Genomic DNA, 48120 nt, shown 5'->3' with positions numbered 1-48120 from the left:
GCTATGGCAGCGTGACTTAAACCAACGGGCCTCCGCGATACCCGGGGCGGTTCATTCTTATTTGCATCTCTTGCTGTTGTTGTTTCCATACTTTTTTCTGTGGCTAGCCCTGAATCCAATTATGGAAAGTTAGTACATTTTGTTATTGGAAACAAAGAGTTCCTAGTGCTGGACAAAGACGACTGTAGGCTCAAAAGCTCTGACGTTGATTGCATCAACAGAGAGAGTAACGCTCAATGAACATCCTTCCTTAAATCACTTTTGTGACAATCACAGTCATGGCGACGCCTACTTCATTGCAGCTTCACCTCCACCTCCATTCCGTAGCCGCGCATGCTGTTGTCGTTGAGGCTGTAGAAAAACCCCGAAAACACCTTCCAAGCACTACAACTACGACCAGAACGCCTTGGTCGTCATCAACTACCAGAAATAACTCCAGTCCGGCACCTTCGAACACGCGGTGCACTACCTGATTGAACACAAGCTGGAATCCAAGGGTTTTAAAATCCCACGGCCGTTAGGCTGTGCCGGTCCAAGTCCGGCTCCGGGCACCATTAATACCGCAATTGTAAAATCCCGTTAAAGCCATCCCAAGCCCGATGATTTTATTATGGTAACCGTGCATAATGAATGTGTAACAAAATGTAATTTGCAAGCCACCTTCACTCCTTATTAGGATGAGTGCACATATTTGCGACGTAGCCACAAAGGTATCGGCTGATACGTTTGCTTGTCGCCCACGCACGTAACGTACAATTTAAGGAATTAAAGATGTCTGGAACACTCGAGCTCAAAAAAGTTTTCATACCGGGAGTATGCGCTGCTGCGCTTCTGTTAAGTGCGTGTGGTGGCGGTTCCAGTAGCTCTACCACCGTAAGAGATGAGACTCCGCCTCCTGAAGATACCTCAAGTGGTCGAGATGACTTTTCGGGGCAAGGTGTTAAAGACTACTTCGTGGGACCTGATGCAACACCAGAAGCCGGTGTTTTTCTCGGCGAAGTGACTTATACGAATGAGACCCCAGCCGTCGAGGGCATGATGTTTTTGAGTCCGACGGGTAACTTTTCCTTCATTCTGGGAGCCGATTCAATTACTTCGGGCACCCTGACGTTTGATGGCACCAACGTAGTGGGAACGGCCGTTGAATACGAACTCTTCGATAAGTGGTTCCGTTCGCCTGGGGCTCTCACAAGTACGGCTGTTTCAAATGAATCTGCGACGTTTGATCCTTCAGGCATCGTAGATGAATTTACGATTACACGGGATAGCGTGGCCAGTGATCAAACTCTGACTTTCGACCAAATTCAGGGCCTCTACAAGACCACTGCCGGTGCAGAACCGCAAATCACTGTTGATGTCGACGGTGGGATAAATGGCGTTGACAGAGGATGTATTCTCAAGGGCCAGATTACGATTCCGGTTCCTGCGATCAATGTTTATGAACTCAACTATGAAGCTTCAGGTTGCAATGCTGTGGGTGAAGTTACAGGTTCGCAAAGGGATGGCGAGTATCTAGGTGTGGGTACTTTCAACCCAGCGGATGCTGGTGGTATAGAGTTCGGCGCGAGCAATGGTAAAATCGCCTCCTTTTTCACTGGTACGAGATAAGACGCTATACCCAGTTCAGTTATAGACTCTGAGCAACGGTATTCGGGCATCATTCTCAAGCTCAGGACAGTTCCCGAAGTTGACGGATTCAGCAATGATGCGCTGTTTCCGTCAACCTGCAATATTGAAACTGGCGTTGCTTGAAATCGCTCGCGAGCAGACAGCAAGTGTGTGGGTGCAAAGCGTCGTTACAAGTGACTGTTGTCGACGCTTTAAATTTCCGCACTTGAATCTATTACGTTCCCTCACGTCTACTTTTGCCGCTCCCTCATTCAGACTTCCTGAGTAATGACTCACTTAGGAGTTGAAAATACTATGGCTCTAGAGCTAGTCACCCGATTCTATTCACCTCTATTCTGAAATAACGTAAGATTTTATTTTCCCGGCGATTTCCCCCACTCAAAGACGATACATCGGACAAGCTCCATGAAAACCATAGGCCTGATCGGCGGCATGAGTTGGGAATCAACCCAGACCTACTACCGTCTACTCAATCAGAAGGTTGCCGAGCAGTTAGGCGGGCTTCATTCTGCGAGGCTCATTCTCTATAGCGTTGATTTTGCCGAGATTGAGGCGCTTCAAAATCAGGGGGATTGGGAGGCCACCGCTGAAATTCTTGGATCGGCAGCCCGGTCGCTTCAGTTGGCAGGCGCCGATTTCCTGGTTCTCTGTACCAATACCATGCACAAAGTTGCTGCCCAGATTTCAGACGCAACAGAGTTGCCATTGCTGCATATTGCGGACGCCACGGCTGAAGCACTCCTGCAGGATGGGATAACCCGTGTGGGATTGCTGGGTACACGGTTCACGATGGAGCAGGCATTTTATCGGGAACGGCTTGAGGCCCATGGAATCGAAGTCATCGTGCCGGATGAAAGCCAGCGTAACATCATCCATAAAGTTATCTACGAGGAACTGTGCCGCGGGGTCATTAACCCGGATTCCAGGGCAGCGTATCTTGATATAGTGTCGTCTTTGGCTGATAAAGGTGCCCAGGCCGTGATTTTGGGGTGTACGGAGATTGGTCTGCTGATTAACAGCTCCGATACCTGTAGTGGTTCAATGACCCACGTGAAACTGTACGACACAACCGAAATTCATGTGGAGCAGGCGGTAAAGCTTGCCCTGAAAGGAACGTCACTATGAGCAGCGATGAATTACAGCAAGTGCTTGGTATAGACGGGGAAGAGCGGTTCGACTATTTTCTGAGCAAAGTCGTTGAAGACCGGGAAATCTGGATACTGGTTAACGCCGAGAATCGATTTCTGAAGATTGTTGCTGAAGACGGCGGCTATGAGTACTTACCGGTTTGGCCGGAATCGGAATTTGCCCGCGAATACTCTGAAGATTCTGATGGCCTGGTTCCCAAGAGCATTTCGTTGCCGGAGTTCTTCAAGAAATGGGTGCCGGGTCTTGAGAAGGATGGGCTGGAAATTGGTGTATTCCCGGGCTCCGATAAAACCTTATGGATCACTGAGCCATCAGAATTAAAAGATGACCTGCAGGATGAACTGTCAAAACTTTAAGACCGATATCCTTCTCGAGGCGCTTACATCATGACCATCGACCTGCGCAGTGACACCGTGACCAAGCCTACAGCCGCCATGCGGGAAGCCATGAGCAAGGCTTCCGTTGGAGACGACGTATTCGGCGATGATCCCAGCGTTAATGCCTTTGAAGACGCGGTTGCCCAGCGCGCAGGCTATCCGGCTGCGTTATTTTTTCCTACTGGCACCCAAAGCAATCTGACGGCGTTAATGTCTCACTGTCAGCGAGGCGACGAGTTTATTGCGGGCCAGCATGCTCACCTTTACAAGTATGAAGCGGGGGGCGCCGCGGTACTTGGAAGCATTCAGCCGCAGCCGGTCCGGCACCAGTCGGATGGAACCTTGTCGCTGGAAGATATCGCTGAGGCGATAAAGCTGGACGATTTTCATTATGCCCGTACCCGCCTGCTGGCGTTGGAGAACACGTTTCAGGGCAGGGTGATTCCGCAGGAGTATATTAATAGAGCAACGGGGTTTGCGAAAGAACGGGGGCTTGCGACTCATCTTGATGGTGCCCGTCTTATTAATGCGTCGGTTGCGACCGGGAAGCCACTGTCTGAACTTTGTCAGGGGTTTGATTCAGTGTCGCTGTGTTTTTCCAAAGGCCTCGGCGCTCCGGTCGGTTCCGTTCTGGTGGGTAGCGATGAATTCATCGCCACAGCAAAACGAATCCGGAAGATGCTTGGTGGCGGCATGCGGCAGTCCGGCATTATCGCAGCGGGCTGTCATCACGCTTTGGACTGGCATGTTGATCGACTCGCGGAAGACCATCAGCACGCCTGGCTTTTGGCCGAGGGCCTGGCACAGATCCAGGGCGTTGAGGTTTTATCCTGCGACACCAATATGGTGTTTGTCAGGTTCCGGGAGCAGGATTGCCAAGGGTTGCGGGAACATATGGCGTCACATGATGTCGTGATGATGCCAGCGGCGAGAACACGGCTGGTTACGCATCTGGATGTTTCTGCAAAGGATGTCGAGGGGGTGGTCGGCTTGGTTAAGGCGTATTTTTCGGATAACCGATAACAGTCGTCATTCTGCGCGATGCGGCATCAGCCTCAACACCGATCGTATTTGAATTTCATGTAGGTTATCCCGAGGCTCATCACCAGCCGCCAGGCCAGTTCCACGTCGTTATCGAACTCCGGGTCATAATCGTGAACGGTGGCGACGAGGCTGTCCATCCAACAATCATAGAAAGCGGGTTTTATGTCCAGCTCCCGGGCGCTGTGTTTATAGGCGATTTTCTCGAGTACATTGTCTGCGGCGCCGCTCGCATAGAAAGAGATCAGGCTGTAGAAGGATTTTTTAAGCATCCTGCGCTGCTTTTCCATATCGGTGTTCAGGAACTGCTCGCTGATCAGAGCGGAGGAGTCCAGAAAATGCTGGTAAAAGGTCTCGAAAAAATCGGTTCCATCGGTGCCGGTTTCGAGAACCCGTTTATAGCTGGCGTCGAAAATGTTGTCGTAAGACATCGGGGCACCCCTCACGGGTAGGTGGGTCGCTTGAACAAACTCTATTCCTTCACTGTAGCAAAAATTCGCCAAACACCATTCGACAGGGTCGACAAACTCTTCAATACTGGTGTGGATCTGCTGAAACAATAAGGGGCTTTTATGACAATGTCTGACTCTCTCGTGCTTGTTAACACGGTCGACGGTATTACAACCGTGACGCTGAATCAGCCTGATCGCCGGAACAGTTTGTCCATGTCCATGCTGGAGGCATTGTCTGGAGCGCTCAACCAGCTTGCCGAAGACGAGAACACCCGAGTGGTTGTGTTAACGGCAGCAGGCCCTGTGTTCTGTGCGGGGCACGATCTGAAAGAAATCCGCGAGCAATTTGATCAGACGGATGCGCAGCAGCGTTTGTTTCAGCTCTGTAGCAAGGTCATGCAGCAAATTATCGGGTTGTCCCAACCGGTGATTGCCAAGGTTAAAGGCGTCGCAACGGCCGCTGGCTGTCAGCTTGTGGCAAGCTGTGATCTGGCGATTGCGACCACCTCGTCGCGGTTTGCGACGCCGGGCGTCAATATCGGGCTGTTCTGTTCAACGCCGATGGTGGCATTGTCCCGAAACGTATCACGCAAGCACGCCATGGAGATGCTGTTGACTGGCAACATGATCAGCGCGGAAAGAGCAGAGCAGACCGGTCTGATCAATCGTGTTGTGGATGACGCTGCACTTGATGAAACGGTTCATTCACTGGCAACCACCATTGCCGGGAAATCCAGCCATACGCTGAAGATCGGTAAAGAGGCGTTCTATCACCAGTTGGAAATGGGGCTTGCGGAGGCTTATGACTATACCTCCAATGTGATGGCGGAAAATCTCGACGCCGTGGATGCTCAGGAAGGCATTTGCGCCTTTCTTGAGAAACGAAAGCCGGATTGGAGGGGGCACTAACAACAACCCACTTCGATAAACGCTCACTGGCAAATGTCGTTGAGGGCGAAACGGTGCCCCACGGCAAACCCGTTCTGAGCAAAATACCCTTTGTTCATTTCCAGCGCCAATGTGAACGAGGCGCCGGCCGGATAGGTTGGACAGCGTAATACGTCGTTGGAGCAAGGCTCCATGGTATTGATTGCACGAATAGTACCTGAGCTGTCAATAAAGGCAATATCCAGTGGAATCAGCGTATTCCGCATCCAGAAAGTATGGGAGGGCGGGCGCTTGTCCTTGTAAACAAACAACATGCCGTCAGTTTTACCAAGCGTGGTTCTGCCCATTAATCCCTGTTGTCGTTGTTCGGATGAGCGGGCAACTTCGATGTCGATGGCAATCGATTGAACGTCGTTCATCAGACAGGCCGTTTCTGACTCAAACGACAGTTCATTGCTGTGGACGCAACCCGCAAGTGTCAGCAGCAAACTGGCCACTATAATCCTTGGATGATGGACAGGTGAACTCATAATATTCGCCTCTGGGCATCATCAGCTACGCAAACGGTAGCCGGTTTTGAATATCCACCAGATGCCGGCCATACAGGCAAACAGGAAGAACAGGGTCATCCCCACGCTGATGCCAATATGGACGTCAGACACCCCGTAAAAGGCCCACCGGAATCCGCTGATCAGATACACCACGGGATTAAACAGCGTTATGGTTTGCCAGATATCAGGGAGCATATCGATGGAGTAGAACGTGCCTCCAAGAAAAACCAGAGGCGTCACAATCATCAGCGGCACGATCTGGAGCTTTTCAAAGCCATCCGCCCAGATACCGATAATAAAACCAAACAGGCTGAACGTGACTGCGGTGAGAACGAGGAACGCAAACATCCAGAACGGATGCAGAATATCATAGGGGACAAACAGCCTTGCTGTAATGAGGATAATCAGGCCCAGGATGACGGACTTGGTGGCAGCTGCGCCTACATAGCCAATCACTACTTCAACGTAGGAGACCGGCGCCGAAAGCACCTCATAGATGGTGCCAGAGAATTTCGGCATGTAGATGCCGAAGGAGGCGTTGGAAATGCTCTGCATCAGTAGCGATAGCATGATCAGCCCGGGAATGATAAATGCCCCATAGCTGATGCCATCAATATCGCCCATGCGAGAGCCGATTGCAGACCCGAACACCACAAAATAAAGACAAGTGGATATCACAGGCGAGGCGATACTTTGCATCAGGGTTCGCCACATGCGGGCCATTTCAAACTTATAGATTGCCCGTATTCCGTGCGTATTCATTGCTTTCTCCCGAGAGGATGTACCAGACGTTCTGAGCTGGTTGGGCAGGCGCCGGTTTATTCGTGTACAAGCCCGACGAAAATCTCTTCAAGAGAACTTTCCCGGGTCTGCAGATCCCTGAAATCAATGCCCTGGTCCCCGAGTTGTCGAAGCAACCTTGCTACGCCTGCCTGCTCTTGTTGGGCATCAAAGGTGTAGACCAGCTCATAACCATCCTCAGACAGCGCCAGTGGTTCAAGTGCCAGGATGCCGGGTATCTTGTCCAGCGGGGCCTGAAGTTGTAGCCGAAGCTCTTTTTTGCCAAGCTTTGCCATCAGGCGGTGGGTCTCTTCCACCAGAATGATTTCCCCTTCCCGAATCACACCGATGCGGTCCGCCATTTCTTCTGCTTCCTCGATGTAATGGGTAGTCAGAATAATGGTGACGCCTTTGTCTCGCAGGCCGCGGACCATATTCCACATATCCCGGCGTAATTCCACATCAACGCCCGCAGTAGGTTCATCCAGAAACAGGATCTGGGGTTCATGTGACAAAGCCTTGGCAATCATCACCCGACGTTTCATACCTCCGGACAACGCCAAAATGCGATTATTGCGTTTGTCCCAAAGCGAGAGATCCCGAAGTACTTTTTCCAGATGGGCAGGATCAGGGCCTTTGCCGAACAGGCCGCGGCTGAAGGCGACGGTGTCCCATACGGTCTCGAAGGCGTCGGTATTCAGTTCCTGGGGAACCAGGCCTATTTTAGAGCGAGCTTGCCGGTAATCTTTGACGATATCGTAGCCAGCCGCCAGCACACGGCCCTCACTAAGGTTAACGATACCGCAGATAATACTGATCAGCGTCGTTTTGCCCGCCCCGTTTGGCCCAAGTAAGGCGAAGATTTCGCCTCGTTTAATGTCAAGATTGATTTTCTTCAGGGCGTGAAATCCGTCTGCGTAGATTTTGCTCACATTCTGTACGGAGATATCTGGCTGCACGATGGAATCCTGTTGGTGAGGAATCGATTGATAAAATCGATTCAATATTTTCTCACGATGACAAGGCGATGCGGAACCCTGAATTGCACCTACACGCCGGTTTGGGCAAGCCGACTGGACACGGGTAAACGCGGTAGTCGCAACCAGGAATTGACTCAGCAGGTCGGCATGGTCTGCAGAGCAAGACGTCGACGGATAAGCCGTGACAGACTATCAATTCCGATATTCAGCATGGCTGTAATCAGAATCAGCACCATCGCTCGGTCAAACTGAATATTCTGGATCGAACTGTCGATGTAAAAGCCAAGGGTTGCCACCCCCAGAATGCCCAAAATGGCGGTTTCCCGCATGATGATTTCCCAGCGGTAGAACAGGAACGCCAGGAACGAACTGTAGATCCGGGGCACCAGTTCATAACCGTAGCGATTCAGACCGGTACCGGCATCAGCCCTGAGCTTGATCGTGTTACTCTGACGGCCAATCAGGTGGCCAATAATGCCCCCGTTGTGTAACGCGAGGGCGACTACGGCAGGTAACATCGACGGCCCCCAGAGCTGTAGCAGGATGTAAGCCAGAATATATTCCGGGGTGGACCGGGCGATTACCAGGAAAATATGCCCTGATGTTCGCCGGGCAGGGCCGCCAAAATGTGTTGATATCAAAGGAAACGCCAGTAGAGCCAGCAGGCCGGTGAAGACCAACGCTATCTGGGTCAGAACCACCGTATTCCAGATGCCGGGCAAGGCTTCAGTCAGCATCAAATCACTGAACCACACACCTAACTCACCGAAACCCTCGTTATTTCTGATCGGAGAGGGAACAATATCCTCGGTAAAAAACCGCGCTACGTTGCCCCACACAATCGGTAGACCTTCGCCCAGAAAGAAAGGTGCGCCGATTACATACACTGGCAGCAGTTTAGGCTTGACCCACAGGGGAATGGTTGCAATCAAAACATAGAACAGGATCAGCAGGGCGCCTGCCTCTGAGTATTGTCCCTGAGAGAAGGAGCTCTCAAGATAGAAGCCAATCGTAGGCAGCCCAACAAAGCCCAATATCGCACTCGAGCGCATACCGCATTCCAGTCGATAGGACGTGTAGGTGCGAATTCTGTCCCATACGTCGGGCACCCTGGCGTACAGAAACATCGAGATCGCGCTTGTGCCCATCGGCAGTAACGCTCGGGGTTCCGGATCTGCTTCATCGAGAATTTCCGAATAGACTTTAGCGAAGATGCCGGAATAGGGGATCGCGATTGCAAGCACGCCTGTGAGCGGGTGAAAGCCAAAGAACTGCAGGAAAATAAGCGCCCAGAAGAGTTCATGAATTGCGCGAATGAAGGCTGAAAAAAGTCGGACAATCCGCCACCGGTAGACCAGCGCTAACAGAAATCCACACACGCTGCCCAGTGCCACACCGGTAAACGCAAAGGCGACGGTTCGAAGAATTGCCGTGGCGAGGCCTTCGGTTGAGAAAAAATCGGGTGTGACCACACCCAGGAAAAAACGTCCCAGGTCACGCCAGGGGTTAATTGAAGTAATCGCAATATCTGAGAACGCCAGGGCGATAATCGCGATGGCGACAAACAGGAAAGTGGTGCGAATGGTTGGGTAAGAAAACATTAATTGGCTCAGTACAACGGCAATATGTCGGATTCAGACAGCCGGGAACTGGCTTCATCAAGCGCTATCTGGCCATCCTGTATGCCGACAATGCGGTGGCAATAACGCAGGGCTAATTCAACATCGTGCAGCGCTACGATAGAGGTCTCATAAGCATCATTCAGGTGTGACATAACAACGTGAGCCATGGGACCGTCGAGGGCTGAGACGGGCTCGTCTGCGAGCAAGATGTTGGCTTTACGGTAGATTGCACGAGCGATCGCTACGCGTTGCCGTTGCCCTCCTGAGAGACTCGCCACCGTGGCCCAGACTTTTTCCGACATACCCAGTTGCTCCAAGAGTGGGCCAATCTCGGTGCGCTCGCGTTTGAAAGGACGTATAAGAGTGACGACGTTGTACCAATTCGGGTGTTGGTCAAGCCTCGCCATATAGACATTATGAAATACTGGCAGGGCATGAACGAGGCCAAGGTCCTGAGGAATCAAAGAAGCCTGGTTATTGGCCTGCTGGTATAACAATCGAATCAAAGTGGATTTACCAGCGCCGCTTTTGCCTACCAGGGCAATACGTTCACCGGGCTCCAAATTAAGCGAAAGCGGGCCAAGAACCCGCTCGCCACCAAAAGAAGCCGTTACACCAGATAGCTTGATACCTGGCATCAATCAATGATTCCCAGTTGCTCTGCTACGTCCTGAATGGGTTCGTAGTCATCATTCGATGCGGGCACAAAACCGGATCTGGGGAAGCTCTCCAGAAGCTTGGGGTCATCCAGTGCCAACAGGGCCTGCTTTACCCGCTCTTTGAAGCCCTCACCGAAGCGCTCATTGACGTCGCCACGAATGCTCCACTGATAGTTAGGGTAGGCCGGCGTCTTCCAGATGATCTTGACACTGTCCGTGTCGATATTGCCGTCTTCCAGTTCTTTTTCCCAGACCTTATAGTTCAGGGCGCCAACTTCATAGGTGCCCGCTTCAACCAGTCTCAGTGTCCGTGTGTGGTTACCGCTGAAACCTACCCGCTCGAAGACTTCCTCGGGCGCTTCACCGAAGGTCTTGCGAATGTGGTATTCAGGAATCAGCCGGCCGGACGTCGAACCTTTCGAACCGAAAGTGAAAGTTTTGCCACGTACATCGTCAGACAGGGTGTCTGATCGTTCCAACCCTGTGCTTTTGTGGGCAATGAAGTAGTTATAGAACTCCTGATCTTCCACGCCTTGGGCCAACGCTTCCGAGCCTTCTACCAGCGCACGGGCCTGGACTCCCGAGAGGCCACCAAACCATGCCAGTTGCACCTGGTTATTACGGAAGGCCGAGATGGCGGCCGCGTAAGATTTGACCGGGATGTAGCGAACCTCGACATCGAGCTGTTCGGAAAGATAGTCGGCTACGCCACGGAAGCGCTCAACCAGCTTGGTCTCGTCTTCGTCAGGAATGGCGGTAAAAACAAACGTCTCGGCGTATGCGGGCATGACCGCGCCCAGGGCGAGAATGATGGAAAGCGCAGTATTTCTGATTGATCGTGTGAACATTGGAGAATCCCTGCAGTGATCAGTGGTTCGGTCTGTCCAGTCTGATGCCTTCAACAGTCCGGGAACAGCCTTGGGCGAACAGGATACTCTTAATCCCATTCTCGATGAACACTCATACGAAGAAGTGCCTGCTTTAGCTTTTGTTTTTCAGACAAATGTTGCTACTTTCTTCCTCGTTGACGTACAACTTGCTCGCTGCCGTACAACTTGATAGAAATGACCAACCTGCCTGGGAGCCGTGTATTAATGCTGGATATTCTTATTGTTACGCCTGCTGAACCAGGTTCGAAAGCCGGGAACCGCGCCACGGCTGAGCGATGGAAACGCTTGCTGGAAAATTCCGGGCACACGGTCTCCATTCTTACGCGGTATCAGGGGCAGGCTGCTGATCTTATGATTGCATTGCACACCTGGCGTAGCCACGAAGCAATCAGGCAGTTTCGTGAGATGAATCCTAAAATCCCCCTGATTGGTGTGCTTACCGGAACAGATGTTTACAGTCCAGAATTCCGCGATGAACAGGCGACCCACGAGTCAATGGCATCGGCAGATGCACTGATTGGTTTGCATCGAAAGGTGGCAACGGACATCCCCGAGGGGTTTCGCGACAAGGTCAGGATCGTTTTGCAATCTGCAGAAAAACCGACTCAGTCTCGCTGTCCCGCCACGGATCCGTTTGATTGCTGTGTGATCGGCCACCTCAGGGATGAGAAAGACTCGTTGCGTGCGGCGATGGCGGCCCGACACTTACCGGATGACTCACGCATACGTATTGTTCAGGCGGGTAAACCACATAACCCGGGCTGGCGAACAATGGCTGAGCAGGAAGCGACCCTTAACCCCCGGTTCCATTGGCTTGGCGAAATCGACCGTACTGCGGTTCAATCATTGATGAGGTCCAGCCAGGTGATGGTGATTAGCTCACGGATGGAAGGCGGGGCCAACGTCGTGTCTGAAGCATGCCGGGGCGGGTTGCCGATCATTGCCTCGGACATTCCAGGTAACCGGGGTCTGCTGGGTGATTCGTATTCTGGCTACTATCCCGTAGAAAATGAAAAGGCCCTGGCAAGCTTGTTACTCAGGGCCGAACGTGATGCTGATTTTCTTGCAGAGCTTCGAAACAAGGTCACCGAGCTGGCCGGAAATTTTACTCCGGCAGCAGAGCAGGCCGCGCTGATAGCGGCCATTGACTATGCTTTTAGCAGGATGGGCTCGATTGCTTCCCCCTGAGGTACGATCCGTCCAATGATGGCTGTGTGAGGATAGCCAATTGCCTTGAGCTCTGCCACGCAGGCATCGGCTTTATCTGCAGCTACGCTTGCCAGCAAACCACCGGCCGTTTGGGGATCAAAAATCAGCGGGTATCTGGGGTGCCTGACCCATTCTTCCTGATTGCGAATGCCCCGGCGAAGCCGAATATTTGCCGGTTGAAGCGAGCTGAGAATGCCAGCTGCTGCCGTCTCTTCAGCACCGGGCAACACCGGAATCGCCCCCAGGTTCAATTCGGCGTCCACACCTGACGGCCGAGTCATCTCTACCAGGTGGCCAAGCAACCCAAAACCGGTAACGTCGGTACAGGCTTCTGAACCATAACGCCTGAGGCAGCGGGCACCCTCGAGATTCGATTGCATCATCGAGATGAGGGCACTGTCGATCCACCGTCCGCGAGCCGCCAGCCTGGCATGGGCAGCAAACAGTGTGCCGGTACCAATGGGTTTGGTCAGGATGAGCACATCGCCTGCTTTAAGGCCGCCTTTGCTCATCACTTCTTTCGGGTCAATCAGGCCATTGACCGCAAAACCGAGCGCCAGCTCCCGACCTTCGCCAGTATGGCCTCCCACAAGAGCGCAACCGGCTTCATTCAACACGTCTACCGCACCGCTCATCATCTGGAAGACTATGTCTTCGACTTTCGATTCGATGCCGTAAGGTACAGTGGCGACCGCGGTCGCACTTTGAGCCTCGGCGCCCATGGCAAACACATCGCCAAGGCTATGGTTCGCTGCAACACGTCCAAATACGTAGGGGTCGTCAATGAACGCCCGGAAGAAATCGACCGTGTGCACCACCGCCTTACCGGGTGGTACCGTAAGTACGGCTGCGTCATCAGGGGCATGGAGCCCGACCAGAATGTCATCGCGCTCAATGGGACGAAGCTCGCCAAGCGCGCGGGACAATACGGTACTCCCCACTTTTGCACCACATCCACCACACCGCATGGCGACCGCGGAAATCGCCTGGGAAGCTTCTTCCTTGTTCTGGGCTGCGGAGGTGTCCGGCAAGTCGGCGTTTTCCGCCATGGCTGGCAGGTTATTAAATTTCGCCATAAACCGCCGGTCTATCCAGTCTTTCCAGCGCCAGACCAGTTTCCCATATCGGGCTTTGTCGCCTCTGGAGGCAACAGCATATTTGTCGCCCGTGCTGATCAGCGCCAACCATTTTTTCTGGGGTACAAACGGTTTTGGTTTGCGTCCCAGGGCCGCAAGACGAAGATTGTCAGCAAGCGGACGGCCCTGACGCACTGCAAACACCCCTGCTTTTTCCCTGGGATGTTTAGTGACGTTGGCAATATCGCCTGCTGCAAAAATGTTTTGATCGGTCTCCGTCTGCAGGGTGTCTTCGACCCTAATAAACCCACCGTCATCCAGTGCCAGCCCTGTATCCTGAAGCCACTCGGGGCCTCCGGCACGGGTGACCCAGAGAATCTCGTCCACTTTCAGAGTCTCACCTGACCCGATTATCAACTTCCCGTCATCCACCTGGGTAACAGGGGAGCCCAGGTGCAGCTGAACGCCACGGGATTCAAGGCATTCCTCAAATTTGCCACGCACCTTCGCATTGTGAGTTGGAAGGATCGTACTGGCGCCATCGAGCAAGTGGAAGGTTAGTTGATCGGGATCACCTCCGCGTGCTTCGAGTTCCCGGCGCAGCCGAAATTGCATGGCAAGGGTAAGTTCAACACCCCCTGCGCCAGCACCTACTACTGCAACGGCCATCGGGCCCTGGTGACTTTCGATACGGGCCAGTAAAGCCAACCAACGAGCATTAAACCCGTGGATTGGTTTAACCGGCACCGCATGGTCCTGAGCACCGGGTACGTCATTTACACGGGGGGCAGACCCTATGTTTATGGACAGCAGGTCATAAGGCACTGCCGGTCGGTTACGACAGACCACACGCTGGTGGTTGCGCTCGATTCCAATCGCCTCGTCACGATAGAAGCGCGCACCGGCAAACTCCGCCAGGCGACTTAAATCGATATGAACCTCGTCGTAGGTGTAATGACCTGCCACGTACCCCGGCAACATACCGGAGTAGGGGGTGTGGGTGTCACGACAGATCAGTGTCAGACGGACACCCGGTACAGGGTTCATTGCAAAACGTTTCAGAACACCTACATGACTATGGCCGCCGCCGATAAGAACGATGTCACGCAGGACAGGCTGTTCGGTTGCTCGCATCAGGTCAGTTTCTTCGCTTCTGCCGGCCAGGTTTCAAACCCTTTCATGGAAGAAAATGCTTTGAGCTTTTCCTTCTCCGCTTCGGTCGGGTTTGCAATCTGATCAATGGAGGTGATTCCCGCTTCCTTCATTTTCTTGGCTGTAGCCGGTCCAACCCCTTTCACCAGGGTGAGGTCTGATTTGTTGACAAGCTTGGGGCCAGAATTGGTAGTCGGTTTCGTTGCCGGTTTGGCAGATGCCGTTTTTGGAACAGCAGGCTTCGCCTTGGGTTTGGCTGGTGTTTTCTTTGCAGCAACTGGCTTAGCACTGGAGGGCGAAGAGGAGGCAGTGGAGGCAGCTTTCGCCGTTGTCTTGCGAGTTTTTGCCGCCACTTTATCTGCTTTTACCGCTGTTTTCTTGGGAGCCGACTTTACTTTTTTCTCAGCTTTCCTGGTGGAGTTGCTGGCCTTCGCGCTCGCCGCGTTGGCAGCTTTCTCAGCGTCTTTTTGCGCATCTTTACTGGCAACGCCGATTCGTTCCAGCACTGAGTTCTGGATTTCGTGGAACTCGCCGAGACGACGCTCAAGCTCTTCATTGAACCGTTTCATTTCACGATCTCGAAGCTGGTCGATATCGCCAATCAATTTACGGATGGGTTCCTGAATCTGGTGCTGCAGGCTATCAAATTGCTTGAGGGCATCGCTGATCAGACTTTCGATCTGGGTGGATGTCTTCTCGAATTCCTTGTTTACCTTTTTAACGATCTTATCAACGCTTGGCTTTTCTTTCTTGGCCATGATGATGCTCTCCCTGGAGTTGATTTTATGCTGATATCTTGTCAGGTGCGGGTCAGGCGGTTTGACCGAAACTGGACGAGGTGCCAGATCGGCGTGATCGAAGGGACTGTTTTTTGCCCAGTACATTTCGTATTCGGCTCAACTTGTCGGATAACGAAGGTTGGGGATGCGCATCTCCCGAGATGAAATCAACTGAATAAAAATAATTGCTGCAGTGTTTTCTGCGCTCGGTTACCAGCCCATTCACACCTTCAGCCTCGATATTATCGAAGGGCATATCCATGATGAGGTCCAACAACAAGGTGTCACCCGGACTAAAGATTTTGTCGGTCTTCAGTACACAACTGAACTCATCGAGAGCGTATAGATTGGCTTCAATGCGTTCTTTCCTGAACAGTCCGCGTTTGACTGTGAAACGGGCGATCAGATCGGGTAAGGCTTCTCTTAATTCGGTCTGTTTTTGCATGTTCCTTCCATCGATCAGAGCGAACCGCCCATTTATCGCCCAAAACCTTCATCTGATAGTCTGTTCGTGGTTAAACAATAGCCAGTGGACACCCGTTTGGCAATCGCCCCAACACAATACCCTTGTGTATTGAGGTGGAGCATCAACTGTTCCCGTTCGTTATTCGGGCCAATTATTCATCATTCGGACTTCAAACAAGTCGGTACGGCGATCTTTGAGATTGGTTACCGAACCTTCGTTCCTGACCAGTTTCAACTTCTCCAGGTCCATATCGGAGAACATGATCATCTCCGTGTTGGGCGTCGTCTCTGCCATCACGGCATCGTGAGGAAAGGCGAAGTCCGAGGGCGAGAATACGGATGATTGCGCATATTGGACGTCGAGGTTTTCAACTTTTGGCAGGTTACCCACACTGCCGGTAATCACCACGTAGCATTCGTTCTCAATGGCCCTGGCCTGGGCACAATGACGTACTCGCAGATAACCGTTTTTGGTGTCAGTCCAGAACGGCACCATAATGATATCCACCTCTTGGCTGGCGGCAATCCGGCCGAGCTCCGGGAATTCGATGTCGTAGCAAATCATGATAGCCACGCGGCCAGCGTCGGTATCAAAAACCTTGAACTTGTCACCACCCTCAATTACCCAGTCCCGGCGTTCGTGCGGGGTGATGTGGATCTTGCGCTGCTCGTCAACACGCCCGTCCCGATGGCAGAGATAAGACACGTTGTAGACACGGTCATTCTCCAGCAGGGGCATGGAGCCGGTAATAATATTGATGTTATAGCTCACCGCCATGTCCGACATTTCATCCCGGAACTGCTGAGTGAACCCTGCCAGGAACCGGATTGCCCGGGTCTGGTCCATCTGGTCCGTCAATCCCATCAGCGGCGCGTTGAAGAATTCCGGAAACAGCGCGAAGTCGCTCTTGTAATCGGACAGGGCATCGACGAAATACTCGACCTGCTCGAGCACTTCTTCTACCGACCCGAATTCCCGCATCTGCCACTGGACTGCACCCAGCCTGACCTGGGTTTTCCTGACGTTCAATACTGAGGAAGGGGGCGTGTAGAGGATGTTATTCCACTCGAGGAGTGTGGCGTAACCCAATGATTTTTCGTCTTCCGGTAGATATTTGTGCATCAGCCGGGTGACCTGAAAATCATTGGACAGCTGAAACGTGAGGATCGGGTCGTAAATTTCTTTCCGGTCAACCCGCTCGATGTATTCGGCAGGCGTGTATTGATCAGAATATTTGTGATAACTCGGTATGCGGCCACCGGCCAGAATGGCGCGCAGGTTCATTGACCGGCACAGCTCTTTACGGGCTTCATACAGACGGCGCCCCAGGCGATAGCCCCGATATTCCGGGTCTATGAAGACATCAAGTCCGTACAGGGAGTCGCCTTTGGCGTTGTGGCGAATTTTCTCATTCTTGAGGATAAGATCATCATAGGTATGGGGATTGCTGAACCGGTCGTAACCCACCAGCACCGTCAGAGCGACGGCGATGAGTTCGCCGGAATCCTCGATACATATCTGGCCATCCGGGAACTGCTCAACCAGTGCTTCTATCGTTTCCTTCGGCCAGGCACCACCAATGTCATTATAGATTCTGTCCATCAAAATCTTGAGCTGGTCGTAGTCGTCCAGCGTGAGATTTCTCAGGTTCAGGTGCAGTTCTTCATGGGCCATAAAAGCGAAACTCCGGGTAATTTTAATTGCAGTCAACGGTCAGCAGTTTACCAGATTCAGGTAAAGAGTTCGCCGTGGGGCGGAGGTTCTGTCTGATAATGAGAATGTTGGGACCACGGGCAATTGCTTGCAGAATAACTTCCTGCAGAAGTAAACCACGCTTCTCAAGGTCTAATTATCAGCATGGAGCGGCCCTTCAATGCGTTGACGCAGCGACTCAAGGGCCCGCCGTGCAATAGGACTGGAGTCCTCACTCAGGTAGGGGTTGTCGAGCATCAGGACCGTGCGTTCGTTAAGACGTAGGTGCTCCATGGCTACAACATAGTAAGTTTCGAGATAATCGCTGAAGCTACCATCCCTGATCGCTCGCTCCATGCCGAGCTGGATACGCTGTGCGGTTTCATGGTCATCGGGACCTGCAAAGAAATAGGAAGGCATGGGGTAGCCAAGCAAAAGATAGGGCTCGACGACCATGCCAGCATCTTGCAGAGTATCGAGGTCGTGCAGTACTTCGTTAATTCCTCTGGCGAAGCAATCGAAACGCTGCCGTTTCAGCATGGCGAACAGGACATCGAAACGAGGGTGGTCAACTACTTCAATCCCGCTTGCCCTAAGGATGCCGGTGTCAGGCCAATGGGTGCCCTGGCCAATGCGCAGATTCTGATCGGACAGGTCCGCCACTCGCCGAACATCGGAAAACAACTCCTTGTCTTCAGCTCTGACCACGCAGACCCGAAAGCCCAGCAGGCCTCCATCGATGGGAATTGGAATGGCGAGCAGTTGCTCTTCCCGATCAACGGAACTGGCAACATTTGCGAGACTGATGACGCGCTGATTATTGTTGGCCAACTCTTTCACTGCACGTCCCTGACCCATTTCCGGACTTCTGAGAATGGTGTAGGGGCCGTATTCGGGGGTTTTCTCCAGAGCGAGTTCCACCAGGGCTTTCACAGCAGGGCTGTCAAAATTTCGATGCCAAAGCAGGAATTGCTGAGGTTCAGAGGCATTCGCGGCCAGGGGGAGGGCGTTTGAGGCGTTAACATGGGAAGAATTGAATATAAGGTAGGCGACGAGGAAAAGTACCCGGCGATTTCCTACTAAGATCAGAGCGCTACGGTAACGGCAGCACAACGGCTTCTGGCGATAATGCATCAGGCAATCACTCCTTTTGATCGCTCGAAAATCACGTAAGTCTAGTTGCTCTGGCTATGAAAGCCCTATTTAAACTGTGAAATAATGAAAACTTGTAGAAATTCATCTCGATGGTGAAACGTTCAGCCTGCTTGAGTGACGCCTGAATCCAAAGCTGCGATAGTTTTGAGGAAGGCGTCTCCATAGCGTTCAAGCTTGGCTGCACCGACGCCACTTACACCTGCCAGTTCATCGAGTGATTGCGGGCGACGCTCCAGAATCTCGAACAGCGTCGTATCGTGGAAAATCACGTAAGGCGGTACGCCTTGTTCTTCAGCCAATGCTTTTCTGCAGGCTCTGAGCGCTTCCCAGCCAATATGGTCGGTGATCTGATCTTTTACCTTGTTGCCGGTTCCCGCAGCTTTCCGGCCTTTCACTACCGGATCTTTACGCAGACTCACGGTCAACTCGCCTTTTAGCAGCGGTCGACAGGATTCCGTTAATTGCAGGGCGCCATAGCCGTCGGGATCAGCGCGGAGGTGACCGTTAGCCACCAGTTGGCGGAAGACTGACTTCCACTCCGCTGAACTGAGTTCGACGCCAATGCCGAAGGTTGAGACCGCATGGTGGCCCGCCTGTAAAATCCGGTCATTCTCAACGCCCCTCAGGACATCGATCAGATAGCTAACGCCAAATCGTTGGCCGGTACGAAACACACAGGACAGGGCTTTTTGAACCGCAACTGTACCGTCCCAGGTTTCGGGCGGCACCAGGCAAGTGTCGCAGTTTCCACAAGGGTTTTCCTGTTTGTCGCCAAAGTAGCGGAGCAAAGCTTGCCTGCGACAGGTGGTTATTTCGCACAACCCCAGCATGGCATCCAGTTTCTGGCGCTCGACCCGTTTGAAATGGTCGTTACCTGCGGAACCTTCCAGCATCTGCCGAAGCTTGATGACATCCTGCAAGCCGTAAACCATCCAGGCGGTAGAGGGATTGCCATCACGGCCCGCACGACCGGTTTCCTGGTAGTAGGCTTCGAGGCTTTTGGGCAAGTCCATATGGACCACAAATCTCACATCGGGCTTGTCGATACCCATACCGAAAGCAATTGTCGCGACCACAATGACGCCGTCTTCCCGTAGAAACCTTTCCTGGTGTTCCGCCCGCATCTCCGAGGGCAGGCCAGCGTGATAGGGCAGTGCGGTATAACCTTTGCTACATAATAACCGTGCGGTGGCCTCGACCTTATTCCGGGACAGGCAGTAAACAATGCCGGAATCACTATTATGTTCAACTTTAATAAAATCGATTAACTGTTTGTTTGCATTAATTTTAGGCGCGATTCTATACTGGATGTTCGGGCGATCGAATCCGCTGATGAAGTGGCGAGCCTCAATGAGCGACAAGCGTTCGGCTATTTCCTTGCGAGTGCGCTCATCAGCGGTGGCGGTCAACGCAATACGGGGAATATCGCTGAACTCCCGCGCCAGAATATCAAGGCCCAGATAATCCGCACGGAAGTCATGCCCCCATTGCGAGACACAGTGGGCCTCATCAATCGCAAACAGTGAAATCGAGGCCTGATGCATCAATTCCAGGGTGCGCGGTTGCAGCAGGCGTTCCGGTGCACAGTAGAGTAAATCCAGCTCCCCCGTTAGCAGAGCATTCTCGGTATCCCTTGCTTGCTGGAAATCCATGGTGGAATTCAGAAACGCGGCCCGGACCCCGAGTTGCTGCAACGCCATGACCTGATCCTGCATCAAGGCAATCAGGGGCGATATTACGATACCGGTACCCGGTCGCACGAGCGCTGGCACTTGATAACAGAGTGATTTGCCACCGCCAGTTGGCATCAACACCATTGCATCCCGCCCGGCCACCAGTTCGTGGATTACTTCGCCCTGAAGTGGACGGAACTGATCGTAACCAAAGACCTGATGCAGAACTGTTTCCGGCGCAACGTTTGCTGTAAGAGGCTTATCAATGGTGAGGTGGTGAGAATCCATGGAATAGACGGTCCAGAAATGCGCGGAGTGAGTGGCGCTGAGTATGTTAGCAGAATTCCATATGCCTCTGAATTATTCGTGACACTCGCCTGCGTCACACTCTCCGCAACAAGCAGTTGGGCACAAAGGACCCTAAAGGTTTACAATGGCGGCGTTTTTGAACCGATCTGGTCTGAAAATAAACAAAACAACAGGAACTTCATGCAGGAATTTGACGCCATCCGTCCCTATGGTGACGACGAAACTGAGGCCGCCATTGCTCGCCTGATGAATGACCAGGAATTCCTGAGTCTGATTGGACGTTTTAAATCACCGACGCTTAACCGATGGCTGCCGGGACTCGTGCGGGTAGCGGTTCGACGCTGGTTGAAAGAACAGTTCGGCGATGCCAAAAGCATCGGTGATCTTCAGGCCAGGCTCTATGATTACGTAGACCAGCTGATTGCCAGGACGACCAATCGGGTGACCTATTCGGGCCTGGATAATCTTGATCCGTCAAAAGCCTACCTGTTTATCTCCAACCATCGGGACATTGTATTCGACCCTCTGGTGGTGAATTACCTCTTGTTCGCTAACGGTTTCCCCACCACCCGAATAGCCATCGGCGACAATCTACTGCACAACCGGGTGTTTGCCGAGATGATGCGTCTGAACAAGAGCTTTGTGGTGAAGCGCAACATTCCCAGTCCCAGAGAAATGCGCGATGCCTACCTGACGCTTTCCTCCTTTATCAATCACAGCATCGAAAACAGTGAGAGCATCTGGATTGCTCAGCGGGAAGGTCGTGCAAAAGACGGAATAGACGAGACTGACCCCGCAATCACAAAGATGTTCTACATGTGTCGCAAGAAGACTGGGGAAACATTTGCCCAAGCGATGAACCGGATCAATATTGTGCCGGTATCGATCGCCTACGAATATGATCCCTGCGACCGGGATAAGGCGAGGGAACTCGAAACAAGGGCCCGAACCGGGAGTTATACCAAAGCGGCGAACGAAGATACTGATCAGATCGTCAAGGGTCTGACTGGCTATAAAGGTCACGTTCACGTCCACTTCGGGGTACCGATATCCGATTCGCCGGATACGCCGAAAGAGCTTGCCAGCGTGATTGACCGTGAAATGCACGCCAATTACCACCTGCATGCCTCGAACCTGGTGGCCCACAACCTGAGCGGTACCCACCCTGGCGCTCACAATGTTCCCGAGAAGGTACGCGACACGGTTGTAACAGCCGAAGCCTGGACGCCTGCCGAGATGGAGTCTGCAGAAGCTGAAATGAACCGAAGGCTTGATGCCTGTAATCCGGCTATCCAGCCGTATTTGCTGGGCATGTATGCCAATCCGGTATTAAGCTCACTAAAAGCCCGGAACACAGTCACTGAAAAATGCTGAAAGCAATCGAGGCAATACAGTGAATCATCTTGCTCATCTGTTTCTGGCTCGCCCAACGGTGGAGTCCAGAGTAGGTAATTTATTGGGGGACTTCGCCCAGGGGCTGGATGTGAAAAGCCTTGCGGCACCCGTCAAGGCGGGGTTGATCAACCACCGGAAAGTGGACGCCTATACCGATAGCCACCCGGACGTGATTGCCTGTAAAAGGCTGTTCTCATCCCAGCGTCGACGGTTCGCAGGGGTCGCACTGGACGTGCTTTATGACCACTATCTTTTACGACATTGGGATATCTTCACCAACCTGTCTCGGCAGGCTTTTATCGGCTCAGTCTATCGGGATCTCGAAGCAGGGCGTTATCTGATGCCGCCAAAAATGGCAGCTGCCACGGCCCATATGATCGACCACGATTGGTTCAATTCCTATACCGATCTGGAGAACATCGGCTATGCCCTCGACAGGATTGCAGGCAGGATTCGTTTCAGAAACGATTTCGGGGGCATTATTGAGGAAATACGGGCGCATGATGCGGTGCTCGAAGAGCACTTTTTGAGCTTTTTCCCGGGCCTGTTGAAATTCGGTCCGCCGGAGGGGGGGCCAGGGACGCAACACCTTTATTAAAAAAGGGGCCTTTCGGCCCCTCAAAATACAACGTGACCCTACATCACGTAACGTTTAGAAGGTAACCCGGGCGCCAAGAAGCGCTACAAGGTTATCTTCATAATCAACGCCGGTGCGATCCAGGGAAATGGAGCGCAGGCTGGCGTAGAAATCCGTACCAATCGAACTGACTTTTTGCAAAGCCTGGAAACCGATCACTTCGACGGTATCATCTTCGCGCTGGAGATCATCAGTTGTGTGATAATCCACTGAGAAGTGCGTAGTGCCCGCGTCGATCAGTTTGGTCTGGTAGCCCAGTTTGGTGTAAGCGAAGGTAACGTCTTCCAGGGAAGAGTCATTCTTGCTGGCTTGGCCAAGAGCAACAGTAGCGCTGAAGCCAGAAGTATCCAGAACAGAAATAGAACCGGAAACCTGATCATCCAGGGCTGCTGCTCCGTCATTCCCGGTGGCTTCGTCGCTGTTTGCCCAGGCCATACCTGCTGCAATTTTCAGCCGATCAACATTGCCTGAATAAAACAGCGCTACGTCAACTCCGCCCTGGTTTACGGCGGAGGTACGAAGCTGGAAACCATTAAATTTTGGAGTGTCGTAACGGATACGGGTGTTTCTTCCCAGGCCGTCCAGGTTGGTCGCCACGGAACGGAGATCCGGGTTGTTGGGGCCGCGTGGCGACAGCTCGCCATCAAAGCCTTTCTCCCGAAAAAGAATACCACCGCTTGTTGTATTAACTTCAGAGTATCCGGCGATAGCCGTTCCCGACAGGTCATTCTCACTCACGCCCTCGCTGGCCGTCCAGCCTTGTCCGAGCCAGATTTTACCCAGATCTTCATTGGCGAAATAGACTTCAACCCGGCGATTACGGAATGCTGACGCATCATCCTGATTCTCGTCCAACTGGCTGATAGTGAAACTGTTATTCAGTCGGAATTCAGTTTCCAGAGCCGCACCGGCGGACCATGGGCCACTGGCGGTAGACTCGGCAATGAAACGAACACGCGAAGAGCTGGCGTTGTTATCAACGTTCAGCAGTGTGGTGTCTTCGCCATCTTCGACCAGCATTGCCGCACGGTTGATTTGTCCAGAGATCGAAAGCTTGACCGCGTCCGAACCGGAGAGAATATTGCGGCTTTCAGATTCTGCCTGAGCGTGTGAGAGGCCGGAACACAGGGTCAGGGCCACTGCCGAAGCCAGTGCAATTCTCTGGTTGTTAATTCCTGATCGAGGAGAAATTGTCGTATCGTTGGTGTTTGTCATATTGTTCCCAGACGTTGCGTTGTTTTTATGCCTTGCATGGATTCAAAAGAATCCTGAAAGTGCACTAGCACAAAACGCGCCAAATTTTTAAACGTTTGGGATCAATAGCTTGGTCGTTTACACTGTTTAAATCTACGCAAATGAATGCGCAGATTTAAACAGTCTGTAATGAAGTGTCCATTTTCGCACAGTGGCGGACGTCCTATGCGGTGTCCTGCGGATGTGGCGCGGTTGGGGTACCCGTTTGGAGACAATCACCAGCTTGCTGCAAGCTGGCCTGGGAAATCTGACTCTCCGCTGGCACACTGCGTGTCAGCCAGACATTACCGCCAATGACCGAGCCTTTGCCGATTGTGATCCGGCCCAGAATCGTCGCGCCCGCGTAAACCACAACATCGTCTTCCACGATGGGATGGCGGGGTTCACCTTTCTTCAGTGACCCGCTTTCATCTTCCGGAAAGCGGACCGCCCCCAAAGTCACAGCCTGATATAAACGGACCCGCTCGCCAATCACGGCGGTTTCGCCGATCACCACGCCAGTGCCGTGGTCGACAAAAAACTGGTTGCCGATGGTCGCCCCCGGGTGAATATCGATACCGGTTGTGGAGTGGGCCTTTTCAGCAATAATCCGCGCAATGAGTGGCAACCCGACTTTATAGAATTCATGGGCAATCCGGTGATGAATGATTGCACGGACACCGGGATAGCAAATGAGCACTTCGTCCACACAGGTAGCAGCCGGATCACCTCGATATGCAGCCACCACATCCATATCAAGAGTACGCCGGATCGCAGGTAATTTGCGGGCAAATTCCTGAATAATCGAGCGGGTCTTTTGTTGTAACTCGCCCTGATCAACCACACGACGTTTGTAGCTCAATTCCAGTTGAACCTGTTCCAGCAGCGCATTCAGCGTATTGTTCAACCGGTAACCTACGTAGAAATCCTCGCCTTCTTTGGTGAGCTCCGAAGGTCCGAGACGCATCGGAAACAGAATGCCGCACAAGGTATCGATGATTTCATGGATTGCTTGCTGGGAAGGCATTTCACGACTGCCCAGATCCAGATCCCGGCCGTGTTGCTCACGCCAGTCATGACGGGCTTCCCGCAGGCCGGCAATAACATCCCCAAGTGGCCAGTCGGTCTTCTGCTGACCGTTGGCACTTGTAGCGACTGATGACGATTTGAGTGTCATGGGGTTCCCCGTTGCAGTTTGAATGCGGCGTATTCCATTGTATCGGAACGCGCGTCACTATGGCGTACCTTGCACCGATCTACCTCACTATATAGGTGCTCTTTATTCAGTTTAAAGGCTTGAGCAGCATTGAAAAAGCCACTGTTTTAGTTCGCCTCCGGTTTCATCATCAGGCTCATCGGTTAGAATGCAGGTCATCCTGATTGATCCACCGACTGAAGAGGGCGCCCGTGAGCTATTTGAAAAGCGTAGAAGTTGAAACCAATCCATCGCCAGATGCATCTGTGATCTGGCTCCATGGCCTCGGCGCCAGCGGTCACGATTTTGAGCCTGTGGTGCCGGAACTCGGGTTGCCAAAGGATGCAGCCATCCGATTTATCTTTCCCCATGCGCCCAATTTGCCGGTGACCATCAACGGCGGTATGCAGATGCCAGCCTGGTATGACATCAAGGCAATGGACATTAACCGAACAGTCGACGTGGAGCAGCTAAAAGCATCAGCGGACGCTATCGCACGCCTGATCGAACGCGAAGTGGAACGAGGCGTAAAAACCGAACGTATTATCATCGCCGGGTTTTCACAGGGTGGGGCGGTCGCCTATGAACTTGGCCTGAGTTATCCCGAAAAACTGGCGGGAATCTTCGGCTTGTCGACCTACTTCGCAACGGCGGACACCGTCAAACCTTCTGATGCAAACAAAAACATACCGATTCGAATTTACCATGGCACACGTGATCCTATGGTCGCCGAATCACTCGGGCGCATGAGTGTCGAGCGGATGACCGAAATGGGTTATCAGGTTGAGTATAAAACCTATCCCATGGATCACAGCGTCTGTCTGGAAGAGATCCGGGATGTCGGTCAGTTCATCAAGGTCAGCCTGGACCTGAAATGAGCGACGATGTCCTCTGAACGCGCCCGCCTACACGCCTCTCCCGATATGGCGCTCTGAGTAGTGTAAAACCACCCAACATTGATTAATGATGGGTGGTCTTCCCCCCAAAACCTGGTCACAACACTCATCAGATAATTCCTTCGAATTAGAAAAGTCCATGGAAATAATGGGTTAGGAAGATACCTGTTAACTGGCACCTTAATTGCGATGTGCAAGTAATAAGTGGCTTGTAAGCATTCGCCACTCTTGGACTATTCATTTTTACAAGCGATCTTTTTTTGAACAATCAACAAGACTTATAAAGGTTCCATGCTATGGCTCTGACGATTACAAGGCCTTACGCTGTTCAAACGATTGCAAGGACCGCACAAACAAAAAGTGTTACCGGGCTTTTTACGGATCCCGCTTCACAGAAGCTTTATACCCAGCTGATTCGTGTCGCAGCCAGCTCTCTCAATGTATTGGTGGAAGGGGATACGGGCACCGGCAAAGAAGTTGTCGCAAGGGAACTTCATCAACACAGCACGCGGGCTGACAGACCGTTTTTTGCAGTCAACTGTGGCGCTATCCCGGCAGAATTGATTGAATCAGAATTGTTTGGCCACGAACGCGGTACGTTTACCGGCGCCTCCGAAATGAAGAAGGGCTGGTTTGAAGTGGCTGAAGGCGGAACGTTGTTTCTGGATGAAATCAGTGAATTACCGCTGACTTCTCAAGTGAAATTATTGCGTGTTTTGCAAGAAAAAGAAGTAACAAGGCTGGGTAGTCGCCAAGCAATCGGTATCGATGTTCGACTCATCGCTGCAACCAACAAAGCGTTGGTGAGCAGGGTGCGCAGTGGACATTTCCGTGAAGATCTTTATTTCCGGCTCAATGTAGCCATGCTCAAATTGTCGCCATTGCAAGCCCGACCCGGAGATATCCTGCCCCTAAGCGAATTCTTCGCCCATCGTTACCAGTTTGAGCACGGTGTCACCAGCCCGGTCAGCTATACCGCTGCAGCCCAGGCCAAACTTTTAGGTCATTCCTGGCCCGGGAATATTCGGGAACTCGAGAATGTTATTCAATACGCTCTTCTAATGACGGACAGCCACGAGATTGACCACCACCATCTGGCATTTGACCAAGGTATCGGAACGCTTCACGGTATATCAGATCAGCTTAATCAAACGAATGAAGCATTTTTTGACGACTATGCTCGCCCACCGGAAAGCGAAGCTTCTGTACTGATTCAGGAAGGCATCACCCGGTTATTGCAGTCCTCGCCCGGCAACCTGCTCAGCGACATCGAGCGCCTCGTGGTCACCGAAGCTTACCGCCAATGTGATGGCAACCAGGTGCACGCGGCCCACTTGCTTGGCATTACCCGCAGCATGCTGCGGGTGCGTCTCAAACGTTACAAGATGATCTGATGCCTCGCTAACAGTGGGCATTCCACGAAAATCAGAAGTTTGTCAGCGGATTAATTTGTAGACATTCATTACATACTGATTACTGTTTTGACAGGTTAATAGCGCCTCTCCGATGACTTTGGCATGATTGGCTCCGTTGATTTTTTCAGCCCTTACAGCGGAGTATCTTATGAAAACCGGTCTAGCTTTAGGTCTTGCCGCAACAATTGCGTTATCTCAGCCAGCCATGGCGGATAACGACGAGAAGAAAGATATGCCACAGGAAACTATGGGCTTCGTTGAGTGGGTTGTGTTGCAGGATACCGGGCTGAGAATGAAAGCGCGGCTTGATACCGGTGCTAAAACATCATCGCTGCACGCTGTGAATGTGGAGCCTTTCAAAAAAGGCGACGACGAGTGGGTGAGTTTCCAGATCCCGCTGGCTGATCACCAGGATATGGACGAGGTGGAAGTTGAAGGTGTTAAAAAGCCCGAAAGCGTTGTGCTGGAATTCGAGCGTCCGGTTGAGCGGACCGTATTGATCAAGCGAAAGGGCGCTCCGTCACAGCGTCGCTACGTGGTCAGAATGGAATTCTGTATCGGTGGCAGCACCCATGAAACCCAGTTTTCGCTAACGGACCGTGGCAGGTTCAGCTATCCGACACTGCTCGGCCGTCGGTTCCTTGAGGATGACAATATTCTCGTGGGATCCTCAGACAGCTTCCTTGCGGAGAAAAAATGCGAGTACAACGAGCTACCGGAAATTGTTGAAAAAAACGAAGATTGATGGTGGGCAAACCAACATTCAGCGTGGGGATTTCGTTTGGGGTACCTCGGTCAGGTTATCGGTGAACCGATAGCCGACACCGGATTCCGTCTCGATTAACGACGGGTTGTCGGGATTATCTCCCAACTTTTGCCTAAGCCTTCCTACCACCACACGGAGGTAATGGCTGTCATCACCATGACTGGGGCCCCATATCTTGGACAGTAGCTGAGTTTGCGTGACTACACGCCCCGGATGAGTGGCTAGCTGTTCTAGCACGGCGTACTCTTTAGGGGTAAGGTGCACCGGCTCGTTGAAAATCGCCACCTCCCGCCTGGCCAGATCTATCCAGAAGTTACCGGTTTCAAAAACCGTCGTTCTGGGAGTCCTGGCAGGCGGCTCGTCCCTTAGCATCCTTCTCACGCGTGCGAGAAGTTCCTGGATTCCGAAAGGCTTGGTGACGTAGTCTCCCGCCCCCAAATCAAGCACCGCCACTTTTTCGTCCTCATCATTGCGCACCGAAAGCACCAAAACCTTCCCGGCCTTGCCGGTGTGGCTAATGGTCTCCAGAACCTTCTTGCCATCCATATCAGGCAGGCCGAGATCAAGAATGACGAGATCTGGATCATAAGCACCTATTTTCATCAGGCCTTCGCGCCCATCCCCGGCTTCAATTACGCGATAACCCTGAGACTGCAGGCTTATGCCAAGAAAACGACGGATTTGAGGCTCGTCATCAATCACCAGTAACAGCGGAGAGTTCACAGTTTAATCTCCGAGGTGTTCTTGTCTGGTCCTGAGGTGTCATCGTCTGGCTGAAAAGGGCTTTCCTGGGAGAGATGGAGTGGTATATACAATGCGATGCACATCCCCGACCCCTGGCGGCCAGGCTTGGCCTCGGCAGAGCCGCCGTGTACCTCCAGTACACTTTTGCAGATCGCCAACCCGAGTCCACTGCCGTTGGAGTCCTGGTCACCACGTTCGCCCCTGAAAAAAGTTTCGAATATCTTCAGGCGTTGGTTAGCTTCAATGCCCGGCCCTTCGTCGGTCACCGAAATAGTCACCACGCCTTGCTCCCTGGTCTGACTAACTTCTACCCAGATATGTCCGCCTGCCGGGGAGTAGCGCTTTGCATTGTCCAAGACATTGATGAGCGCCTGTTCCATCAGCGCGGGATTGTTGTACAGCAACGGGAGCATTGGCGCAATACGACGTTCCACAGTTAACGTCGCCTCATCAATATAGGACCGTCGCAACGCTCCAGCGATCAGATCCTGGGCGCTAATCCAGTCTTTTTTCAGTTGCAGCTGGCCATTTGCAAGCCGGGTCATATCCAATAGATTCTGGATGTAACGATCAAGTCGCTGACCTTCCGCCAGTACTGTATCAAGCAGTTCTTTTTTGTTCTCAGGAGTCAATGTGTCCGAGAGGTCACGGACACTGCTGGCCGCGCCAATGATCGAAGCGAGTGGCGTGCGTAAGTCGTGTGAAACCGACGACAAAAGAGTAGCCCGTAGCCGTTCAGTTTCTTCGGAAAGTCTGGCGTCGTTTAATGTCTGATCAAGATAGGCTCGCATGAGCGCCATCGAAAGCTGGCTGGCGTAGGCCTCAAGCAGCGGTAGGCGGCCCTGGCCGACTGGTAGCATGGTCTCGGGTTGCAGACGAATAGCCAATACGCCCAGCCATTGGTCATCATGCCTCAGCGTCAAACAGTGCATGCGGGTATTACCCACTTTCAATTCGAGATGAGGCTGCCTGGAGTGAATCAGCTCGGTTATCTGCTTGTGGAGGGCAGGTGATAGCTCCGGCCCGGTGATTGCCCATTCCTGATCTACTCCCAGCCGGTATTGTATGGTCACTGTAGTATTGAGATATCTATCAATACTCCCGGCGGCCGCCTCGCAAATAGCATGAGATGTGGAAGCACTCGCAAGACAGCGGGAGAAATCAAGTAATGCTTCGGTCTGTGCATTGGATAGTTTCAAACGTTGCAACTGTAACCGCAGCCGACTCGCAATATGGCCGGTTACAACAGAGACCAGCAAGAAGAAAAGTACAGTAGCCAATTCCTCCGAACGCATGATGTGAAATGTCAGCCGGGGTTCCGTGAAGAAAAAATTGTAGCTCAGGAAACTGACCATCACAGCGACCAGAGCAGGGCCGATACCATACTGTGCCGCCACCCAGAGCACGGCTGTCATGAAGACCAGCGATAAATTCCCGATCGGCAGGAAATACTGTAACCCGAAGGCCGCAACATTAGCTGCCAGCAGAATCAGTAGTACGACCAGATATCGGGAGCCCAAGACCATTCCTTTTAGTTGCGCCAGAAAACGGGAGAGAACAATACAATAACACTGAGCAATTCCAGTCGCCCCATAAGCATACCGGCGGTGAGTATCCACTTTGCAGCGTCCGGCAGTGTCTGGAAATTACCGGCCGGACCAATAACGTCACCAAGACCGGGACCAACGTTTGTCAGCGCTGTCAGTGAGCCTGTAAGGCTGGTCATGAAGTCCAGCCCGAGGCTTGCCAGTGCAAGGGTCATTACCAACAAACAAAACACGAAGACAAACCCGTAAGCAATCAATGAGGTAATAATGGCATCGCTCACTGGACGTCCATTGTAATTTCGAGTTAGCACCGCTCGAGGATGTATCAATCTTGTCAATTGCTCACGTAAAGCCATGAACGATAACTGGAATCGAAAGATCTTCATGCCACCGCTGGTTGAACCTGAACAACCCCCCACAAAGGTAAGAAAAAGGAAGGCCGTGTAAGCCAGCGGACCCCACAGCGAATAGTCCTCCGAGGCATAGCCGGTGGTAGTGACCACAGACGTGACGTTGAAAAGCACCGCGGCGAAAGCGGAAAACGGTTCAATATCCGGCTGCACGTAACAGCGATGCAGTGTCAAAAGCGTTGTGACCAGCAATAGGAATGAAAGGAATGCTTTCACTTGCTGGTCCCGAAGCAGAACGCCGTGCTGCCCGTGCAATTCTCGAACAAACAGGAAAAAAGGCAGGCCGCCGAGCATCATAAAAAAGGTTGATTCGAATAACAGCAGATCGGATTCAAACTTGCCCATGGACATATCAGAGGTAGAATAGCCTCCGGTTGAGAGTGTGGTGAGCGCGTGATTTACAGCATCAAAAAGGCTCATGCCCGAGAACCAGTAAACCATTGCGCAACTGAATGTGAAAAAACTGTAGATCAACAGGAGACCACGGCCGAGGCTTTTCATTCGTGGCAATTCTTTATCAGTCCATTCCGAGGATTCAGTCGCGAACAAACGCATACCACCAATGCCAAGAAAGGGCAGAACAGCAACAAACATACCGATAATACCAATGCCGCCAAGCCATTGGAGAATAGACCGCCAAATGAGAATCTCAGGCGCCATATTGTCCAGACCGCTCAGAACCGTTGAACCCGTGGTTGTGATACCGGAGATGCTTTCAAATATGGCGTCCGTCCAACTGAGCTGAAGACTGCTCTGATAGAAAGGTATGGCCGCCAACAGCGATACGACAACCCATACGTTGACGGTCAGAACAAACATGTAGCGGGGTTTCAGGTACCGGGGCTGGTTTCGACTGATTAAAATTCCCGCCAGCCCTACCAAAAAGATACCCATAGCTGGCTGCGAGAACGCTGACGCATTCTCAATAGGAACCCCGGCCAACAATATGACCGGTAACGTCATGAAAATACATAGAATGAACAGCAGGATGCTGGTTATGAAAATGACCGGATAGAGGTTCTTGAACAAGACGGAATCCACAGCATCACGCAGAGTAAGTGTGATAGAGAATACAACGGGAGGCAGGGTGTTGCTGTAAAAAGGGAGTAAAAATAGCGGAAGGGCTACATGCCGACACCATTCTCACATGAAGGGTTGATTGGTCTAACCCTCCAGACGTTCAGACGTTTATCTTTTGGCGAAAGCAGCAGTTAAAGTCAGAGATCTCCTCATGCACTCCGACTCCGGTAAGCGTTTTACCGTGGTTTATTCGGGCCAGATCGACCACCAACCCACTCGCCGTAGCGCTCAGCCGGTATGGCAGGGGAGAAAAGGAAGCCTTGGGCATGGTCGCATCCCAAACATTTCAGAATGTCACGCTGGCCTGAGGTTTCAACGCCTTCTGCTGTAACAAGTAAGCCAAGAGCGTGGCCAACCTCGATCATGCAGGAGATAAGCCGCCGCGACTTTTCATCGGTCTCCAGGTCGGTCACAAATACACGGTCAATTTTAAGCCCTGTCACTGGCAAGTGCCTTAAGTATTCGAAAGAGGCAAACCCTGTACCAAAATCATCAATACTGACTCCGACGCCGAGGGAGCGAATTGCCTGGATAGACCGCTTCGCTGCATCGAGGTTTCGCATCAAAACAGACTCGGTAAGCTCGATTTCCAATTGCCCAGGTGGAAGGCCGGTTTGTTCAAGGAGTTTTCCCATTCGGTTAATCAACTGTTGATCAAGTATATTGCGGCCCGAAAAGTTAATGCTCACGACACCTGATCGCGTACCTGCAAACCTGAAAGCCTCTTCCAGAACAAAATGAGTGACCGGTGTTATCAAAGTTGTATTTTCAACTTTTGGCATGAACTTACCGGGTGGGATGAAGCCGCCGCTTGAGTGGTCTCTCCAGCGAATGAGTCCTTCACAACCGCAGACAGTATCGTCTTCAAGTCTGATTTTTGGCTGATAATGCAGTTCAAATTCATACTTATCCAGGCCTTCACGGACCCGGGAAATCAATTGAATGGTTTCAAGAGTGCGCCGCCGGAGCGAGGGCGTAAAAGCCTGATGACTGTTACCCTTTTCGATAGAAGAAAACATTGCCATTCGCGCTTCGCTGATCAGATTCGCCGCCGTCGAGTCCGCTCTGTAGGTACTACTGCCAAAGACCATCTGTGCCCGCATGGGCATGCCTTGGACGGTTAAATTTTCTTCACCTGCATCAATGAGGTTTTGCACAATCTGCTCTGTGTTTAGCCTTTCTACAGCAGGTAACATCACCATGATTTCCGAGTTGCTAAACCGGTATAAACTGGCCGACGGGGGAACTAGTTTTATAACTCTTTGACCAACAGCTGCCATTAACTCGCCTGAGGCATCCATTCCCAGAACCTCGAGAACTTCAGTAATATCGACCGCGCGGATCAGCACCAGCGTGATGGCTTGATCCTCTCGCTGAGTCATCATCTTTTTATCCAGATGTTTTCTGAGAGCCGTTACATTGAGAAGGCCTGATTCGGCGTCAACATATAGCAGTTTTTCCCTACTGCGGTTTATTCTGAACATGGATTGAAACAATGAACCGGAAAAAGCGCCGATACCTATATAAAGCGCGAGCCGGATAGCCCAGTTAGATACTCCCTGAGTGATTCCTCTGTCTACGTCCAACGGCATGGCGGCCATCAATATCCCCGCCATTGCTGCGGTGACTACGCCGCCTACTAAGCGATACCATGCCGATGCCAGCAATACCGGTATAAGCATAAGATAGGGGTACGCAAACGCTGTTCCTCCGGTTTGATAAACAATCGCGGTTCCAGCACCCAGCAGCGTTGCTAGAATTGCAAAGCACAGAATATGACGCTGCTCATTTCGGAATGAGAAAAAAGTGGGTTGATGTGTCTCGGTGTGGGAAGCCAAGGTGTTCGAGGAAATCATCATTTTTCCTTAACTACAAGGCACCAGCGGACATTCCAGACCTACGGCGCTTCGTCCGAAAATACAGGAAAAGAAGTTCTTGAATAACTCTAGACCCTTGCGTACGAGTTACAAATTGTCAGTTGTAATGATTTGTAGCAGTCATGTTGTCGCGGGAGCGTGTCCAAGAACATTTTACCTCGGTGATGAAGAAGCGCAGAGAGCACCCGAGCCAGGGCTCCCTTGATACGCTGGTGGTTGATGGCACGAAGGTCCGTACCACCAATCATCAGGCTTTCGTCATCACGCCTTGCTGATTTTCGACGCTTTAATAGGTTGAAAGAGAGCCAGCAGGGCTTTAAACGTAGAAGTCCAGTTCCTCCTGGGCCTTCAGCAGATCCCGCATCTTGATGGGGTCGTCGCCAAAGAAGAAAACCAGGCCCCAATGGGTGCCGAAGGCCGAGCGGTCAGGCACCGTTTCTTCTGCAGGCGCAACCAGTTCGTGAGACTCGAAGTAAGGGTGATCAACACACTCTGGCGGCATTTCCAGTTTGCTGACCACGCGCCGTCTTGGATATACACCAAAACAACCCGCATAGCCCTTGGCATCTTCCACTTCGCGTGGGAAGAAGGCATCGACCTCTTCCTTGGTGCTCTTGGGATCGAACACCAGCATTGAAGCCTGATAAGCGTTGAACCCGTAAGCTTTCTCGATCAATTCGAAAGCCTTGAAGCCGGGCGGACGGTACGCAACCTCGCCAAAGTACATCTCGCCGTCTGCGGTGACAAAGTACTCGGGATGAATCAATCCGAATTTTATCTCGAACGTTTTGATCAGCAACTCAATCTGCTTGGTGATGGCGTTACGCCAGCTCTCAAGCTGCTCGGTTGCCGGTACGAAGACCGAGTAGCCCAGGGTCACGTATTCGGAAATATTGAGGAACTTGATCTTGCCATCGTGGATCCAGGCTTCAACCGCAAACTCCCAGCCGTCGAGGTGGCTTTCCATCAGCAGGGGATATTCTTCGGCCGGTATGCTGTCGATCTCTTCTATTTTCCGGATCATCCGATGGCCAAGGCAACCGGCTTTGTCGAAGGCCTTGACGTGAATCGGGTCATCCGGGTCACCGTCAAGCTTGAGCAGCGTCTGGTTGACACGCTTCATGAAGCGGACGATGTCATCTTTCTCGTGAGCTTCCTCGAAGATACCGACACGAATGCCACCAAGCTGAGCGCGGCGTTTCATTAACGCTTTGTCCCGGAACAGAATGGATTGCCCATACATGCGCGGGCTGTCCATCAGTACGGAGTTGATTGCTCCCGACCACTCGACGGTTTCTTCGAATAGAGGAATAGCGACATCAACGCCTTCTGCTTTAAGTCTTTCTGCAATCTCCAGGGACCGATCATTTAGACGAATAAAATCCCAGGGGATGAAAGGTATCTTGTTGGCGGTGCAAAAATCCGTCGCCCATTCAGGAGCCACGACGATGTAGCGCCGGTCGAACTTCTGCGCGGCCTTGATGGCGTTGACGCTCCACCCAAGCAGGGCGATGTAGCCTTTGTTCGGATCCTTGGGAGTTTCAGTACCGCGAACCGAGTCCATGGTTGGATCGAGCCATGCTGCTACTTCTTTGGGTAGATTTGTATCTGATGCTGTCGACATTCGGTGTTCTCCTTGCTGGTTAACCCAGACAAACTGCGCCCACATTGGAGCGCACTAGGTGAACTGAGCCATTTGGCAGTGTCGTATACAGGGGATTGAGTGACCCAGATAGAGGCGAGACACTAAAGTCCTTGAGGTACTCACCGGGCGGATAAAGCGGGTCAGTAGATCCCAATAATCAACTTCAATATAGTCGGTATGGTTACAAATAGAAACAAAAGCCCCGGAATGATTTGCTTCCGGAACGCCTTAAGGGCATCTTTGGGCGATCCCGAATGGCGTAAAAAGTTAGCAAGGAAAATATCATGGCCATACCGAGTGCAGACAACAATGCTTCGATTACAAAACTTGACGAAGCTCTGGAAAAGCTTGCGCTTGCACGCCAGAGTGACCCCAAGGCACCCAATACCGAAGTGCTTGAAACAGCGCTTATTGTCATGGCTGAACCCGGCGGTCTGGACGCATTGTATGCCCGTGTACCGGCTATCGAATCCAACGGTGTGTTTACCAACGGAGACTGGGGCAAGCCTGCCATCCTTCAACCCGCGTTAGCCGTGCGAACCTTACGTCAGGGCGCGCCCGACTATACCGCTATTGAAGCACTGAGCGAGATTCGCCTACTGGCGGTGGCTATGGGTGATTATCGCCATCGAGGTATTTCGTCGGAGCAGGCCAGAAATTTTCTGACTCAGGTAACGGCACTGAATCTGGACCTGCTATCCGGGCAGATGAGCGAGGCAGACCGGGAGCGGCCGCAAGGTCTCGGCGACATCGTCAATTCGCTGTACCAATATCTCCTCGAAAGGCTGGGTTATGAGAGCATTCTCGAAAGCCTGGTGGATGAGGTGAGGCGATTGCTGGCCCAACGGCCAATCCAGACTGACAGCATCAAACGGATGGTCAGCCAGATAGCCAAGTGTCTGTTCGATCCAACCATTGAAACCACTGGCATGGACAAAGCCGCTCGGCTTGTCAGTGCTTTGTTTGGTCCAACCGAAGGTTGCCGGGATGACCCGGGTTTGGCGATATACGGTGAACGCCTGGTAACCATGGATGAACCGGCGTTGGCACAGGAAGCGGAAGACTTTGCCCGCGCGATGCATGCGACTGGTATGGTGTCGCCCTACCATCCAATGCTGCTGAGACACTTGCGGGGTCTTCGGGACGACCTTATCCCGATGGCGCTGGGCCTGAGCATTACTGGAAATGATGTTCTCCAGTGTTACCGGCAGCTTGTGCTCGAACTTATTGATCAGGCAGTTTATACCGAGACGAGTCAGGTTGTGTATGGGCTGGCCATGTTTCTTGAGCGCGGTTCTCTTTTCACGCCGCCAGTAGCTTCAGGTTTATGGCGGCAGCTCGAACTGAAATTGTGCCCGGACGCAGCCGCAAAACTGAGTGCTGTTTTTGGGGATGCGCATCCGCCACGAGTGTATTTGCTCGCCGGGGTGCTGAGCCTTCTAGGGCAGCCTTTAGGCGTGGGGCAGGGTAATAATCCTACCTGCCAGTCTGTCATTGGTCTTTCAATGTGGTCGTTCAACGACGCTGACTATCTGCTGCAACTGGTGGCATGGGCCGCACGTGATGACGATGTCATCATGCGCTTCGAAGGCCAACATATTAATTCGCAACATCTCGAACCTGGTCTTGCGAAAGAACCTCCAACCGATGTCGACCCGGTTTCGCTGGTTCTGGTACCCCACCTTGACCGTATCTATGGGGAAATGGGACGCCTTTGCGGCGAGCGGGACGACGATCTACACCGATGGATCAACCCGGAAATGTATGGCTGGTGGGTAGGGCACGGGTTTCTCAGCCTGACTAACCCCGAGACAGGTAAGATCGACGATTACGATGGCTTCATTCGCCATTTTTTCGCCTGCTATCATCCATATTACAATGGCAATCTTCCGGTAATTCACCCGCAGCCCGCCGGTATTGTCGTTACTGACAGTGGTGGGCGTCTGGTTGGGCGACACGCCATCACTCTTACAAGGGTTGGTCTGGACCGCGATGGAGAGATGCGCGTCTACTTCTTTAACCCCAATAATGACAGTGGCCAGGACTGGGGCCAGGGTATTAATTGCTCCACCCATGGCAGGGGTGAATTCCATGGTGAAGCCTCACTGGTGTTCGCGGAATTTGCCTCGCGCTTAAGTGTTTTTCATTATGATTCTAGGGAGGTGGGAGACATAGCGGCTGTTCCGGAAGCAGACGTTATGCGCGCTACCGGGCTAGGCCACGGGAGTTGGGCCGAGGGCTTTGAATAAACGGACGATAGAAAGTTCAGCCCGGCTCCCTTCATTCACGAAATTGGTTCATGTTCGCCGTTTGCGCCATTGTGATGAATCATAAGCACAACTTAGCCAATAGTGAGCCTAGCCAGGGCCTGTACTGCTTTGTTTCTGAGAAGACTCGAGTTTGAAGATATGTCCCGTAATAATTATAAGCGCTGACTGCGGTCCTTTACCCATTTTTGATACTCATGCAAAGCAAGAGGCCTTGAGTAGTGGAAGCCCTGAGCCACATCCGCGCCCAGCTCGGTGACAATCTTTCTTTGTTCCTCCGTTTCAATACCCTCAACGGTCACTTCGAGTTTCAATGCCTTGGCCATGGAAATCATGGACTCCATAATTGTGCGGGCATCAGCGCTTGTTTCCAGGTCGATGACAAATGCCCGGTCGATCTTCAATCCCGACAGTGGCAGGTTCGTCAAATATTGAAACGAAGAATACCCTGTGCCGAAATCATCCAGACTGACTTTGAACCCTTGATCGCGTAGGCGCCGAACGGCCGCCTTTGCTTGCGTTGGATCCCGGATCAATGCGCCTTCCGTAATTTCAATTTCCAAAGATTCCGGGTTTGCACCATAAGAAGATACCATCCTTCCCAGATCGTCGATCAAAGACAGGTTCATCAAATTGTTGATCGCGAAATTCACGCTAACCGGCATAAGGTTCTGTGATCTGATGTTATCGCAGGCTCTGGCGATCACGAATCGCGTGACCGGGTCTATCAATGTTGTACTTTCAACTTTTGGCATAAACAGCCCGGGCATAACCATCTTTTTTTCATGGTTAAACCAGCGCAGCAAAGCTTCTGAGCCAACGTGCTGGCCAGTCTTCAGACATATCTTGGGTTGGTAAAATAACTGAAATTCCTGATTTTCCAAGCCATCGCGGACCCGCGCTATAAGTTGAACGCGCTCTGCCGTTTTCTGGTCGAACATCGGATCGTAACGTCGATAGGGAACATTATTCTCGATCGCTACGGACAAACCGGTTCTCGCGCGATTGAGAACAATTTCCTTATTCTGATCATTCTCTCGAATGAGGTAACTTCCGGCAACAATCTGAACGCGTAGTGGGATGCCGTTTACGGTCGTTTCTTCTTCACCAATTCTCTGAGCAATCTCAAAAACGGAGCTCACTTCTTTCTGGGAATCTACATCCTCCTGAGATGCGACGTAGAATAAAATGGCAAGCTCCGATTTACTGAACCGGTAGACCTGATGGGAGATTTTAATATTTTGGCTGATTCGGTTAGCCAGGTTTTTGACCACCTGTTCAGCCGTTTCGGCGCCCATTGACTGTAGAATTTCCCACAAGTCTTGCATACGCAGCAGAAGTATCGCGGATGAGGGAGTATTGCCCGGCCTCACCCGGCGAAGCAGCCTTTCGAGGTCCCGGCTGAGGGCAGCCTGGGTACGAAGACCGGTTTTCTGGTCGATTTCAAGCGCCTGCATATGGCGTTTATTGGCCAACCGAAGGCTTTGGAAAAGCCCCGTTGAAAAGACTCCGATAAGCAGGAAGAAAGCGGTTCGTGCCAACCAGTTTTCGGTTGATTGGTAAGTGCTGGTTGAGACGTCCAGAGGCATTAATGGGCCAAGAAGAAGCCCTCCCATTACTGAGCTGAGGACTGCTCCGGATGAGCCAAACCATACTGCTGATAGAAGTACCGGTACCAGGATTACATAGGGATAGGCGTATCCTGTGCCCCCGGTGGAATACACCAACCATGTGCCCGCAGCCAATAAGGCGCTGACAATAAGCAGCCTGCAAATTATCCTCGCAGACCCTGATATTTTTGGCCATTTCTGCGAATGCCATATATTTTCGAAGGTCGGAAAGTAACTGCTACTCTGTCTATTCATTGGACTGCCTTGAACACGATTAACCACTATCAGCGTAGTTCAAAAAAGAACCACCACGCTGTAAAAAAATGTTACAAAATATGTTGTTAGGATAATTTTCGCTTTTTGGAATAGATGAGTCATGTAAGATCCCGCCTAGCTCGAGCAAATGAAGGCCCAGGATTTAGTACACAAGCGTCGCATTAGCTCCCCGCGCCCAACATCCTCAGAAGCTTGGCTTCCGCCATCGGTCGGGCGAAATAGAAACCCTGGCCATAGCGGCAGCCCATGGCCTGAAGCATGCGCCACTGAGCTTCTGTTTCGATGCCTTCCGCCAGCGCTTCGATGCCCAGGCTCTCAGCCATTTGAGTTATGGTATTCACCATCATGACTGCTGTCTGATCGTCGGGGGTATCGCGAAGAAAGCTCCGGTCGATTTTCAGTGTGGTAATGGGCAGTGATCTGAGTCGGGCGAGGGAGGAATAGCCGGTCCCGAAATCATTGATGGCAACCGGAATGCCTGCCTCTCTGAACTCCTGAATAATGCCTTCCATACGAAAGACGTCTGTCATGATGGCGCCCTCGGTCAATTCTATTTTGAGAGCCTTTGGCGGGATTCCGAGTGAGTCCAACTGTTCGACAATGCCGGCAACCAGGCGAGGTTGCCATAGCTGGCTGATTGACAGATTGACCGACATCTGGAGATGTGTGAAGCCCTGCATTCGCCACCGGTGAATTGCCTCGAGGCTCTCTGTCATAACCCAGTCGCCCATTTGGATAATGAGGCCGGTTTCTTCCGCAATGGGGATGAACTGCCCCGGCGATATGCTGCTACCATCGGGCTGAGGCCAGCGTATCAGGGCTTCCACGCCCACAACGCTGGTTGTCGCCAGGTCAATCAAAGGTTGGAAGACCAGCTTGAACTGATTCTCCTCGACGGCTTTATAAAGCCGATTCTCCATTTCCAGGCGGTGTTGCTGACGTTGGGACAACTCTGAGGAAAAGAACCGGTAGCGACTACCACCGAGGCTCTTGGCCTGGTACATGGCGCTGTCTGCTCGCATCATCAGGGTCGACGCGTCGCAAGCATGCCCCGGGCACAGGCTGATACCTATACTGGCGCCGAGATGATATTCACGACCCTGGAGATCAAATGGTTTCTTCAAAACCTGAAGAATACGCTCCGCGACCCGGGCCATCGCTGCCTTGAGCTCACCAGACTCGATCGTGGACAAGCTATTCCCGATCTCGTGCGGGGCAAGGATTATAAACTCGTCACCACCTTGCCTGGCGACCAGATCGGAATCCCGCACGACAGAACGGAGGCGGTCCGCCACCTCGATCAGTACTGAGTCTCCGGCATGGTGGCCGAGGGCGTCGTTGATCAATTTGAAGCCATCGAGGTCAAGGTACAGTAACCCGGCGGCCGGGGGGAAAGGTCCGACTTGCCTTAGGTGCCTGTCGAGGGCTTCGATGGCGGCGGTACGGTTAGCCAGACCTGTCAGACTGTCCCTGTAGGCCATCTCATGGGCTTTCTTTTCACTTCGGCGGCGAAGATACTTTTCCCGCAGGGAACGAATGCCGTGGATGATGTTGTCGACCATGCGCTGAAGCAATTCAATTTCGGCTCTGGCGAAACCGCTGGTATCGGTAGAGTAAATGGCCAGGCAAGCCTCGGGCATATTGCCGCGAATGGTGAGGGGAAAGACGATGACCGAATGCAGTTGATGCGCCTTTGCGGACTGCCTCCAGGCCGACAATTCGGACCGGTCGGCGATTCCTGATACCTGGTGCCGAGTCCCGCTGCTCAAAGTCTGCTTAACAGGGCCCTGACTCAGCAGGTCACTGTCCGGGTTGCTGCCAATACGGTGAATACACTCACTTGCGGGGCCCGCAACTGCCAGAGCAATAGTACGGTTGCCCTCCTGTCCCCCCGCCTTCCCAACCCAGGCAAGAGCATAGCCGGCGTCTTGGGCCAAACTCTCGCAAATAGATCTCAACATTTGATGTTCATTACGGGCATGAATAACCCGTTCATTACTGGAACTGAACGCATGCAGCGCCCGGGTCGCGCCCTGCAGTTTAGACTGGGTGTTTTCGGTCTCCTGCTTCTGGGTGCAAGAGAGTTGTCGCAAACGAAGCAAATTGTTGACCCTGGCGATCAGTTCAATTCGGCGGATAGGTGTCCGGATAACGTCTTCTGCGAGGTGACCAAGCAAACTGTTGGCTTTTTTCAGTTCCGGTTCTGAAGCTGCCAGTAAAATTGGCATTAATGCTGGCGCCGACCCCGCCCGAAGCGCCCGAATTTCTGGCTCAAGGCGCAGAAGCGTCTGTACGTCAACAATGCCCAAATCGAATCCGGCTTCCGCAATGGTAGTGGTGTCAGGTTCAATACAGGGGTGCCGGAGTAACTGGGTGAGTACCCGGCGATCAGCTGCGCGGCTCAGCATGACGGCTATAACAGGCTCCTCCGCGTCTACGGTGGCCATTGCTGAGGGATCAGGCAACGTAGTGGCTTGTTTATTCACTGGCACCCTCATTGGGTACGACATGCTCGGGCTCACCGCGCAGGATGCCTTTGAGTCCTTTGAGTTCTTTGCCCACCTTAATGCCATCCGAAGTGATATCGAATTCCCGCAGGCTTTTTTCAAAGTCTCCGGTGCGTTTTTTCAGAACACCAACAGTCTTTCGGATCTCTCCCTCCATCTCCATGTAACGAAGCAGAATCACCGTATCCGCAAGATAGCTCACACCGTGTTCTGTGGTTCGCACATTGCCACCGGTTATGGCTTCGACTTCGTTGAGAAGTATCACGGTGACTCCCATATTGACCAGGTAACGGCACAGGGCATGCAGTCGCCGGGTAATATTGTCTCCGCCTATGGACAGCTTGTAGCCTGCAAGGCTGTCGATCACGATGATACGGGTGCCGCGCTCCTCCACTTCCTGCCGTACTCTGGCAGCGAACTCGTCGGCCGAATAATGCAGTGGTTCCACGGCCTCAATGGCAAACGCACCCGAAACAATCAATTCGGTCAACGGTATATTGATGCCCTCGATACGTGACGTCAGCGTGCTGGTCATCTCTTCGAAGGTGTACACGACGGTGCGCTGACCCTGTTCACAGGCTGTTTTCATAAACTGGATGCCAAGAGAGGTTTTGCCCACCCCGGTGGGGCCGGTGATGATCGTTACCGTCCCCCGGGATAGCCCGCCCTTTAGCTGTTTATCCAGGTTCGCTATACCGGAAGGCATGTCGGCCTGATTAAAATCGACGCCATGGGCACCTGGCTCCAGTCGCGGAAAGCAACGCATACCGGTTTCACCCAGCTTGATGCTGTGTTTACCCGACGAGAAACCGGAACCCCGGAATTTCGTGACCTCGAGGAATCGGCGGGCATCATCCTGACTCAATGTGACAATGCCATCGGCCAGAAATCCGAGTTCCCCGGTGCCTCGGCTGGCATTGCCCTGTTCCGCCGTGCACATCACGGTAGCACCGCGGCTGGTCAAGAACCTCAACAGGGAAATGACTTGTTTCCGGTATTGGTAGGCATCTGGTGAAAAATACTTCAGATACGTCAGTGAATCGATAAAAACCCTTTTTGGGCCGATGCGTTCAAATGCCTCACAGATCCGTGTGGGCAATCCCGGGTCCTCGGCGTCCTCCGGTGCCATAATGCTGTAGGGATCGGCGTCTTCTGGAGTTGTGGAAGCGGGGGATAGGTCGACAATGGAAACGTTGTCGAGATTGAAACCCTGGCGATCGGCATCAGCTCGCAGTTGCTGATCGTCTTCTCCCATACTGACAAACAGACTTCGGGTGTCAGGTACTGCGGTCAGGAAATGCAACCCAAGGGTGGTTTTACCGGACCCCGGCCCGCCCCGGACGATATAACTGCGGTGCGGTAAAAAACCACCATCCAGAATATTGTCCAGGCCAGAGATGCCGCTGGCGAGGCGATTATCGATCGTTCCATTCATAAACCGTACCCATCACTAATTCAAAAGATAAAGAAGGCGAACCTTAATTGGTGATATTAGACAAATTCGGAAGTCGCGCACCGAGTAGCTAGTAAGGTAATTAACGGCAACCTTTCTCTCTTCTCCCTCGGCACTTTGGGATTCGGCTAGCCAGCGTTCTAGTAAAATCTACCGCTCACGATGCGACGCCTCATTGTCGATGCCTCGGCTGCGGTTCGCAGGAGCCATTCAATCATGGGGATAGTCACAAAAGCGACCATCAGGGCTAATTTCATGTAAATATGTGTATACTTCATTTGCATATATTAGCACTTGCAACTACTTTGGTAAATCCTACCTCGCATAATCTGCCGGAGAAAACGATATGAGCGTGAAGCCACTGGGGGCGTTTGCCAATCTTTCAGTAAGATTGAAATTGTTTTCCGGCTTTGGACTTCTGTTGGTTTTGCTGACCCTAATGGCCCTGATAGCGGTCGCTGAATCCCAAAAGCTCATCGCCGGTTCTGACCGCCTGACTGGCGTCTCCCGAATCACAGACAATTTTTTGTCAGCACGATTGAGTGAAAAAAACTTTTTTCTCCTGGAGGACTTCCAACAAGGCAAAGAAGCGATTGAAGTTATTGATAATTCTATCGGTCGAGCACAGACTCCATGGGCGGATACTGCTTGAATCCACAATTGCAGAATACTGCTGCCAAGCCCCTGAGTCTGTTGAAAAAGTGTGTCGCCCTGTTACAGATTGTGGAGGCACATATTTGTTGGTCTCGTCAGGCATTTTCGGAGAGGAGGCTATATCACTCAGACAAGCTGAGACGCTCCGCAAAATCCAGGCCTCCCTTCAGTCATACAAAGCGTTACTCTTAGACTCAATTGCCCAAGTGGAGGTCACTACCGAGCTCAAAGCAGGCATGGAGGAAAGTGGCCGGACCACGCTCTCCTTGCTGGAGCAGATACAGGAACAGGTTGATGGCAATGCATCAGTGTCTGGGGCATCCTCCGGCATTCGGGAAGTCAACGCTGCCATACGTCATTTTTTGTCAGCCAGGATTGCGGAGAAACACTTTATATCGAGGGCCTCTGATGATTATGTTACTGATCTCAAACAGGAATTGAGTTCAGTTATGGAGAGGGGAACCCGTCTGGATAATGCTTCCTACAACATCGGCAATCAGGCGCTGACTACCAAGTTGGTTGAAGCAATTGATAACTACAGAGCGCAATTCGGTAAAATGGTAGAGAGCCGTGAAAGACTGGAGCAGCTCAGCGGATCGATGGTCGAAGAAGCCCGAAACGCGGGCGCTCTTATCGAGGAAGCGTTTATCGACCAACGAAGCCTCATGACCGACGTGGGAAATGAGACGCAGTGGTATCTTGGCACCGCAGTCGCCATTGCCATCGTAGTCGGACTGGGCATTGCACTGATCATTACCGGTTTGATCACCAAACCACTTGAAATCATTGTTGAGCAGGCCGAAAAGGTCGCCAATGGCGACCTGACAGGCAACATTGAATCCATCCGAAAGGACGAGCTTGGTCGCCTAATTGCAGTTATTCAGACAATGACCGTCAACTTGAGGTCTCTGATTAAAGAGCTTCACGACGGCGTGTCTCAGTTGGCTAGCTCATCGGAAGAGTTATCAGCCGTTACGGAGCAGACCAGTGCCGGGGCTCGACAACAGAGAGAGGAAACAGATCAGGCGGCAACGGCCATGAACGAAATGACGGCCACGGTCCATGAAGTCTCACAGAACGCAAGCTCTGCAGCTCAGTCAGCGGAGCTTGCGGATGAACACGCCAAGGAAGGGTTCAACCTTGTCAAGCAGTCTGTCACACAAGTTGATGCGCTTTCTGATGATATTGAAGATAGCAAAAAGCGCATCCAGAAACTTCAGGGAGACGTCAGTGACATTGGCAAGATACTCGATGTGATTGATGGCATTGCAGAACAAACGAATCTGTTGGCTCTCAATGCGGCTATTGAGGCCGCCCGGGCAGGGGAGCACGGTAAAGGGTTTGCCGTTGTCGCCGATGAAGTTCGAGGTTTAGCGCAACGCACTCAAAGCTCCGTAGAACAGATTGAGGCATTAATTAGCAAGCTTCAGCAATCTTCCGCCGATGCTGCACAGAGTATGGACCGGAACAGTGATAGTGCCGATGCAACCGTCGTTGTCGTGAGGAACGCCGGTGAAGCTCTTAAAACAATCGCGGAGGCGGTGTCTAATATTCAGTCAATGAACTTGCAGATTGCCGCAGCTGTGGAGGAGCAGTCTTCTGTTGCAGAATCGATTAACGTGGGTGTTACAACCATTCGGGAAGTTACTGAGCAATCCGCCACTGCTACGGAACAAATTGCGATTGCAAGCAACGAACTTGCAAAACTTGGAGGAGAGCTTCACAAAACGGTAAGTCGATTCACGGTGTAACCGGGCTAACTGTTTCTCCGTGGATGCCTACGTGACGAGAACCTTCGTCGCTGGTTATTCATCTACCGGGCTTTGCGCCTCCAATTGTAGCGGTCAATTAATTACAGCCAGGACTCTATCAAAGCGTGGGTAAAAACAGCCTCAGAAATTTGAGTTCTTAAATGGCTGTGGCTAAGATCAAATGATAAGTTGTGGCCGGGTAGGGGGGTCCTGAACCTCGGCGCTGCGGGAGTTGCCTTATGCTCCATGTACAGTAACGCATTTCTTCGACACCCAGTCTTTCTCAAACCACCAAGAGGCCTGTATGGTTTTTCCTCCCCAGTCTATGTCCATTCTAGTCGTAGAGGACATGGCCGCAATGCGGAAAATGGTGAAAGACAGCCTCCGCTTAATGGGGCTGAACAACGTTTTGCTGGCCGAGAACGGTGAACAGGCATTAACTCTGTTGGCGAATAATCGAGTTGATTTGATCATTTCTGACAGCAATATGCCGAAAATGAACGGCATGGAATTGCTGAAAACAGTACGCCAAACCCCTGTCTGGCGCAGTATTCCTTTTATGATGGTGACGGCCGAAAGTGACAGGACTTTGGTTAGTGCGGCCATCCAGGAAGGCGTCACTCAATTTCTTATTAAGCCCTTCACCTATTCAGACCTTCAGTATCGGGTCAACAAAGTTACCAATCAGACGAAACCCGCCAGTCCAGTCGACGCCACCAACACGGCGGAGGAAAGTAATGAAACACCTGACGAAGCGTTTGGGCACGATTTTGGAAATGCCACTGTACTACTGGTTGGCGATCTGTCGGAAGACCAGGCGGTCGCACCTTTCTTACAGCGCTTCCATGAGATCCGGTCGGCAGCCAGTGGTAAACAAGCTTTGGATATGGTTCACGCTCTGGCGCCAGACCTCATCCTCATGGAGGTGACGCTGCCCGATACAACTGGGTATGACGTCTGTCGCCAGCTAAAAAATGACCCTTCTATCGCCGCTATACCGGTTATATTTCTCACTGCACAAGCAACATCAAAGGAAATCACTCGCGGATTCAAAGCGGGTTGCGTGGACTACATCACCAAACCGGCTGATCCGATGGTACTGCAGGCTCGCGTCGCGACGCACATTCAAATCCGCCACGCAAAAGAAGACCTTCGCAACCATATTGATACTCTGCTGGAGAACGCTCGCCTGCGAGAAGATGTGGAACGGATGACGCGGCACGACATTAAAAGTCCGTTGTCTGCCATTATCTCTACCGCCGACGCGCTGCTGCAAAATGGGCCATGGACCAAGCATGTCGCGGGCGCATTGGAAACCATGCGAGACGCAGGGTTTGATGCCATCAATATGGTAAACCGAACCCTCGACCTCTACAAAATGGAGACAGGTGTCTACGGGTTCAAGCCAACCCCTGTGAATTTGGTAAAATTAGCACAGCAGGTCGTCCGGGAGCTACAGAGTGAGGCTGACCAAAAGCAGGTCCGCTTATTACTGCGGCCAGCCTCGAACTGTGTTTGCCTCGGGGAAGAAAGCCTTTGCCTTTCCTTGTTACGCAATTTACTTAAGAATGCCGTCGAAGCCTCTCCACCGGGCGATAAGGTATATATTATGGTGAACAGAAAAGCCAAAATTAATCTTTTGATCCATAATAAAGGAACAATCCCGGACAGCCTGCGAGACACTTTCTTCGACAAGTACACAACCGCTAATAAAGCGCAGGGAACGGGCTTAGGTACCTATTCCGCGAAGTTGATGACTGAAGTGCAGGGAGGGAAAATACGTTTCATGTCCAATCACAAGCAGGGCACTGTGTTGCACGTGGCGTTGGAGCCTGCCTTCATCGATGGGGATCAGCGACAGATGGCCTCGTAATGTTACTGTTCATGCCAGGATGGGCTCAAATGGGCATGAATATGCAATCTGGAACAGCTCAATGCGTGGCAGTAACCACTTGGCGGCAAAATATAGACTTGCTGGTCAACGCCGCGGGCCTGTTCATTCCCAAACCCTTCCTGGACTACCAGGATGCTGACTACGATCAGTACACTCCGCGTACTCCATGGCCAAGGCTGGCCGGTCTGTACTCCGTTTAAGGGTCTGGCATTTGGCCTGAATTTCCGGGGTTCCTCAACCAACCATAACTATCATATATACTGGACTACGTTTAACATAATATACATTATGCGCACTTTAAAATATGACGTCACACAGGAATATCAGTGTGAATACAAT

The 48120-nt window shown here is 52.1% G+C and carries 39 protein-coding genes; 16 read left to right on the top strand and 23 right to left on the bottom strand.

The genetic code is table 11. From position 1 onward, the window contains the following. The first annotated feature begins 771 nt into the window (after positions 1-771). The 4 genes from WEB64_RS16750 (at position 772) to ltaE (ending at position 4178) form a co-directional block, all read left to right on the top strand. Positions 772-1608 (top strand): hypothetical protein, encoded by an 837-nt coding sequence (locus WEB64_RS16750; protein ID WP_368065725.1) that lies wholly within the window; start codon positions 772-774, stop codon positions 1606-1608. A 426-nt stretch (positions 1609-2034) separates the two neighbouring features. Beyond that, positions 2035-2754, top strand: a complete 720-nt coding sequence (locus WEB64_RS16745) for an aspartate/glutamate racemase family protein (protein ID WP_368065724.1) — start codon at positions 2035-2037, stop codon at positions 2752-2754. Next, positions 2751-3134, top strand: a complete 384-nt coding sequence (locus WEB64_RS16740) for a DUF2750 domain-containing protein (RefSeq protein WP_368065723.1) — start codon at positions 2751-2753, stop codon at positions 3132-3134. Before WEB64_RS16745 ends, WEB64_RS16740 begins: the two co-directional genes overlap by 4 nt. 27 nt (positions 3135-3161) lie before the next feature. Further along, positions 3162-4178, top strand: a complete 1017-nt coding sequence (gene ltaE / locus WEB64_RS16735; RefSeq protein ID WP_368065728.1) for a low-specificity L-threonine aldolase — start codon at positions 3162-3164, stop codon at positions 4176-4178. A 32-nt stretch (positions 4179-4210) separates the two neighbouring features. Here the strand turns inward: ltaE and WEB64_RS16730 are convergent, their stop codons facing one another. Beyond that, positions 4211-4627 (bottom strand): globin, encoded by a 417-nt coding sequence (locus tag WEB64_RS16730; protein ID WP_368065722.1) that lies wholly within the window; start codon positions 4625-4627, stop codon positions 4211-4213. A gap of 141 nt (positions 4628-4768) precedes the next feature. Between WEB64_RS16730 and WEB64_RS16725 the strand changes: the two genes are divergently transcribed. Next, on the top strand, positions 4769-5557 hold the full coding sequence (locus tag WEB64_RS16725; protein ID WP_368065721.1) for an enoyl-CoA hydratase: 789 nt from the start codon (positions 4769-4771) through the stop codon (positions 5555-5557). A 23-nt stretch (positions 5558-5580) separates the two neighbouring features. Here the strand turns inward: WEB64_RS16725 and WEB64_RS16720 are convergent, their stop codons facing one another. From WEB64_RS16720 to WEB64_RS16695, 6 genes are all read right to left on the bottom strand, one after another. Continuing rightward, positions 5581-6066: a DUF192 domain-containing protein gene (locus WEB64_RS16720; RefSeq protein ID WP_368065720.1), complete on the bottom strand. Its 486-nt coding sequence runs from the start codon at positions 6064-6066 to the stop codon at positions 5581-5583. Positions 6067-6087: 21 nt separating this feature from the next. Then, positions 6088-6849, bottom strand: a complete 762-nt coding sequence (locus WEB64_RS16715) for an ABC transporter permease (protein WP_368065719.1) — start codon at positions 6847-6849, stop codon at positions 6088-6090. 56 nt (positions 6850-6905) lie between these two features. After that, complete coding sequence (locus tag WEB64_RS16710) at positions 6906-7826, bottom strand: ABC transporter ATP-binding protein (protein WP_368065718.1); 921 nt, start codon at positions 7824-7826, stop codon at positions 6906-6908. A gap of 155 nt (positions 7827-7981) precedes the next feature. Then, complete coding sequence (locus WEB64_RS16705; protein ID WP_368065717.1) at positions 7982-9448, bottom strand: PhnE/PtxC family ABC transporter permease; 1467 nt, start codon at positions 9446-9448, stop codon at positions 7982-7984. Positions 9449-9456: 8 nt separating this feature from the next. After that, positions 9457-10107: an ATP-binding cassette domain-containing protein gene (locus tag WEB64_RS16700; RefSeq protein WP_368065716.1), complete on the bottom strand. Its 651-nt coding sequence runs from the start codon at positions 10105-10107 to the stop codon at positions 9457-9459. After that, the gene (locus WEB64_RS16695; protein ID WP_368065715.1) at positions 10107-10976 is read right to left on the bottom strand and encodes a putative selenate ABC transporter substrate-binding protein; all 870 of its coding nucleotides are present in this window, start codon (positions 10974-10976) and stop codon (positions 10107-10109) included. Before WEB64_RS16695 ends, WEB64_RS16700 begins: the two co-directional genes overlap by 1 nt. 246 nt (positions 10977-11222) lie before the next feature. Here WEB64_RS16695 and senB point away from each other — a divergent pair, with 246 nt between their 5' ends. Then, the gene (gene senB, locus WEB64_RS16690; protein ID WP_368065714.1) at positions 11223-12206 is read left to right on the top strand and encodes a selenoneine biosynthesis selenosugar synthase SenB; all 984 of its coding nucleotides are present in this window, start codon (positions 11223-11225) and stop codon (positions 12204-12206) included. Here senB and selD read toward each other — a convergent pair. From selD to recQ, 6 genes are all read right to left on the bottom strand, one after another. Then, positions 12167-14437: a selenide, water dikinase SelD gene (selD, locus tag WEB64_RS16685; RefSeq protein WP_368065713.1), complete on the bottom strand. Its 2271-nt coding sequence runs from the start codon at positions 14435-14437 to the stop codon at positions 12167-12169. The two genes, senB and selD, sit on opposite strands and share 40 nt — an antisense overlap. Continuing rightward, positions 14437-15213, bottom strand: coding sequence for a helix-hairpin-helix domain-containing protein (locus WEB64_RS16680; RefSeq protein ID WP_368065712.1), 777 nt, complete (start codon positions 15211-15213; stop codon positions 14437-14439). The genes selD and WEB64_RS16680 overlap by 1 nt, the downstream gene beginning before the upstream one ends. 52 nt (positions 15214-15265) lie before the next feature. Beyond that, the gene (locus WEB64_RS16675) at positions 15266-15679 is read right to left on the bottom strand and encodes a hypothetical protein (RefSeq protein ID WP_368065711.1); all 414 of its coding nucleotides are present in this window, start codon (positions 15677-15679) and stop codon (positions 15266-15268) included. 159 nt (positions 15680-15838) lie between these two features. Next, positions 15839-17374, bottom strand: a complete 1536-nt coding sequence (locus tag WEB64_RS16670) for a GNAT family N-acetyltransferase (protein WP_368065710.1) — start codon at positions 17372-17374, stop codon at positions 15839-15841. Between the two features lie 171 nt (positions 17375-17545). After that, positions 17546-18526, bottom strand: a complete 981-nt coding sequence (locus tag WEB64_RS16665) for a hypothetical protein (RefSeq protein WP_368065709.1) — start codon at positions 18524-18526, stop codon at positions 17546-17548. Positions 18527-18648: 122 nt separating this feature from the next. Then, positions 18649-20508, bottom strand: a complete 1860-nt coding sequence (gene recQ / locus WEB64_RS16660; RefSeq protein ID WP_368065708.1) for a DNA helicase RecQ — start codon at positions 20506-20508, stop codon at positions 18649-18651. Between the two features lie 201 nt (positions 20509-20709). Here recQ and WEB64_RS16655 point away from each other — a divergent pair, with 201 nt between their 5' ends. Beyond that, on the top strand, positions 20710-21903 hold the full coding sequence (locus tag WEB64_RS16655; RefSeq protein ID WP_368065707.1) for a 1-acyl-sn-glycerol-3-phosphate acyltransferase: 1194 nt from the start codon (positions 20710-20712) through the stop codon (positions 21901-21903). Between the two features lie 19 nt (positions 21904-21922). Then, positions 21923-22522, top strand: a complete 600-nt coding sequence (locus WEB64_RS16650) for an ACP phosphodiesterase (RefSeq protein ID WP_368065706.1) — start codon at positions 21923-21925, stop codon at positions 22520-22522. Positions 22523-22576: 54 nt separating this feature from the next. Here the strand turns inward: WEB64_RS16650 and WEB64_RS16645 are convergent, their stop codons facing one another. Both WEB64_RS16645 and epsC read right to left on the bottom strand, forming a co-directional pair. After that, complete coding sequence (locus WEB64_RS16645; protein ID WP_368065705.1) at positions 22577-23776, bottom strand: porin; 1200 nt, start codon at positions 23774-23776, stop codon at positions 22577-22579. Between the two features lie 202 nt (positions 23777-23978). Continuing rightward, positions 23979-24971, bottom strand: a complete 993-nt coding sequence (epsC, locus tag WEB64_RS16640; RefSeq protein WP_368065704.1) for a serine O-acetyltransferase EpsC — start codon at positions 24969-24971, stop codon at positions 23979-23981. A 230-nt stretch (positions 24972-25201) separates the two neighbouring features. Between epsC and WEB64_RS16635 the strand changes: the two genes are divergently transcribed. From WEB64_RS16635 to WEB64_RS16625, 3 genes are all read left to right on the top strand, one after another. Next, a complete protein-coding gene (locus tag WEB64_RS16635; RefSeq protein WP_368065703.1) occupies positions 25202-25867 on the top strand; it encodes an alpha/beta hydrolase in 666 nt (221 codons plus the stop codon). A gap of 314 nt (positions 25868-26181) precedes the next feature. Continuing rightward, the gene (locus WEB64_RS16630; protein WP_368065702.1) at positions 26182-27279 is read left to right on the top strand and encodes a sigma-54 interaction domain-containing protein; all 1098 of its coding nucleotides are present in this window, start codon (positions 26182-26184) and stop codon (positions 27277-27279) included. A 169-nt stretch (positions 27280-27448) separates the two neighbouring features. After that, the gene (locus WEB64_RS16625; protein WP_368065701.1) at positions 27449-28045 is read left to right on the top strand and encodes an ATP-dependent zinc protease; all 597 of its coding nucleotides are present in this window, start codon (positions 27449-27451) and stop codon (positions 28043-28045) included. Between the two features lie 18 nt (positions 28046-28063). Here WEB64_RS16625 and WEB64_RS16620 read toward each other — a convergent pair whose 3' ends face one another. The 5 genes from WEB64_RS16620 to WEB64_RS16600 all read right to left on the bottom strand — a co-directional run bounded on the left by WEB64_RS16620 (position 28064) and on the right by WEB64_RS16600 (position 35288). Continuing rightward, positions 28064-28789, bottom strand: a complete 726-nt coding sequence (locus tag WEB64_RS16620; RefSeq protein ID WP_368065700.1) for a response regulator transcription factor — start codon at positions 28787-28789, stop codon at positions 28064-28066. Continuing rightward, positions 28786-30330 carry a DUF4118 domain-containing protein gene (locus tag WEB64_RS16615; RefSeq protein ID WP_368065699.1) on the bottom strand — a complete coding sequence of 515 codons (1545 nt, stop codon included), beginning with the start codon at positions 30328-30330 and terminating at the stop codon, positions 28786-28788. Before WEB64_RS16615 ends, WEB64_RS16620 begins: the two co-directional genes overlap by 4 nt. A gap of 11 nt (positions 30331-30341) precedes the next feature. Then, positions 30342-31754, bottom strand: coding sequence for a TrkH family potassium uptake protein (locus tag WEB64_RS16610; RefSeq protein ID WP_368065727.1), 1413 nt, complete (start codon positions 31752-31754; stop codon positions 30342-30344). Between the two features lie 269 nt (positions 31755-32023). Then, positions 32024-33703 (bottom strand): putative bifunctional diguanylate cyclase/phosphodiesterase, encoded by a 1680-nt coding sequence (locus tag WEB64_RS16605; RefSeq protein WP_368065698.1) that lies wholly within the window; start codon positions 33701-33703, stop codon positions 32024-32026. A gap of 337 nt (positions 33704-34040) precedes the next feature. After that, the gene (locus tag WEB64_RS16600; RefSeq protein ID WP_368065726.1) at positions 34041-35288 is read right to left on the bottom strand and encodes an acetyl-CoA carboxylase biotin carboxylase subunit family protein; all 1248 of its coding nucleotides are present in this window, start codon (positions 35286-35288) and stop codon (positions 34041-34043) included. Between the two features lie 365 nt (positions 35289-35653). On the opposite strand from WEB64_RS16600, the gene WEB64_RS16595 reads away from it, so the two are divergent. After that, positions 35654-37618 (top strand): hypothetical protein, encoded by a 1965-nt coding sequence (locus WEB64_RS16595; RefSeq protein WP_368065697.1) that lies wholly within the window; start codon positions 35654-35656, stop codon positions 37616-37618. Between the two features lie 173 nt (positions 37619-37791). Here the strand turns inward: WEB64_RS16595 and WEB64_RS16590 are convergent, their stop codons facing one another. The 3 genes from WEB64_RS16590 to WEB64_RS16580 all read right to left on the bottom strand — a co-directional run bounded on the left by WEB64_RS16590 (position 37792) and on the right by WEB64_RS16580 (position 43464). Continuing rightward, on the bottom strand, positions 37792-39528 hold the full coding sequence (locus WEB64_RS16590) for a putative bifunctional diguanylate cyclase/phosphodiesterase (RefSeq protein ID WP_368065696.1): 1737 nt from the start codon (positions 39526-39528) through the stop codon (positions 37792-37794). A 155-nt stretch (positions 39529-39683) separates the two neighbouring features. Beyond that, a complete protein-coding gene (locus WEB64_RS16585) occupies positions 39684-42008 on the bottom strand; it encodes an EAL domain-containing protein (RefSeq protein ID WP_368065695.1) in 2325 nt (774 codons plus the stop codon). Beyond that, positions 42001-43464, bottom strand: coding sequence for an ATPase domain-containing protein (locus tag WEB64_RS16580; protein ID WP_368065694.1), 1464 nt, complete (start codon positions 43462-43464; stop codon positions 42001-42003). The genes WEB64_RS16585 and WEB64_RS16580 overlap by 8 nt, the downstream gene beginning before the upstream one ends. A gap of 364 nt (positions 43465-43828) precedes the next feature. Between WEB64_RS16580 and WEB64_RS16575 the strand changes: the two genes are divergently transcribed. The 4 genes from WEB64_RS16575 (at position 43829) to WEB64_RS16560 (ending at position 47981) form a co-directional block, all read left to right on the top strand. Then, positions 43829-44134: a hypothetical protein gene (locus tag WEB64_RS16575; protein ID WP_368065693.1), complete on the top strand. Its 306-nt coding sequence runs from the start codon at positions 43829-43831 to the stop codon at positions 44132-44134. A gap of 85 nt (positions 44135-44219) precedes the next feature. Then, entirely contained in the window at positions 44220-45887 is a 1668-nt protein-coding gene (locus WEB64_RS16570) for a methyl-accepting chemotaxis protein (protein WP_368065692.1), read from the top strand. Positions 45888-46191: 304 nt separating this feature from the next. Next, positions 46192-47760 carry a response regulator gene (locus WEB64_RS16565; protein WP_368065691.1) on the top strand — a complete coding sequence of 523 codons (1569 nt, stop codon included), beginning with the start codon at positions 46192-46194 and terminating at the stop codon, positions 47758-47760. Between the two features lie 65 nt (positions 47761-47825). Then, entirely contained in the window at positions 47826-47981 is a 156-nt protein-coding gene (locus WEB64_RS16560) for a hypothetical protein (protein ID WP_368065690.1), read from the top strand. Positions 47982-48120 lie beyond the last annotated feature (139 nt).

It is taken from the genome of Marinobacter sp. (genome assembly GCF_040882185.1).
Lineage (GTDB): Bacteria > Pseudomonadota > Gammaproteobacteria > Pseudomonadales > Oleiphilaceae > Marinobacter.
The sequence above is the reverse complement of the archived record's forward strand: the minus strand, read 5'-3'. Positions and strand labels throughout refer to the sequence as shown.

What these genes read in the sequence shown, in the direction of transcription:
- WEB64_RS16750 (WP_368065725.1), top strand. Translation starts at nt 772, where the DNA reads ATGTCTGGAACACTCGAGCTCAAAAAAGTTTTCATACCGGGAGTATGC.
- WEB64_RS16745 (WP_368065724.1), top strand. Translation starts at nt 2,035, where the DNA reads ATGAAAACCATAGGCCTGATCGGCGGCATGAGTTGGGAATCAACCCAG.
- WEB64_RS16740 (WP_368065723.1), top strand. Translation starts at nt 2,751, where the DNA reads ATGAGCAGCGATGAATTACAGCAAGTGCTTGGTATAGACGGGGAAGAG.
- WEB64_RS16730 (WP_368065722.1), bottom strand. Translation starts at nt 4,627, where the DNA reads ATGTCTTACGACAACATTTTCGACGCCAGCTATAAACGGGTTCTCGAA.
- WEB64_RS16725 (WP_368065721.1), top strand. Translation starts at nt 4,769, where the DNA reads ATGACAATGTCTGACTCTCTCGTGCTTGTTAACACGGTCGACGGTATT.
- WEB64_RS16720 (WP_368065720.1), bottom strand. Translation starts at nt 6,066, where the DNA reads ATGAGTTCACCTGTCCATCATCCAAGGATTATAGTGGCCAGTTTGCTG.
- WEB64_RS16715 (WP_368065719.1), bottom strand. Translation starts at nt 6,849, where the DNA reads ATGAATACGCACGGAATACGGGCAATCTATAAGTTTGAAATGGCCCGC.
- WEB64_RS16705 (WP_368065717.1), bottom strand. Translation starts at nt 9,448, where the DNA reads ATGTTTTCTTACCCAACCATTCGCACCACTTTCCTGTTTGTCGCCATC.
- WEB64_RS16700 (WP_368065716.1), bottom strand. Translation starts at nt 10,107, where the DNA reads ATGCCAGGTATCAAGCTATCTGGTGTAACGGCTTCTTTTGGTGGCGAG.
- WEB64_RS16695 (WP_368065715.1), bottom strand. Translation starts at nt 10,976, where the DNA reads ATGTTCACACGATCAATCAGAAATACTGCGCTTTCCATCATTCTCGCC.
- senB (WP_368065714.1), top strand. Translation starts at nt 11,223, where the DNA reads ATGCTGGATATTCTTATTGTTACGCCTGCTGAACCAGGTTCGAAAGCC.
- selD (WP_368065713.1), bottom strand. Translation starts at nt 14,437, where the DNA reads ATGCGAGCAACCGAACAGCCTGTCCTGCGTGACATCGTTCTTATCGGC.
- WEB64_RS16680 (WP_368065712.1), bottom strand. Translation starts at nt 15,213, where the DNA reads ATGGCCAAGAAAGAAAAGCCAAGCGTTGATAAGATCGTTAAAAAGGTA.
- WEB64_RS16675 (WP_368065711.1), bottom strand. Translation starts at nt 15,679, where the DNA reads ATGCAAAAACAGACCGAATTAAGAGAAGCCTTACCCGATCTGATCGCC.
- WEB64_RS16670 (WP_368065710.1), bottom strand. Translation starts at nt 17,374, where the DNA reads ATGGCCCATGAAGAACTGCACCTGAACCTGAGAAATCTCACGCTGGAC.
- WEB64_RS16665 (WP_368065709.1), bottom strand. Translation starts at nt 18,526, where the DNA reads ATGCATTATCGCCAGAAGCCGTTGTGCTGCCGTTACCGTAGCGCTCTG.
- recQ (WP_368065708.1), bottom strand. Translation starts at nt 20,508, where the DNA reads ATGGATTCTCACCACCTCACCATTGATAAGCCTCTTACAGCAAACGTT.
- WEB64_RS16655 (WP_368065707.1), top strand. Translation starts at nt 20,710, where the DNA reads ATGCAGGAATTTGACGCCATCCGTCCCTATGGTGACGACGAAACTGAG.
- WEB64_RS16645 (WP_368065705.1), bottom strand. Translation starts at nt 23,776, where the DNA reads ATGACAAACACCAACGATACGACAATTTCTCCTCGATCAGGAATTAAC.
- epsC (WP_368065704.1), bottom strand. Translation starts at nt 24,971, where the DNA reads ATGACACTCAAATCGTCATCAGTCGCTACAAGTGCCAACGGTCAGCAG.
- WEB64_RS16630 (WP_368065702.1), top strand. Translation starts at nt 26,182, where the DNA reads ATGGCTCTGACGATTACAAGGCCTTACGCTGTTCAAACGATTGCAAGG.
- WEB64_RS16625 (WP_368065701.1), top strand. Translation starts at nt 27,449, where the DNA reads ATGAAAACCGGTCTAGCTTTAGGTCTTGCCGCAACAATTGCGTTATCT.
- WEB64_RS16605 (WP_368065698.1), bottom strand. Translation starts at nt 33,703, where the DNA reads ATGATTTCCTCGAACACCTTGGCTTCCCACACCGAGACACATCAACCC.
- WEB64_RS16600 (WP_368065726.1), bottom strand. Translation starts at nt 35,288, where the DNA reads ATGGACTCGGTTCGCGGTACTGAAACTCCCAAGGATCCGAACAAAGGC.
- WEB64_RS16595 (WP_368065697.1), top strand. Translation starts at nt 35,654, where the DNA reads ATGGCCATACCGAGTGCAGACAACAATGCTTCGATTACAAAACTTGAC.
- WEB64_RS16580 (WP_368065694.1), bottom strand. Translation starts at nt 43,464, where the DNA reads ATGAATGGAACGATCGATAATCGCCTCGCCAGCGGCATCTCTGGCCTG.
- WEB64_RS16575 (WP_368065693.1), top strand. Translation starts at nt 43,829, where the DNA reads ATGAGCGTGAAGCCACTGGGGGCGTTTGCCAATCTTTCAGTAAGATTG.
- WEB64_RS16565 (WP_368065691.1), top strand. Translation starts at nt 46,192, where the DNA reads ATGGTTTTTCCTCCCCAGTCTATGTCCATTCTAGTCGTAGAGGACATG.